General features: G+C 71.8%; 45 protein-coding genes and 1 riboswitch (2 of these 46 running past the window's edge). Of the genes, 28 read left to right on the top strand and 17 right to left on the bottom strand.

The window, feature by feature from the left end; genetic code table 11:
- Window positions 1–307 carry the beginning of a C40 family peptidase gene (locus ACZ7M2_RS10985; RefSeq protein ID WP_471594994.1) on the bottom strand. 785 nt of this gene lie to the left of the window's left edge, so only the first 307 of its 1,092 coding nucleotides appear in the window; its start codon is at window positions 305–307; its stop codon lies off the left edge, out of view.
- Between the two features lie 412 nt (window positions 308–719).
- On the opposite strand from ACZ7M2_RS10985, the gene ACZ7M2_RS10980 reads away from it, so the two are divergent.
- On the top strand, window positions 720–1,073 hold the full coding sequence (locus ACZ7M2_RS10980; RefSeq protein WP_060901458.1) for a hypothetical protein: 354 nt from the start codon (window positions 720–722) through the stop codon (window positions 1,071–1,073).
- Window positions 1,074–1,138: 65 nt separating this feature from the next.
- On the opposite strand, the gene ACZ7M2_RS10975 is transcribed toward ACZ7M2_RS10980, so the two are convergent.
- Together ACZ7M2_RS10975 and ACZ7M2_RS10970 are read right to left on the bottom strand one after the other, a co-directional pair.
- Window positions 1,139–2,113 (bottom strand): tellurite resistance/C4-dicarboxylate transporter family protein, encoded by a 975-nt coding sequence (locus ACZ7M2_RS10975; protein ID WP_471594993.1) that lies wholly within the window; start codon window positions 2,111–2,113, stop codon window positions 1,139–1,141.
- A gap of 95 nt (window positions 2,114–2,208) precedes the next feature.
- Window positions 2,209–3,387, bottom strand: coding sequence for a C40 family peptidase (locus ACZ7M2_RS10970; protein ID WP_471594992.1), 1,179 nt, complete (start codon window positions 3,385–3,387; stop codon window positions 2,209–2,211).
- Between the two features lie 7 nt (window positions 3,388–3,394).
- Window positions 3,395–3,567: riboswitch (cyclic di-AMP (ydaO/yuaA leader) on the bottom strand.
- A 327-nt stretch (window positions 3,568–3,894) separates the two neighbouring features.
- Here ACZ7M2_RS10970 and pcrA point away from each other — a divergent pair.
- Entirely contained in the window at window positions 3,895–6,387 is a 2,493-nt protein-coding gene (pcrA, locus tag ACZ7M2_RS10965) for a DNA helicase PcrA (RefSeq protein ID WP_471594991.1), read from the top strand.
- Between the two features lie 95 nt (window positions 6,388–6,482).
- Here the strand turns inward: pcrA and ACZ7M2_RS10960 are convergent, their stop codons facing one another.
- Together ACZ7M2_RS10960 and ACZ7M2_RS10955 are read right to left on the bottom strand one after the other, a co-directional pair.
- Window positions 6,483–8,150 carry a M23 family metallopeptidase gene (locus tag ACZ7M2_RS10960; RefSeq protein WP_471594990.1) on the bottom strand — a complete coding sequence of 556 codons (1,668 nt, stop codon included), beginning with the start codon at window positions 8,148–8,150 and terminating at the stop codon, window positions 6,483–6,485.
- 84 nt (window positions 8,151–8,234) lie between these two features.
- The gene (locus tag ACZ7M2_RS10955; RefSeq protein ID WP_471594989.1) at window positions 8,235–9,107 is read right to left on the bottom strand and encodes an esterase/lipase family protein; all 873 of its coding nucleotides are present in this window, start codon (window positions 9,105–9,107) and stop codon (window positions 8,235–8,237) included.
- A gap of 455 nt (window positions 9,108–9,562) precedes the next feature.
- Here ACZ7M2_RS10955 and ACZ7M2_RS10950 point away from each other — a divergent pair, with 455 nt between their 5' ends.
- On the top strand, window positions 9,563–9,979 hold the full coding sequence (locus tag ACZ7M2_RS10950; protein ID WP_067366859.1) for a cobalamin B12-binding domain-containing protein: 417 nt from the start codon (window positions 9,563–9,565) through the stop codon (window positions 9,977–9,979).
- A 128-nt stretch (window positions 9,980–10,107) separates the two neighbouring features.
- Here the strand turns inward: ACZ7M2_RS10950 and ACZ7M2_RS10945 are convergent, their stop codons facing one another.
- Window positions 10,108–11,730, bottom strand: a complete 1,623-nt coding sequence (locus ACZ7M2_RS10945) for a DUF5691 domain-containing protein (protein WP_471594988.1) — start codon at window positions 11,728–11,730, stop codon at window positions 10,108–10,110.
- 105 nt (window positions 11,731–11,835) lie between these two features.
- Entirely contained in the window at window positions 11,836–13,191 is a 1,356-nt protein-coding gene (locus ACZ7M2_RS10940) for an SWIM zinc finger family protein (protein ID WP_471594987.1), read from the bottom strand.
- Window positions 13,192–13,324: 133 nt separating this feature from the next.
- Here ACZ7M2_RS10940 and ACZ7M2_RS10935 point away from each other — a divergent pair, with 133 nt between their 5' ends.
- The 6 genes from ACZ7M2_RS10935 to sucD all read left to right on the top strand — a co-directional run bounded on the left by ACZ7M2_RS10935 (window position 13,325) and on the right by sucD (window position 21,735).
- Complete coding sequence (locus ACZ7M2_RS10935; protein ID WP_471594986.1) at window positions 13,325–14,491, top strand: ATP-binding protein; 1,167 nt, start codon at window positions 13,325–13,327, stop codon at window positions 14,489–14,491.
- Entirely contained in the window at window positions 14,488–16,818 is a 2,331-nt protein-coding gene (locus tag ACZ7M2_RS10930; protein ID WP_471594985.1) for a DUF5682 family protein, read from the top strand. The genes ACZ7M2_RS10935 and ACZ7M2_RS10930 overlap by 4 nt, the downstream gene beginning before the upstream one ends.
- Window positions 16,815–18,014 (top strand): VWA domain-containing protein, encoded by a 1,200-nt coding sequence (locus ACZ7M2_RS10925; RefSeq protein ID WP_471594984.1) that lies wholly within the window; start codon window positions 16,815–16,817, stop codon window positions 18,012–18,014. Before ACZ7M2_RS10930 ends, ACZ7M2_RS10925 begins: the two co-directional genes overlap by 4 nt.
- Before the next feature lie 136 nt (window positions 18,015–18,150).
- A complete protein-coding gene (locus tag ACZ7M2_RS10920; RefSeq protein WP_471594983.1) occupies window positions 18,151–19,062 on the top strand; it encodes a hypothetical protein in 912 nt (303 codons plus the stop codon).
- Between the two features lie 588 nt (window positions 19,063–19,650).
- A complete protein-coding gene (gene sucC, locus ACZ7M2_RS10915) occupies window positions 19,651–20,829 on the top strand; it encodes an ADP-forming succinate--CoA ligase subunit beta (protein ID WP_060901446.1) in 1,179 nt (392 codons plus the stop codon).
- 21 nt (window positions 20,830–20,850) lie between these two features.
- Window positions 20,851–21,735 carry a succinate--CoA ligase subunit alpha gene (gene sucD / locus ACZ7M2_RS10910; protein ID WP_060901445.1) on the top strand — a complete coding sequence of 295 codons (885 nt, stop codon included), beginning with the start codon at window positions 20,851–20,853 and terminating at the stop codon, window positions 21,733–21,735.
- A gap of 78 nt (window positions 21,736–21,813) precedes the next feature.
- Here the strand turns inward: sucD and ACZ7M2_RS10905 are convergent, their stop codons facing one another.
- Window positions 21,814–23,046, bottom strand: coding sequence for a sigma factor-like helix-turn-helix DNA-binding protein (locus tag ACZ7M2_RS10905; protein ID WP_471594982.1), 1,233 nt, complete (start codon window positions 23,044–23,046; stop codon window positions 21,814–21,816).
- 108 nt (window positions 23,047–23,154) lie between these two features.
- On the opposite strand from ACZ7M2_RS10905, the gene ACZ7M2_RS10900 reads away from it, so the two are divergent.
- Entirely contained in the window at window positions 23,155–24,696 is a 1,542-nt protein-coding gene (locus ACZ7M2_RS10900) for a cell division protein PerM (protein ID WP_471594981.1), read from the top strand.
- A gap of 163 nt (window positions 24,697–24,859) precedes the next feature.
- On the opposite strand, the gene ACZ7M2_RS10895 is transcribed toward ACZ7M2_RS10900, so the two are convergent.
- The gene (locus ACZ7M2_RS10895; RefSeq protein ID WP_471594980.1) at window positions 24,860–25,699 is read right to left on the bottom strand and encodes a hypothetical protein; all 840 of its coding nucleotides are present in this window, start codon (window positions 25,697–25,699) and stop codon (window positions 24,860–24,862) included.
- Window positions 25,700–26,165: 466 nt separating this feature from the next.
- Between ACZ7M2_RS10895 and purN the strand changes: the two genes are divergently transcribed.
- Both purN and purH read left to right on the top strand, forming a co-directional pair.
- Entirely contained in the window at window positions 26,166–26,786 is a 621-nt protein-coding gene (gene purN / locus ACZ7M2_RS10890; protein ID WP_352054013.1) for a phosphoribosylglycinamide formyltransferase, read from the top strand.
- Window positions 26,783–28,372: a bifunctional phosphoribosylaminoimidazolecarboxamide formyltransferase/IMP cyclohydrolase gene (gene purH, locus ACZ7M2_RS10885; RefSeq protein WP_352054015.1), complete on the top strand. Its 1,590-nt coding sequence runs from the start codon at window positions 26,783–26,785 to the stop codon at window positions 28,370–28,372. The genes purN and purH overlap by 4 nt, the downstream gene beginning before the upstream one ends.
- Before the next feature lie 55 nt (window positions 28,373–28,427).
- Here purH and ACZ7M2_RS10880 read toward each other — a convergent pair whose 3' ends face one another.
- Entirely contained in the window at window positions 28,428–29,597 is a 1,170-nt protein-coding gene (locus ACZ7M2_RS10880; RefSeq protein ID WP_471594979.1) for a helix-turn-helix domain-containing protein, read from the bottom strand.
- A 224-nt stretch (window positions 29,598–29,821) separates the two neighbouring features.
- On the opposite strand from ACZ7M2_RS10880, the gene ACZ7M2_RS10875 reads away from it, so the two are divergent.
- A complete protein-coding gene (locus ACZ7M2_RS10875; protein ID WP_471594978.1) occupies window positions 29,822–30,253 on the top strand; it encodes a peptidase inhibitor family I36 protein in 432 nt (143 codons plus the stop codon).
- A 300-nt stretch (window positions 30,254–30,553) separates the two neighbouring features.
- Here the strand turns inward: ACZ7M2_RS10875 and ACZ7M2_RS10870 are convergent, their stop codons facing one another.
- Window positions 30,554–31,162: a hypothetical protein gene (locus ACZ7M2_RS10870; protein WP_471594977.1), complete on the bottom strand. Its 609-nt coding sequence runs from the start codon at window positions 31,160–31,162 to the stop codon at window positions 30,554–30,556.
- 260 nt (window positions 31,163–31,422) lie between these two features.
- Between ACZ7M2_RS10870 and ACZ7M2_RS10865 the strand changes: the two genes are divergently transcribed.
- The 8 genes from ACZ7M2_RS10865 to ACZ7M2_RS10830 all read left to right on the top strand — a co-directional run bounded on the left by ACZ7M2_RS10865 (window position 31,423) and on the right by ACZ7M2_RS10830 (window position 40,658).
- The gene (locus ACZ7M2_RS10865) at window positions 31,423–32,277 is read left to right on the top strand and encodes a bifunctional methylenetetrahydrofolate dehydrogenase/methenyltetrahydrofolate cyclohydrolase (RefSeq protein WP_054233749.1); all 855 of its coding nucleotides are present in this window, start codon (window positions 31,423–31,425) and stop codon (window positions 32,275–32,277) included.
- Window positions 32,278–32,542: 265 nt separating this feature from the next.
- Complete coding sequence (locus ACZ7M2_RS10860; RefSeq protein WP_471594976.1) at window positions 32,543–33,073, top strand: DUF3017 domain-containing protein; 531 nt, start codon at window positions 32,543–32,545, stop codon at window positions 33,071–33,073.
- A gap of 269 nt (window positions 33,074–33,342) precedes the next feature.
- On the top strand, window positions 33,343–33,870 hold the full coding sequence (locus tag ACZ7M2_RS10855; RefSeq protein ID WP_471594975.1) for a helix-turn-helix domain-containing protein: 528 nt from the start codon (window positions 33,343–33,345) through the stop codon (window positions 33,868–33,870).
- A gap of 404 nt (window positions 33,871–34,274) precedes the next feature.
- Window positions 34,275–35,588 carry an XRE family transcriptional regulator gene (locus ACZ7M2_RS10850; RefSeq protein ID WP_471594974.1) on the top strand — a complete coding sequence of 438 codons (1,314 nt, stop codon included), beginning with the start codon at window positions 34,275–34,277 and terminating at the stop codon, window positions 35,586–35,588.
- Between the two features lie 810 nt (window positions 35,589–36,398).
- Entirely contained in the window at window positions 36,399–37,388 is a 990-nt protein-coding gene (locus tag ACZ7M2_RS10845; RefSeq protein ID WP_054233746.1) for a malate dehydrogenase, read from the top strand.
- 312 nt (window positions 37,389–37,700) lie between these two features.
- Window positions 37,701–39,329: a hypothetical protein gene (locus tag ACZ7M2_RS10840; RefSeq protein ID WP_471594973.1), complete on the top strand. Its 1,629-nt coding sequence runs from the start codon at window positions 37,701–37,703 to the stop codon at window positions 39,327–39,329.
- A complete protein-coding gene (locus ACZ7M2_RS10835; protein WP_388531988.1) occupies window positions 39,322–39,684 on the top strand; it encodes a hypothetical protein in 363 nt (120 codons plus the stop codon). Before ACZ7M2_RS10840 ends, ACZ7M2_RS10835 begins: the two co-directional genes overlap by 8 nt.
- A gap of 41 nt (window positions 39,685–39,725) precedes the next feature.
- Entirely contained in the window at window positions 39,726–40,658 is a 933-nt protein-coding gene (locus ACZ7M2_RS10830) for a hypothetical protein (protein ID WP_471594972.1), read from the top strand.
- Window positions 40,659–40,744: 86 nt separating this feature from the next.
- On the opposite strand, the gene ACZ7M2_RS10825 is transcribed toward ACZ7M2_RS10830, so the two are convergent.
- A complete protein-coding gene (locus ACZ7M2_RS10825) occupies window positions 40,745–41,635 on the bottom strand; it encodes a GNAT family N-acetyltransferase (protein WP_471594971.1) in 891 nt (296 codons plus the stop codon).
- A gap of 259 nt (window positions 41,636–41,894) precedes the next feature.
- Here ACZ7M2_RS10825 and ACZ7M2_RS10820 point away from each other — a divergent pair, with 259 nt between their 5' ends.
- From ACZ7M2_RS10820 to ACZ7M2_RS10800, 5 genes are read left to right on the top strand one after another with little or no spacing between them, the layout of a single operon-like run.
- The gene (locus ACZ7M2_RS10820) at window positions 41,895–43,433 is read left to right on the top strand and encodes an aldehyde dehydrogenase family protein (RefSeq protein ID WP_471594970.1); all 1,539 of its coding nucleotides are present in this window, start codon (window positions 41,895–41,897) and stop codon (window positions 43,431–43,433) included.
- Between the two features lie 52 nt (window positions 43,434–43,485).
- The gene (locus tag ACZ7M2_RS10815; protein ID WP_471594969.1) at window positions 43,486–45,033 is read left to right on the top strand and encodes a GMC family oxidoreductase; all 1,548 of its coding nucleotides are present in this window, start codon (window positions 43,486–43,488) and stop codon (window positions 45,031–45,033) included.
- Window positions 45,033–46,106: a quaternary amine ABC transporter ATP-binding protein gene (locus ACZ7M2_RS10810; protein ID WP_471594968.1), complete on the top strand. Its 1,074-nt coding sequence runs from the start codon at window positions 45,033–45,035 to the stop codon at window positions 46,104–46,106. Before ACZ7M2_RS10815 ends, ACZ7M2_RS10810 begins: the two co-directional genes overlap by 1 nt.
- A complete protein-coding gene (locus tag ACZ7M2_RS10805) occupies window positions 46,106–48,064 on the top strand; it encodes an ABC transporter permease (protein WP_471594967.1) in 1,959 nt (652 codons plus the stop codon). Before ACZ7M2_RS10810 ends, ACZ7M2_RS10805 begins: the two co-directional genes overlap by 1 nt.
- A gap of 1 nt (window position 48,065) precedes the next feature.
- Entirely contained in the window at window positions 48,066–49,022 is a 957-nt protein-coding gene (locus ACZ7M2_RS10800) for an ABC transporter substrate-binding protein (RefSeq protein ID WP_471594966.1), read from the top strand.
- A gap of 248 nt (window positions 49,023–49,270) precedes the next feature.
- Here the strand turns inward: ACZ7M2_RS10800 and ACZ7M2_RS10795 are convergent, their stop codons facing one another.
- On the bottom strand, window positions 49,271–49,792 hold the full coding sequence (locus tag ACZ7M2_RS10795) for a carboxymuconolactone decarboxylase family protein (RefSeq protein ID WP_471594965.1): 522 nt from the start codon (window positions 49,790–49,792) through the stop codon (window positions 49,271–49,273).
- Window positions 49,793–49,839: 47 nt separating this feature from the next.
- On the opposite strand from ACZ7M2_RS10795, the gene pdxR reads away from it, so the two are divergent.
- Entirely contained in the window at window positions 49,840–51,351 is a 1,512-nt protein-coding gene (pdxR, locus tag ACZ7M2_RS10790) for a MocR-like pyridoxine biosynthesis transcription factor PdxR (RefSeq protein WP_471594964.1), read from the top strand.
- Entirely contained in the window at window positions 51,344–51,835 is a 492-nt protein-coding gene (locus ACZ7M2_RS10785) for a carboxymuconolactone decarboxylase family protein (protein ID WP_471594963.1), read from the top strand. Before pdxR ends, ACZ7M2_RS10785 begins: the two co-directional genes overlap by 8 nt.
- A gap of 119 nt (window positions 51,836–51,954) precedes the next feature.
- Here ACZ7M2_RS10785 and ACZ7M2_RS10780 read toward each other — a convergent pair whose 3' ends face one another.
- The 4 genes from ACZ7M2_RS10780 to ACZ7M2_RS10765 all read right to left on the bottom strand — a co-directional run.
- Window positions 51,955–52,761: an aminotransferase class IV gene (locus ACZ7M2_RS10780; protein ID WP_471594962.1), complete on the bottom strand. Its 807-nt coding sequence runs from the start codon at window positions 52,759–52,761 to the stop codon at window positions 51,955–51,957.
- Between the two features lie 18 nt (window positions 52,762–52,779).
- The gene (locus tag ACZ7M2_RS10775; RefSeq protein WP_471594961.1) at window positions 52,780–53,979 is read right to left on the bottom strand and encodes an FAD-dependent monooxygenase; all 1,200 of its coding nucleotides are present in this window, start codon (window positions 53,977–53,979) and stop codon (window positions 52,780–52,782) included.
- Window positions 53,976–55,547 (bottom strand): class I adenylate-forming enzyme family protein, encoded by a 1,572-nt coding sequence (locus ACZ7M2_RS10770; RefSeq protein WP_471594960.1) that lies wholly within the window; start codon window positions 55,545–55,547, stop codon window positions 53,976–53,978. Before ACZ7M2_RS10770 ends, ACZ7M2_RS10775 begins: the two co-directional genes overlap by 4 nt.
- Window positions 55,548–55,642: 95 nt before the next feature.
- On the bottom strand, window positions 55,643–57,024 hold the 3' portion of the coding sequence (locus ACZ7M2_RS10765) for an AMP-binding protein (protein WP_471595225.1). Its footprint extends 184 nt past the window's final position; 1,382 of the gene's 1,566 nt are visible here — the last part of the coding sequence; the start codon falls outside the window, past its right edge; the stop codon is at window positions 55,643–55,645.

Raw genomic sequence — 57,024 nt, 5'->3', positions numbered from 1 at the left:
CCAGCGCGTCCCGTGCCGTGTTGAGCCGGTCCTCCTTGCGTGCCGCCTCGTCGCGCAGTGCGTTCAGCCGCTGCTCGGCCTTGTCGGCCTTGTCCTTCGCGCCGTCGTACTTCTGGGTGGCGACCTCCGCCTCCTCGTACAACGTGTCCACCTTGGCCTTCACCTGTGCCGGCGACAGCTGCGGGTCCGCGTGCCCCGTCCCGTCGAAGCCCGTCGCCGTGGCCGCGCCCGCGAGGGCGATGGTCGCGGCCGTGCGGGCCGTGGTTCCACCGAGCGAGCGCTGTCTGGGCTTTCGGTGCGCTGCCACGAGGGCCCACATCCTTCCCGGGGACTTGCCTACGACCGCCGGGGACGAGCGCGGTCAGCGGGGGACACGTCCGGCGGCGGCCCACACAGGGGGAGCGGGCCGCCGCCGGACCTTTCTCGGCGGTGGTGTCCGGCTGCCGCCCCTGGCCCGGGCGGCGGTGGGGAGCCGGTCACCTGGTGGAGGACGCTAAACCTGAGAGTGATGTCCCGGTAACGTCATGTACGGAACTGGCGTCACTGGATCGCGGGGCGACCGTATGTGACCGTGATACCGGCCCGGCGCAGTCGACTTCACGCGGTGTGATGACCGATGGGGCGGTTCCGGGACAATCGGTGGTTCCCAGGTGGTAGGGGTCTACAGGGGGTGGGCCGGTGACAAGAGGGTGCAGGGCCGCCGATTAGGCTCCGGCTCCATGGACGTACTCATCCATCTCTTCGTCGGCCTGCACATCATCGGCATCGCCTCGCTCCTCGGTGGTTTCCTCACCCAGATGAAGGCGATGGGCCAGGGCACCGCCCGGTTCGTCCCCGCCATGCTGCACGGCGCGCTGACCATGCTGGTCACGGGCGTCGCCCTGGTCGGCCTCAACCAGGCCGACGACCACTCGGTCAACACCATCAAGATCGGCGTGAAGCTCGCCCTGCTGATCGTGATCCTCGGACTCGTCTATGTGAAGCGGGACGACGAGAAGGTGGACAAGGGCCTGTTCGGGCTTGTAGGGCTGCTCACGACCGCGAACATCTTCATCGCGGTGCTCTGGACCTGACGGCCCCCCGAAGGCCCCCACGGACGGCTACGGCGCTTCCGGACAGCGTTACAGATGCCCGACCGCTACGGCTCCCGCGGACGCCTGACCGCTACGGCCGCCACCGCCAGCCACGCCGCGACCGAGATCCACAGCAGCACCTGCCCGAGCCCCCTGAGCCGGCCGACGCCGATGGCGGCCGCGACCGACAGCGTCGCCACCGCCGTCATCCCCAGCGGGAACACGGTCGCCCAGCGCAGCACGTCGTAGTGCGGTCGGGGCCACAGGGCCTCCGCCACGGCCAGCACGCAGTACGAGCCGAGGACGAGCACGAGCAGCGCCTCGGTCACCCAGCGCAGCACGCCGTTGTCGTCGTTGTTCCACAGATAGATGTTCGCCTGGTACGCGAGGATCAGCTTCGACCCCGCCAGCGCCGAGATGGCGAGCGCGCCGCCCGCGACCCACTGGTCCCCGGCGCCCGTGGCGACCTCGCGGTAGTCGAAGTAGAACAGTGCCGCCGCGTAGAGCACGAGCCCCAGCCAGAACAGCACCAGCGCGGTGTGCGCGAGCCAGTCCGTGTGCGTCGCGGGGGCGAGCGTCGCGCCCAGCACCGCGAGCCCCTGCGTGGCCACACAGCCGAGGAACACCCCTCCGGGCATACGGGGCCGCCATTGCCGTACGACCAGGAGGAGCAGCCCCGGCCAGAGCGCCGCCGACAGGGCGAGCAGGGCCTCGGCCGGCACCTTCCACCCCAGCGTGACCAGCCGCGTGCCGAGCACGGTGGTCGCCGCGACCGCGGTGAGCGCACTCGGTGTACCGGCCTCCGTCAGCCACCGCTCCCGCTCTCGCAGCAGCCGTACGACGAAGGCCGCGGCGAGCCCGAGCCAGCCGACGGCCGCCAGGGCCAGCACGATCCGGGACAGGACCTCGTAGCCGGTCTGCTCCAGCCCGATCGAGATGATGCCGGTGGCCAGGATCGCGGCTCCGGCGCCCGGCGGACTCTGCGCCCACCAGCTGCGCAGGCCGGTCCACCGGGTGCCGGGCGGGGAGATGGCTGACATGGGCCCGATGCTAAGGACCTTCGAGCGGGTTGGCGGCGGGCCACGCGCGCGTGGAGCTCGATGAGCCCCACGCGCGCGTGCCGGGCGTCGAGGCGTTAGGCCGGACGCACCACGCTGTGGATGATCGACTCGCCGCCGTAGAAGATCGACTCCTCGCGGACGTACGCGCCCGGCTTGGGGGCGTGGATCATCATGCCGTTGCCGACGTACAGGCCGACGTGGCTGATGTCGTCGTAGAAGAAGACGAGGTCACCGGGCTTGATGTCGGAGAGCGGGACCGTCGTGCCCACGTTGACCTGGTCCCAGGTGGTACGCGGGAGATCGACGCCGGCGGCCTTCCAGGCGGCCTGCGTGAGGCCGGAGCAGTCGTAGGAGCCGGGCCCGGTCGCGCCCCAGACGTACGGCTTGCCGACCTGGGTGCGGGCGAAGGCGAGGGCCTTGTCGGCCTTGGCGGTGTACGAGGAGTCGCTGGCCGAACTGCCGGAGGTGCCGACGGAGCCAGTGGTCCCGGAGGTGCCGGAACCCGTCTGCTGCTGAGCGGCCGCCTCCTGAGCCTTCTTCTGCGCCGCGGCCTGCTGCTGGGCCAGCTCCGCCGCCTTGCGGTCGGCCGCTTCCTGCTTCTTCTTCTCGATCGCCGCGAGCCGCGCCTTCTCCTCGGCGGTCAGCTTCGACAGCAGGGAGCGGGCCTCGGCGAGCTTGCGCTGGACGTCGGCCTTGGACGTCCTCAGCGCGCTCTGCGTCGTGGTGAGCGTCTGCAGGCTCTTGGAGGCCTCCGCGCGCTTCTTGGTGGTGGCGGCCTGCTCGGTGACGTAGTCGTCGACGGCCGCCTTCTGGCGGGTGGTCAGACGGTTCATCAGCTGGGTCTGGTCGAAGTAGTCCTGCGGATTGTCGGCCAGCAGGAGGCTCGCGGTGTCGGGGGCGGCGGCGCCGGTGCGGTACTGCGCCGCGGCGAACGAACCCAGTTCCTCGCGCGCGGTGTTGAGCTTCTCGGTGCGCTGGGCCACGTCGTCGAGGAGGGAGTCGACGCGCTTGCGCTGCTGGGCGGTCTTCTCCCTGGTCGCGTTGTACTTCTCGGTCGCCGTCTCGGCCTGGTGGTAGAGGTCGTCGACCTTCTTCTCGACCTCTTCGATGCTCGGCTTGGAGTCGGCCGAGGGCGCGGCGTTCGCCGTCTGGGAGAGCAGGGCCACGGAGGTGAGGGCCGCCGTGGCGAGGGCGGGAGTCCGTATGCCCGCTATGCGTGTACCTGTAGGACTCCACTTGCGATGCGACGCCAAGGTGGCGACTCCTTCCGTCATCCGCCTACCGAGTTAGCTGTCGGGTTCGGGCGGGTACGTCCGGAAGGTTTGCCCTACGGTCCGTGCCCCAGTGGACAATTGGACCGATTCACCCCAAGGTCGGTTGGGTCCCCGGCTCCGGCTGCCACGCGGGCGCACCGGACTCGGCGGAGGCCGCACGGCCCGGCGGTGTTCGCCGGTTGGGTCGAGCGGCCTGCCCGGCACGCTAGCCAACTCATAAGTGTTCTGTGAAGTTTGATGTGCGATATGCCCGATACATTTTTGTGACCTTGACTCTGGCAGCCATTGATCGGGACTGGCTGTGGCTGACCGTAATGAAACGATCCTGAACGGTGACGGCGTCCGCGGTGGAAAGGGCGGCGGAAAGAGTGGCGGAAAGCGATCGGGCGCCGTCACGGAAAGCGATCATGCGCGATCGCGGAAAAACCGGTCGGGTTTTCAGGGTGGCCGCGGGTTGTCAGTGGGGCCGCCTAGACTCGGAGAGCGATGAGCAGCCTCTTTGATGACAGCTTTCTGGCGGACCTCCAGCCTTCCGGGGCCCACGAGGAAGAGCCCCCGCCGCCGCCCGAGGACGGAGCGGCGGAGCCGCTTCCGGACGACCTGTTCGGCGGCCGCTTCGACGCGCCCGCGAGCCGGGACGCCTACTACCGCGACGGCGCGCCCCGCCCCGCCGTGGACCCGGCGGCCCTGCTGGACGGGCTGAACGAGAACCAGCGCGCGGCCGTGGTGCACTCCGGCTCCCCGCTGCTCATCGTGGCCGGCGCGGGCTCCGGCAAGACCCGGGTGCTCACCCACCGCATCGCCCATCTGCTGGGCGAGCGCCATGTCCACCCCGGCCAGATCCTCGCGATCACCTTCACGAACAAGGCCGCGGGCGAGATGAAGGAGCGCGTCGAGCAGCTCGTCGGCCCGCGCGCGAACGCGATGTGGGTGATGACCTTCCACAGCGCGTGTGTGCGGATCCTGCGCCGGGAGAGCAAGAAGCTCGGCTTCACCTCCTCGTTCTCGATCTACGACGCCGCCGACAGCAAGCGGCTGATGGCGCTCGTCTGCCGTGATCTGGATCTCGATCCCAAGCGCTTCCCGCCCAAGTCCTTCAGCGCCAAGATCTCGAACCTGAAGAACGAGCTGATCGACGAGGAGGACTTCGCCGCCCAGGCCGCCGACGGCTTCGAGAAGACCCTCGCCCAGGCCTACGCGATGTACCAGTCGCGGCTGCGCGAGGCCAACGCGCTCGACTTCGACGACCTGATCATGACCACGGTCAACCTGCTGCGCGCCTTCCCGGACGTCGCCGAGCACTACCGTCGCCGCTTCCGCCACGTCATGGTCGACGAGTACCAGGACACCAACCACGCGCAGTACGCGCTGGTGCGTGAGCTGGTCGGCACCGGCGCGCAAGACGAGGACACCCCGCACGGCGAGCACGACCTGCTCCCCGCCGAGCTGTGCGTCGTGGGCGACGCCGACCAGTCGATCTACGCCTTCCGCGGCGCGACGATCCGCAACATCCTCCAGTTCGAGGAGGACTACCCGAACGCGACGACGATCCTCCTGGAGCAGAACTACCGCTCCACGCAGACGATCCTCTCCGCCGCCAACGCGGTCATCGAGCGCAACGAGTCCCGCCGGCCCAAGAACCTGTGGACCAACGCGGGCGCGGGCGCGCAGATCACCGGCTATGTCGCGGACACCGAACACGACGAGGCGCAGTTCGTCGCCGAAGAGATAGACCGTCTCACGGACGCGGGCGAGGCGAAGGCCGGAGACGTCGCCGTCTTCTACCGAACGAACGCCCAGTCCCGTGTCTTCGAAGAGATCTTCATCCGCGTCGGCCTGCCCTACAAGGTCGTGGGCGGCGTCCGCTTCTACGAGCGCAAGGAGGTCCGGGACGTCCTGGCCTACCTGCGTGTACTGGCCAACCCGGAGGACTCGGTCCCGCTGCGCCGCATCCTCAACGTGCCCAAGCGCGGCATCGGCGAGCGCGCCGAGGCGATGATCGACGCGCTCTCGCAGCGCGAGAAGATCAGCTTCCCGCAGGCGTTGAAGCGCGTCGACGAGGCGTACGGCATGGCCGCGCGGTCCACGAACGCGGTCAAGCGCTTCAACACGCTGATGGAGGACCTCCGTACGATCGTCGAGTCCGGTGCGGGCCCGGCCACTGTCCTGGAGGCCATCCTCGAACGCACCGGCTACCTCGCCGAGCTGCAGGCCTCGACCGACCCGCAGGACGAGACCCGGATCGAGAACCTCCAGGAACTCGCCGCCGTGGCCCTGGAGTTCGAGCAGGAGTCCGGTGCGGGTGAGAGCGAGACGCCCGTCGGGCTCGCCGCCTTCCTGGAGCGGGTGGCCCTGGTCGCCGACTCCGACCAGATCCCCGACGAGGACGAGGACGGCTCCGGCGTCATCACGCTGATGACCCTCCACACCGCCAAGGGCCTGGAGTTCCCGGTCGTCTTCCTCACCGGCATGGAGGACGGCGTCTTCCCGCACATGCGCGCGCTGGGACAGGTCAAGGAGCTGGAGGAGGAGCGGCGCCTCGCGTACGTCGGCATCACGCGCGCGCGGGAGCGGCTGTACCTCACCCGTTCGTCCATGCGCAGCGCCTGGGGCCAGCCCTCGTACAACCCGCCGTCCCGTTTCCTGGAGGAGATCCCGGAGACGCACCTGGAGTGGAAGCGCACCGGCGCGACCGCTCCCATGCCCTCGGGGCCCGTCTCCGGTGTGGCCGCCTCGCTGTCGTCCTCGCGTTCGCGGTCCGCGGCGTCCGGTGCCTCCGGCTTCGCGACGCGCCGCGGGGTCTCCGAGAAGCCGGTGGTCTCACTCGCGGTCGGCGACCGGGTCACCCACGACCAGTTCGGCCTGGGCACCGTGGTCGGCGTGAAGGGTACGGGTGCGAACGCGGAGGCGACGGTCGACTTCGGCGAGGCGAAGCCGAAGCGGTTGCTGCTGCGGTACGCGCCGGTGGAGAAGCTGTAGTCCTACGGGGTGGCAGCTTGGCGCCCGGCGACGGCGTTCGGTCACGTCGCCGGGGGAGGGGCCGATGGATTACGTCAGGCCCGAGGCCCCGTGGATCACGTCGGGTCCAGGCCGTGGCTGCGCAGCCACGGCAGCGGGTCGATCGCCGAGCCGCCCGCGGGGCGGACCTCGAAGTGCAGGTGCGGACCGGTCGAGTTGCCGGAGTTCCCGGAGAAGGCGATCTGGTCTCCGGCCTTCACGACCGTCCCCGACGGCACCTTGTAGCTGGAGAGGTGGCAGTACCAGGTCTCCGTGCCGTCCATCGCGGTGACGATCGCCATGTTCCCGTACGCGCTGTTCCACTGCGTCCGTACGGTGCCGTCGGTCGCGGCCATCACCGGCGTGCCGTACGACACCGGGAAGTCGATGCCCGTGTGCACGGACATCCAGTTGATGCCGGCCTGGCCGAAGTAGGCGCTGAGGCCCTTCTGCGTGACCGGGAGCACGAATTTCGGCCGCAGCCGCTCCTTGCGAGCCGCCTCCGCCGCCGCCTTCTGCTTCTCGGCGGCCTGCTGAGCCTTGAGGTCGATACGTTCCTGCGTCCGGCTGGCCCGGTCGGCGAAGTCGTCCGCGCCCGCGGAGAGGCTCTGGAGCTGGGTGTCCAGTTTGTTGTTGGCGGCCGACGGCTTCACCGCGGTCCCGTCGGACGCGCTGAGGGTCGTGTTGTCCTTGCTGTCGTTCCCGCCGATGGTGCCCACGGAGGCGGCGGCGATCCCCGCGACCCCCATCACACAGGCCGAGGGCACCGCGACGGTCAGCAAGGCGGAACGCTTCGCCGGGCTGCGTCGCCGGGAACGGGACGCGGACCGGTTCGCGGCACGGGGGGCCGGAATGACCTCTTCCATGTCCTCCAGCAGTGGCGCGTCCTGCGCGTCACCGGCGTCCTCGAACTCGTCCTCCGGGGCGCCGGATTCGTCGTACGACACCTGCTCGAAGGTCGCGGTCGCCTGCTGGTCGAAGGGCCGGTCGTCCACGTCGGACTCGGACACCGGCTGATGCTCGTAGGCCTCGGCGGCGAGCTGCTGCTCGTACGAATCGGCCTGCTGGTGCTGCTCGTACCCGTCGTACGGGTCGTGTTCGCCCGCGGTGTTCCACTGCGTGGCGTCGTACGCGCCCGTCTCCTGGGTGTGCGCGGTCCACTGCTGGGTCTGGCCGGTCTGTTCGGCCTGGCGCCAGGCGGCCGCGTCCCACTGGCCGGTGCCTTCGGGGCCCGGGTGCTGCGCGGGGATGTTGGCGAGCTGCTGGTATCCGCTCGCCCAGGCGGTCGTGTCGTAGGCACCCGTGTCGTACGCGGCCTGGTGCTGCGCGGCGTACGGGTCGTAGTGCGGCATCTGGTGGCTGCCGGTGCCCCACTGCGTGGCGTCGTACGAACCCGTGCCGTCGCCGCCCGACATGTCGCCGAAGAGAGGATCGGCCGCGAAGGTCGAGGTCTCGAAACCCGTGGTCTCGAAGCTTCCGGTCGCGTACGTACCGGCGGTGGCGTAGCCGTCGTACGAGGTGAGGTCGCCGTACTGGGCATCCTGGCCACCGTACGACGCATAGGGCGCCGCGGCGGCATCGGAGGCCGGAGCCGGGGCCGTTACGGTCCCCGACGGGTGACGGTCGTTCACCAACTTCTCTTTCGCCTCGACAACAGGGGCTGGCAGAGCAGTGCGGTGACTGTACCCGGCGGTACGCGGGCGCGACAATCTTCCGCAGGTTTCCTCCACTCGGGAAACGGGCATTCGGCCGTGTTTCGGGGGAGGGCGGGCACGGCTTTGGCCTGGCGTTCGATTGTCGTTCGATGTTGAGGGTGTTCTGTGGGGGTGTCACGCCACTGTCAGGCCCCCGGTTTCGGCGGCGGGCGCGGCGACGGGACGGGCCTGTGTCTCCTCGAAGTCGAGTGCCTGCCGTATCCCGGCGGCGACCGCGGGGTGGACGGGAAGGGCGAGATGTCCGATTCCGCTCACTTGGACGCTCTGCGCGAGCAGGTCCGGGTGATCGATGGAGGCGGTCTCCAGTGGGTCCATCAGATGGTCGAGGTCGCTCCAGAAGCTCACGAACTGCGTACGGCAGTCGGGTGCCGGCTTGCGCAGCTCCTCGATCACCTCGGAACCCGGGCGCATCTGACGGACGATCGGGTGCGCGTTCATCAGCGGAATGACCTTCGTGCCCGCGTGCGGCGTACCGAGCGTGACCAGGGTGCGCACGCGCAGGTCCCCGCCGAGGCGCTGGACGTAGTAGCGGGCTATCAGTCCGCCGAGACTGTGCCCCACTATGTCCACCTGGTCGCGCCCGGTGCGCTCACAGATGTCCTCTATGTGCCGCCCGAGCAGCTCCGCGGCGGCGCGGATGTCGTTCGTCAGCGGCGAGTAGTTGAGCGACTCGATGTGCTGCCTGCCGTGCTGGGCGAGGTTGCGGCGCAACAGCACGAAGACCGAGCGGTTGTCGATGAAGCCGTGCAGCAGCACGACCGGCGGCTTGGTCCCGGTGGGCAGCCGGGGCGCGTCGGGCGGGGGGAGCGCGGAGGTGCCGCGGCGCTCCTGGGTGATGCCGGACGGATAGAGGAGGAGGTGCCCGGCGAGGATGGCGAGCTCCAGGGCCGTCGCCTTCAACAGGGCCACCGAGAGCCCGGTCAGTCGGCTGGGCAGCAGGCGCTGACGGAGAGGGAGAAAGGGCAACTCAGCCCCGGTGACCTTCATGGCCGACCTCCAGTCGGCACGCAGCGGGACCGCTCTGTCCCCCGTGTGCCCTCGTGGAAAGCCGCGGTGGTGGTGCCGGTGGCGATGGCGTGGGCGGTTGCCGACGGTGCGTCCGTGGCGTGTGGTGCGCCGGTGACGCGACGGGATTCCCTGCCGTCGTGCTCCCGCCGGTGCGCCGCACCGCCGTCGCGCCTCCGTGATGCGACGGTGGTGCTGCCACCTGCTGGCGGCTCTCCTTGCGCAGGCTCCGGCCACGGCCCGCGCGTCGCAGATCCCTGCGGCGCGTGTGCCGCAGTGACGCGGAGCGGTGCGCGGCGAATGTGTCCCACCGTGTGATTTCCCCCTCGGTCTTCAGCGGGAAACTGCGGTTTGCACGGATCTGACGATAACGTTCGTTCACTTCCCCTGCCGGTGCGGTGCGGGGCGGTCGATGAAGTCCGTTCATGGAGGCAGTGATGGGTGTGGCAGCCGGTCCGATCCGCGTGGTGGTGGCCAAGCCGGGGCTCGACGGCCACGATCGCGGGGCCAAGGTGATCGCGCGGGCGCTGCGCGACGCCGGTATGGAGGTCATCTACACCGGGCTCCACCAGACCCCGGAGCAGATCGTCGACACCGCGATCCAGGAGGACGCCGACGCGATCGGCCTCTCGATCCTCTCCGGCGCCCACAACACACTGTTCGCCGCGGTCATCGATCTCCTCAAGGAGCGTGACGCGGAGGACATCAAGGTCTTCGGCGGCGGGATCATTCCCGAGGCGGACATCGCGCCGCTCAAGGAGAAGGGCGTCGCCGAGATCTTCACGCCGGGCGCGACGACCGCGTCGATCGTGGAGTGGGTCCGGGCGAACGTACGCCAGCCGGCCGGCGCGTAGCGCCTCTCCGGCGAGGGCGCCTGCTTGCTTTGTGCTGTGAGGTGAGTGCGGGTGAGCGGGGAGCGCGTGGGGTGAGTGCGGGTGAGTGGGGGCTGGTCGCGCAGTTCCCCGCGCCCCTGACGAGGCGCTCATGGCACCGTCAGCTCCGAGGCCATCGCCGCGCGTAGGCGTAGCGTGGTGACGAGGCGCTGGAAGGCCTCCGCCCAGTAGCCACCGGCACCGGGCGCCGCGTTCTCCGGCTCGTCGGCGACCGCCGTGAGTCCCTCCAGCCGCCCCGCCTCCGCCGGATCCAGGCACCGCTCGGCCAGCCCCATCACCCCACTGAAGCTCCATGGATAACTCCCCGCGTCCCGCGCGATATTGAGCGCGTCGACCACCGCCCGTCCCAGGGGCCCCGCCCACGGCACCGCACAGACCCCGAGCAGCTGGAACGCCTCGGACAAACCGTGCGTGGCGATGAACCCCGCCACCCACTCGGCCCGCTCGGCGGAGCCCAGCGTCGCGAGCAGTTTCGACCGCTCCGCCAGCGACACCGCCCCCGGCCCGCCGGCCTCCGGAGCCGACGGCGTCCCGAGGAGAGCCCGGGACCAGCCCGGGTCCCGCTGCCGCACCGCCGCCCGGCACCACGCGGCATGCAGCTCGCTCTGCCAGTCGTCCGTCACCGGAAGCGCCACGATCTCCTCCGGCGTACGTCCGCCGAGCCGTCGCGACCACGTCCCGAGCGGCGCTGCTTCGACCAACTGGCCCAGCCACCACGACCGTTCCCCTCGTCCCGCCGGAGCTTTCGGTACAACACCGTCGCGCTCCATGCTCGCGTCGCACTCGTGCGGCGCCTCGACGACGATCGAGGGTGTGCCCCGCGTCCGGTCGACGGCCACGCATGTGCCGGCCCGCGCCGCCATCCGCGCGGCGAGCGCCGAACCGGGCAGCGCGGACAGCAGTTCCGCCGCCGTGGCCCGGACGTTGCGGCTCCGGTCCGCGAGCGCCCGCTCCAGGAACGGTTCGTCCGCCTCGCACAGTCCGGAGCGCAAGGAGTCGAGGAACATCAGCCGGTCCTCGGCCCGCTCGGTCGCCCAGGTGGTGGCGAGCAGCTCGCGTGCGGCCCCGGGGTCCTGGGCCCGTATCGATGTGAGCAGTGCGACCCGCTCGGCGAAGAGACCCTCCTGCCAGAGCTGTTGCGTACGTTCGGGGTCCTCTGGGCCGGGCAGCGTGGTGCCGCCGCCGGGCAGCGAACGCAGGGCGAAGCGCCAGTCCGGGTTCAGCCGGGCGAGCCACAGGGCGCGCGGCCCGGCGAAGGACAGGGTCGCCGGCCGCAGGTCCGTACGGCCCCGGGCGGCGTCGAGGAGCGCGGGCAGTGCTTCCGGGGGCGGTGCGAAACCCCGCGCGTTCGCCAGCGCGAGCCACTGTGGCAGCAGCTCCATGAGGTCGGGTGCCGCGCCCCGGCGGCCGCCGCCTCCCGTGCCGGGCCGGTCCGCCAGCAGCGTCGCGAGCCGGTGGGCCGCGGCGGGCGGGAGGGTCGGTCGTGGATCGGGCGCCGCGGGCTCGGGACGGGCGGCCGCCCGTGCGGCCCGCACCCCGGCCCGCCGCCGCAGGGTTTCCACCGCGGCCGCGTCCAGCAGGGCCACCGGTGCCTCGCGCCCGGCGGCCCAGGCGGGAGGCGGGCGCCGCTCGGTCCCGAGCAGGGCCATCGTGACGAGCTCCTCCCAGGAACCTCCGACGGGCGCGCCCGCGGAGGCGGAGGTCGTGTTCATGAGCGCCCTTTCCGTGGGGAGGCGGTGCTGATGGCTTGAGCGGTGACAGTGGTGTTGGTGCTGTGGTGCTGTGGGCGGTGTCGGCGGTGCTGGTGGTGCCCGTGGTCAGCACAGGGACACCGGCTCCCCGGCGCCCTCCGGCCAGGCCGTCAGGGGAGTGAAGCCGCGGTGGCCGCACTCTCCGAAGACCGTGACGGGGGCGCCGCCGGAGAGGGCGGCGAGGCGCCACAGTCCGGGTCGGGAGAGAAGGGAAGAGACGATCGGGAGGGCGAAGTCGCCCTCAGCGTCTGCCAGTTGCCAGGTGTCGCCGTCGGGGGTGGGTATCACCCGGGCCAGCGTGACCGGGTGGGAGTCGAGCCAGGGGTCGGCCCGCAGGGCTTCGCCGAAGCGGGCCGCCGCCTGGGGAGCGGTCAGCCCCGGTGGACGTGTCCGCGCGGGGGCGGGCGGCGTGAACCGCTCACCCAGGGCCGCTCGGAGCTGTCCGGCGCCCGGATACGCGGACACCTCCGCCTCGAAGGCCAGCCCCACCGGCAGCGTCAGCTCCGGCGCGCGGCCGGCGGCCCCATAGGAGAGGAGCAGCGCGGTGCGGTCGGTCTCCGCGCCGTAGAGCCAGATCCTGCGGGTCGTGAGCCGGGTGTCCGCCGTGTCGTACTGGGCGAGGACCAGCCAGCGGTCCCGCACCGGTGACCCGTCCGCCGAACCGGGCAGCCCCACCCGCGAGCGAACCGTCGCGGCCAGGTCGTCCGGCAGCCGCTCACGGCGCAGCCAGCCCTGGGCGAGGAGATGGAGCAATGCGCACTCCTCCAGCAGCCGCACCGGCCAACCCGGTCCGGAGGAGGGAATCGCCCCCAACTCCCTGACCCGCGCGGCCAGTCCGGGCGCCTGCGCGTCGACCATGCGGGCCGCCGTCTCCTCCCACATCCCGTACCCCGCCTGCTCGGCCGACGCGAGGCCGCCCCGCAGCAGATCCGCCAACCGCTGCTCCAGCTCCGCCGTCCCCGCGGTGATCCGCTCGGCCCGCCGCCGCGCCCTGCGCAGCGCCGCCCCCGGATCGCCCGGTGACGCCGTCCCAGATCCCCCGCCCGTCGTCCCCTTCTCCCCCGCTCGCTCTCGTCTCCCCTCTATCCACTGCTCCGCCCAGTCCGGCGCCGGCCCCCGCGGCACCGAACCGTCCGCGCCCGCCCAGAGCAGCAGCAGTCCCAGCGCGTGCTTGCACGGGAACTTCCGGCTCGGGCAACTGCACGTATACGCGGGCCCGGTGGAGTCCGCGATGTCGATGACCGTCTGATAAGGCCTGCTGCCGCTTCCCCTGCACAGTCCCCATACCGTCCCCTCGTCAGAACTGCCTGCCTCCGACCACGGCCCGGCCGCGCCGAGCTTGCTGCCGGCCGTACGTGACGCGGCATCAGGCGCCAGTGCCAGCACCTGATCCGCCGTCCAGCGCACCCCCTGCTGAGTCATGTCATCGAAGGTAGGTCCCACCACTGACAATCGACCTTCGCGAGCGTATTTGCGCAGGTCAGGGCGCATTGTCAGTGGCGTGGTGCACGGTGGAACCAGATCCGAACCGGCCGAGCTGGAGGGGGAGCGAGCCATGTCCGTGCCCGTTGCGTCCGTTGAACCGACGATCGTCCGTCCGCCCGTGAGCGAGGGCCTGGGTGAAGGCGTGAGCGAGAGCGCGGGCGAGGCGCTGCGACCACATGCCGAGCACGCCTTCGCCGCCGAACTCGCCGCGCTGGCCGTGCAGGACGACCGGCCCCGGCCCGCCCGCTGGCGGCTGTCGCCATGGGCGGTGGCGACCTACCTGCTGGGCGGCACGCTGCCGGACGGCACGGTGATCACACCGAAGTACGTGGGACCGCGCCGCATCGTCGAGGTCGCCGTCACCACCCTCGCCACCGACCGCGCCCTGCTCCTGCTCGGCGTGCCCGGCACCGCGAAGACGTGGGTGTCCGAGCACCTGGCCGCGGCGGTCAGCGGCGACTCGACCCTGCTGGTGCAGGGCACGGCCGGCACACCGGAGGAGGCGATCCGGTACGGCTGGAACTACGCGCAGCTGCTGGCTCACGGCCCCAGCCGGGACGCCCTCGTGCCGAGCCCGGTCATGCGGGCCATGGCCGAGGGCATGACGGCCCGGGTCGAGGAGCTGACCCGCATCCCGGCAGACGTGCAGGACACGCTGATCACGATCCTGTCGGAAAAGGTCCTGCCGATACCGGAGTTGGGCCAGGAGGTGCAAGCCGTCCGCGGCTTCAACCTGATCGCCACCGCCAACGACCGCGACCGCGGGGTGAACGAGCTGTCCAGCGCCCTGCGTCGCCGCTTCAACACGGTGGTGCTGCCCCTGCCGGAGAGCGCGGACGCCGAGGTCGACATCGTCTCGCGGCGTGTCGACCAGATCGGCCGCTCCCTCGACCTGCCCGCCGTGCCCGAGGGCATGGACGAGATCCGTCGTGTCGTCACCGTCTTCCGCGAGCTGCGCGACGGGGTCACGGCCGACGGGCGGACCAAGCTGAAGTCGCCCAGCGGCACACTGTCCACCGCCGAGGCGATCTCGGTCGTCACGGGCGGTCTGGCCCTCGCCGCCCACTTCGGCGACGGTGTCCTGCGCGCGTCCGACGTGGCGGCCGGCATCCTCGGCGCCGTCGTCCGCGATCCGGCCGCCGACCGGGTCATCTGGCAGGAGTATCTGGAGGCGGTCGTCCGCGAGCGGGACGGCTGGAAGGACTTCTACCGGGCCTGCCGGGAGGTGAGCGCATGACGGCCTTCACGGCGGGGCCGTTGCTGCTGGGAGTGCGGCATCACGGCCCGGGGTCGGCCCGAGCTGTGCGGGCCGCGCTGGAGGCGGCGACGCCCGACGTCGTACTGATCGAGGGACCCCCGGAGGCGGACGCGCTCATCCCGCTCGCCGCCGAGAAGGACATGCGTCCCCCCGTCGCGCTCCTCGCTCATGTCGTGGACGAGCCCGGCCGCTCCGCCTTCTGGCCGCTCGCCGAGTTCTCCCCCGAGTGGGTGGCGATCCGGTGGACCCTGGAGCACGGAGTCCCGGCCCGCTTCAGCGACCTCCCGGCGACCCACACGCTGGCGTGGGGGAACGAAGAGGAGAAGGAGACCGGTGCGGCCGACCGTTCCGTCGACGCGGACGTGCGGATCGACCCCCTCGCCGTACTCGCGGAGACGGCCGGTTACGACGATCCTGAGCGCTGGTGGGAGGACGTGGTCGAGCACCGGGGCGGGGCGGGGATCGGAGGCGACCCGTTCGCGCCGTTCACCGCGCTGGAGGAGGCGATGGCGGCACTGCGGGAGGCCTACGGGGCCGGGGGACACGACCGGGACCTGGTGCGCGAGGCGCATATGCGGCTCCAGATGCGGGCGGCGCAGCGGGAGTTCGGGGACGAGGTGGCCGTGGTGTGCGGGGCCTGGCACGTGCCCGCGCTGCGGCAGAAGAGGACCGTGGCCGCCGATCGGGCGCTGCTCAAGGGGCTCCCCAAGGCCAAGGCCGACATGACGTGGGTGCCATGGACGCACCGGAGGCTGTCGCGGGTCAGCGGGTACGGCGCGGGCATCGACTCGCCGGGTTGGTACGGGCATCTGTTCGCCGCCCCGGACCGTCCCGTCGAGCGCTGGATGACGAAGGTGGCGAGGCTGCTGCGCGACGAGGACCGGATGGTGTCCTCGGCGCACGTCATCGAGGCGGTGCGGCTGGCCGACACCCTCGCCGCGATGCGCGGTCGCCCACTGCCCGGGCTGACCGAGACCACCGACGCCGTACGGGCCGTGATGTGCGAGGGCTCGGATGTGCCACTGGGGCTCGTGCACGACCGGCTCGTGGTCGGCGATGTGCTGGGCGAGGTGCCTCAGTCCGCTCCCGCGGTGCCGTTGCAGCGCGACCTGGCGCGTGCGCAGAAGCGGTTGCGGCTGAAACCCGAGCCGATGGAGCGGGAGTTGGAGCTGGACCTGCGGGGGGAGACCGACGCCGGGCGGAGCAGACTCCTGCACCGGCTGCGGCTGCTCGGTATCGCGTGGGGCGAGCCCACCGCCTCGCGCGGCAGCACCGGCACCTTCCGGGAGACCTGGCGGCTGCGCTGGGAGCCGGAGCTGTCCGTGCGGGTCGCCGAGGCCGGGGTCTGGGGCACGACGGTGCTGTCGGCGGCGACCGGCAAGGCCGAGGCGGACGCCGTCGCCGCGCACGCCCTGGCCGATGTCACGGCACTGGCCGAGCGCTGTCTGCTCGCCGAACTCCCGGACGCGCTGCCCGTGGTGATGCGGGTCCTCGCCGACCGGGCGGCGCTGGACGCGGATGTCGGCCACCTTGCCCAAGCCCTGCCCGCGCTGGTCCGCTCCCTGCGGTACGGCGATGTGCGCGGCACGGACACACACGCCCTCACGGACGTCGCCGTGGGCCTCGCCGAGCGGATCTTCGTCGGGCTCCCACCGGCCTGTGCGGCCCTCGACGCCGAGGCCGCCGAGCACATGCGACGCCATGTGGACGCGGTGCACGGCGCGGTGGGGCTGTTGGGGGAGCCGGGCACAGCGGCCTCCGGCGGCGTACGCGAGCGCTGGCACTCCGTACTGCGGGTGCTGTCCGGGCGCGACACCGTGCCGGGGGTGATCCGCGGGCGGGCGGTACGACTGCTGCTGGACGACGGGGAGTTGGAGCAGGACGAGGCCGCGCGGCTCATGGGTCTCGTGCTGTCGCCGGGTACGGAACCGGGGGACGCGGCCGCGTGGATCGAGGGGTTCGTCGGGGGTGGCTCCGGGGGCGGGATGCTGCTCGTGCACGACGAGCGGCTGCTCGGTCTGGTGGACGCGTGGCTGACCGGGGTGCCGGCGGAGGCGTTCACCGATGTGCTGCCCCTGCTGCGGCGCACGTTCTCGGCGTACGAGGCAGGGGTGCGCAGAACGCTGGGCGAGCTGGTCCGGCGTGGCCCGGGGGCGCGGGGGAGCGCCGAGGCCGCCGCCTCCGGCATCCCCGGGTTCGCGCCCGACCTCGACCTCGGGCGCGCCGACGCGGTCCTGCCGGTGCTGAGCCTGCTGCTGGGGCTGGGCGAGGCCCACGACGACGACTTTGCGGGGGTGGCCCGATGACAGCGGCACCTGTGGAAGCGACCGGATCGAACGGTCCGGCCGGACCCACCGACGCCGCCGGCGAGCGGTTGCGGCGGTGGCGGCTTGTGCTGGGGGGTGAGGAGGCGGACGGCACCGGATGCGTGCTCGCGGGGCGGGACGCGGCGATGGACGGGGCGCTCACCGCGGTGTACGGGAAGGACGGCAAGGGGCGGTCCGGGCGGGACCGTTCGGCGGGGCTGGGGGTGTCGGCGCCGTCGGTCGCGCGCTGGCTCGGGGACATCCGGACGTACTTCCCCTCGTCCGTCGTACAGGTCATGCAGCGGGACGCCATCGACCGGCTCGGGCTGTCCGCCCTCCTGCTGGAGCCCGAGATGCTGGAAGCGGTCGAGGCCGATGTGCACCTGGTCGGCACGCTGCTCTCCCTCAACAAGGCCATGCCGGAGACGACGAAGGAAACGGCGCGGGCGGTCGTGCGCAAGGTCGTCGAGGATCTCGAGAAGCGACTCGCGAGCCGCACGCGGGCGACTCTCACCGGCGCCCTCGACCGCAGCACCCGCATCAGCAGACCCCGTCACCACGACATCGACTGGAACCGCACGATCGCGGCGAACCTGAAGCACTACCTGCCCGAGTACCGCACGATCGTGCCCGAACGGCTGATCGGCTACGGGCGTGCCTCGCAGTCCGTGAAGAAGGAGGTCGTCCTCTGCATCGACCAGTCGGGATCCATGGCGGCGTCCGTCGTCTACGCCTCCGTGTTCGGCGCCGTCCTCGCGTCGATGCGGTCCATCGCCACCCGGCTCGTCGTCTTCGACACGGCCGTCGTCGATCTGACCGACCAGCTCGACGACCCGGTCGACGTCCTCTTCGGCACCCAGCTGGGCGGCGGTACGGACATCAACAGGGCGCTGGCGTACTGCCAGTCGCAGATCACCCGGCCCGCCGACACGGTGGTCGTGCTCATCAGCGACCTCTACGAAGGGGGTATACGCGACGAGATGCTCAAGCGGGTCGCGGCGATGAAGGCGTCGGGGGTGCAGTTCGTGACGCTGCTGGCGTTGTCCGACGAAGGGGCGCCCGCGTACGACCATGAGCACGCGGCGGCGCTCGCGGCGCTGGGCGCACCGGCGTTCGCCTGTACGCCCGACCTGTTTCCCGAGGTGATGGCGGCGGCGATCGAGAAGCGACCGCTCCCGATACCGGACACCGCCTGAGGAGACGTGGGGAGAGGAAGGGGAGAGGGGAAGGGAGGGAAGGGAGGGGAGGAGCGGCGGCAGGGGGCTTGCGCGAGCTCAGGAGACCCGTGCGAGGATCGACGCCTCTTCCCGCCGCACGGAGGATCACCCCGTCTTGACCCTGCCCGTCGTCGAACTGGCCTTCGCCGGTGCCGCTCCGCGCATGCCGCGCACGGCGGCCGGGCGGCGTGCGCTGCGACTGGCGTTGCTGGTGGCCGGGTTGTTCGCGCTCGGGCTCCTTTGCGGGGAGCGGGCGCATGCGGCGGACGGTTTGGTTCCGACGAGTTCGTCGGTACGGGTGGTGAAGCCCGCTGCTCCGCTCCCGGTGGCGCGCTCGGCGGCCCACACCGTCACTCACGTCACGGGCGCCGTCACTCAGGTCACGGGCACCGTCGCGCAGGTCGGCGACACCGTCACCCACGTGACCGACACCGTCCGGCACGTCGTACGGCCGGCCGCCGACAGCGTCGTACGGCCGGCCGGTGATCTGGTGGAGACGGTGACCGGCGAGTTGGGCCAGGCTCCGCCGAAGACCCTGCCGTCCCTTCCCTCGTTGCCCTCCCTGCCCGAGCCGCCGGAGGCGCCCGGTCTGCCCGGTCCGCCCGTGCTTCCGGGCGCGGGGGGTCAGGTTCCGTCCGCCGGTTCGGGGCCTCAGCACTCGGACGTGAAGGCCATGCCCTCGTCGTCGCATGCCGTGGTGCGGCACGCGGACGCCGGGCCCGTCGGTCCGACGTACTACGGCCCTGCCCGTCTCGGTACGGACACGGACGATGTCGCCGTGCGCGGCGAGCACGGGGGTGCGGCGCCGGGACCGGGGCCCGGCCGGCAGGCACCCCCCGGCGATCCCTCGGGCGCGCTGGGCGGTCAGTCTGCCGTCGACAGCGGCGCGCCGCGACACGGCGATCCTCAGGCCGTCGTCACCCCGAGTCACCGGGCGCCGCTGCGGCTCGTGCCCGGCCTTCCCGCGGCGGTGACCGCGGCCGAGACCCGGGACAGGTACCGGGACATTCCGGTCTTCCCCGGCTAGGGCGGGTCCTTCCCTCGATGCCGGCCTACCGCACGGGGGCGGAACAGGTCTGCCCGCCGTCCAGACCCTCTCCGGTCCCGATCCGGACCCGCTCCGGCAAGAACGTCCGCCGGCGCCACCGGTATGGCCTAGGGCGTCGAGAGGAATGCCGGCGCTGCAGCGTCTGGCCGTCCCTCCCGCCGTAGCGCTCGTACCGCTGTACCCACCGACCGACTCCGCGGGGCCACGGCATCGGACGGCCGAAAGCCGTCGGCCGTGTCCGACCGGAACCCCGCGGATGGGGAGGGTGGGTCCCCATTGGGGTGGGGACCGCCCTCCCTGGGCCCCTCAGGGGCTGTTCGAGGGGCCTCACCAGGCAAACCCCAGCCTGGTGAGGCCCCGTCCCGGCCAGATCTGTGACAGGTATCACCGCTCAGGTGTGACCTGCGATTTAGGGACCCACGTCCTGCGGCGATAACCTGCGAGACGGACATGCCGCGCGCTCGGACACCGTGTGCGCCACCCTTGTGACAGCGGACGTCACGTTGCCCTTCGCGGCACGCCCACGCATCCAACGAACCGCGAGATCACTGATAGGGACGGACGCGCGTGGACCTGTTCGAGTACCAGGCGAGGGACCTCTTCGCCAAGCACGGTGTACCGGTGCTGGCCGGTGAAGTCATTGACACGCCTGAGGCAGCCCGCGAGGCGACCGAGCGTCTTGGCGGCAAGTCCGTCGTCAAGGCCCAGGTGAAGGTCGGTGGCCGAGGCAAGGCCGGCGGCGTCAAGCTCGCCGCCACCCCGGACGAGGCCGTCGCCCGGGCGACGGACATCCTCGGCATGGACATCAAGGGCCACACGGTCCACAAGGTGATGATCGCCGAGACCGCGCCCGAGATCGCCGAGGAGTACTACGTCTCGTACCTCCTCGACCGCACCAACCGCACCTTCCTCGCCATGGCGTCCGTCCAGGGCGGCGTGGAGATCGAGGTCGTCGCGGAGGAGAACCCCGAGGCCCTCGCGAAGGTCCCGGTCGACGCCAACGAGGGCGTCTCGATCGAGAAGGCCCGCGAGATCGTCGCCCAGGCGAAGTTCCCGGCCGAGGTGGCCGAGCAGGTCGCCGAGATCCTGGTGACGCTGTGGGACACCTTCATCAAGGAGGACGCCCTCCTCGTCGAGGTCAACCCGCTCGCCAAGGTCGCCGACGGCCGCGTCATCGCGCTCGACGGCAAGGTGTCGCTGGACGAGAACGCCGAGTTCCGCCAGCCGGAGCACGAGGCGCTGGTCGACCACGCCGCCGCCAACCCGCTCGAGGCGGCGGCCAAGGCCAAGAACCTCAACTACGTCAAGCTCGACGGCGAGGTCGGCATCATCGGCAACGGCGCGGGTCTCGTCATGAGCACCCTCGACGTCGTCGCGTACGCCGGTGAGAACCACGGCGGCGTCAAGCCCGCCAACTTCCTCGACATCGGTGGCGGCGCCTCCGCCGCCGTGATGGCGAACGGCCTGGAGATCATCCTCGGCGACCCGGACGTCAAGTCCGTCTTCGTCAACGTCTTCGGCGGCATCACCGCCTGTGACGAGGTCGCCAACGGCATCGTCCAGGCGCTCCAGCTGCTCAAGGACAAGGGCGAGGAAGTCACCAAGCCGCTGGTCGTGCGTCTGGACGGCAACAACGCCGAGCTGGGCCGCAAGATCCTGTCGGACGCCAACCACCCGCTGGTCCAGCGCGTGGACACCATGGACGGCGCGGCCGACAAGGCCGCCGAGCTCGCGGCTGCGAAGTAAGGGACGAGGGAAACAACCGCCATGGCTATCTTCCTCAACAAGGACAGCAAGGTCATCGTCCAGGGCATGACCGGTGCCACGGGCATGAAGCACACCAAGCTCATGCTGGCCGACGGCACGAACATCGTCGGTGGCGTGAACCCGCGCAAGGCGGGCACGTCCGTCGACATCGACGGCACCGAGATCCCGGTCTTCGGCACGGTCGCCGAGGCCATGGAGAAGACGGGCGCCAACGTGTCCGTCCTCTTCGTGCCGCCGGCCTTCGCCAAGGCCGCCGTCGTCGAGGCGATCGACGCGGAGATCCCCCTCGCGGTCGTCATCACCGAGGGCATCGCCGTCCACGACTCCGCCGCCTTCTGGGCGTACGCGAAGTCGAAGGGCAACAAGACCCGCATCATCGGCCCGAACTGCCCCGGTCTCATCACCCCGGGCCAGTCGAACGCCGGCATCATCCCGGGCGACATCACGAAGCCGGGCCGCATCGGCCTGGTCTCGAAGTCCGGCACGCTGACCTACCAGATGATGTACGAGCTCCGTGACATCGGCTTCTCGTCCGCCGTCGGCATCGGTGGCGACCCGGTCATCGGTACGACGCACATCGACGCGCTCGCCGCGTTCGAGGCCGACCCCGACACCGACCTGATCGTCATGATCGGCGAGATCGGCGGCGACGCCGAGGAGCGTGCGGCGGACTTCATCGCCAAGAACGTGACGAAGCCGGTCGTCGGCTACGTCGCCGGCTTCACCGCGCCCGAGGGCAAGACCATGGGCCACGCCGGCGCCATCGTCTCCGGCTCCTCCGGCACGGCCGCCGCGAAGAAGGAGGCCCTCGAGGCCGCCGGCGTCAAGGTCGGCAAGACGCCGACCGAGACGGCGAAGCTGGCCCGCGAGATCCTCGCCGGCTGACCTTCTCCAGGCTGGACCTTCTCCAGACTGAACGGGCTCGCATCCCCACCGGGGTGCGAGCCCGTCGTCGTACCCGGCTCAGCCTGCCTTCGGAACCAGCCGCTCCGGCCCGCTGACCGTCTCCCCCTTGAGCTTGGCGCGCAGGGCCAGCTCCTCCGCGGACAGCGGCCCGGGCGCGACCCGGGGCGGCACCCCGCGCACCGTGGCGCCGGGCGCCAGCGGCGGCTCGTAGTGGTCCGGGGCCGTACGGAGCGTCAGTGTCGTGGCGCCGATGAGGACGACCGTGAAGGCGATGGCGGCGCGGGTCCAGTGCCGGGCGCGCTGCTCTCCGCCCCAGCGGACCGTGGTGGGCTTCGCGGCGCGCAGCCGCTCGGCGGAGGCGACCTCGGCGAGTCGCCGGTGCAACTCCTTCGGCTCCGCCAGCTCCGGCAGCCGCGTGGCCACGGCCTCACGCGCGCGCAGCAGCCGGTTGGCCGCCGCGGGCGTACTCGCCTCCGTCTCGGCCGCGGTATCCGGCAGATCGAGCCCGACCCCGTCATAGAGCAGCAGGGTCCGCCGGTACACGGGCGGCAGCTGCAGGAGTACGTCGAGCAGCGCGCGGTCCGCGGGGGCGGCGGGCGGCGGCTCCGGGTTGCGGTGCCGGGGGCGCAGCCGGTGCCAGGGCGAGAGCGCGAACTCGTACGCCGTCGCCCGCACCCACCCCGCCGGATCGCGGTCCATGGCCACCTCGGGCCAGCGGTGCCAGGCCAGCTGGAAGGCGCGCTCCACCGACTCGCGCGCCAGTTCGCGCCGCCCGGTGAGCAGGTAGGTCTGCCGTACGAGGGCGGGGGCGCAGAACGCGTAGAGGGCGTCGAAGGCCTGAGCAGGCGTCAGGGAGTTCGCAAGGGGTGCGAGTTCGGCTTTGGGGCCGAGTTCGGGGCGGAGCTCGGGTTTGGCGCCCAGTGCGGGAACGGGGCCGAGTTCGGGATCGGGTCTGGGGGCGAGTGCGGAGGCGGGTGGGGTGTCGGAGGACGGCTCGGGGGTGGGTTCGGCGCGGTCGGGGGACGCCTGTACGGGGCCGGTGGCGGCGCCGACCAGGGCGGGAGCCGGGTTCTCCTGATGCGTGGTCACCTCCTCGGCGCCCGTCAGCAGTCGAGCGTACGCATCCCGTTTGGTGCCGCGTGGCGTCGTACGGCCGTTCTCCCACGAGCGCACCGTCGCACGGGTGACACCCACCGCGGCCGCGACGTCGGCCTGGCTCAGCGACTGGGCCTCGCGCAGGCGGCGGCGCTCCGTGGGGGAGGGCAGCGGGGTCTCAGGGGTGCGTGTCATGGCGGACCCCATAGGGTGCCCCTTAGTACGAAAAAGTACATAGCTGCATATTGAGCGACACATCCGAGGTTCGCCTGTTACGACGAGAAAGCGCGTGTCGTTGGGAGCATGGCGGGCGTGACCCAAATGACCGACCGCAGGCTGTCGTTGTCGCCCCTGCTCACCCGGATGCGCCACCGTTCACCCGGACTGGGCGCCAGCCTCCTGGGTGGCGCCCTCGCGGCGGGGCTCGGACTCGGCTCGTTCGCCGTCCTCGTCATGATGCTGTGGATCAGCTCGCCCTATCCGGACAGCGGACCGAATGGATCGCTGCACGTGGCCGCCGCGTTGTGGCTGCTCGCGCACGGCGTGGAGCTGATCCGCACCGAGACCCTGTCGGGCCTGCCCATGCCGATGGGTGTGACACCGCTGCTGCTGGTCGTCCTGCCCGTGTGGCTGCTGTACCGGGCGGCGCGTGGCGTGGCGGACGCCGAGGCCGAGGCGGAGCCGGGAACGGTGTGGACGGGGGTCGTCGGGGGCTATCTGACGGTCGGACTGGCGGCCGCGCTGTACTGCTCGGGCGGGGAGTTGCGGCCTTCGTGGGTGTGGACCGCCGGATGTCTGCCGTTGCTCGCCGGGAGCGCGGCGGGGGTGGGGGTGTGGGCGACGTACGGACGCGCCGGCTTCCCCGCGCCCGTGCGGGTCCGGCGGCTGCTCGCCGTGTTGCCCGCCGGCGTACGCCGTTGCTCGCCCGAATTCCTCGGGGCCTCGGCGCGGGCGGCCGGAGCCGGGGCGGCGGTGCTCGTCGGGGGTGGCTCGCTCTTGGTGGCGGCGTCGCTGGTGTGGCACGGCGATGTCGCCCGGCACTCGTTCGCGCAGCTCACCGAGGTGTGGTCGGGGCGGTTCGCGGTACTGCTGCTCTGTATGGCGCTCGTGCCGAACGCGGCGGTGTGGGGGGCCGCGTACGGGCTCGGGCCCGGGGTCGTGCTGGGGGCCGGGCATGTCGCGGGGCCGTTGTCCGCGGCGGGGCCCGGGCCGTTGCTGCCGGCGTTTCCGCTGCTGGCGGCGGTGCCGATGCCCGGGACGGTGTGGAGCGAAGTGGGGATGGCGGTGCCGGTGGTGGCGGGGGTGACGGTGGCGCGGTTCCTGGTGACCGCGGGGGCGCCGGGGAAGGGGCGTGAGGCCTGGTCGTGGAGGCGGGTCGTGGTGGGGGTGGGGGTCGCGGCCGTGTTGTGCGGGTTGGTGATGGCGGTGCTTGCCGGGATGGCGGGTGGGCCGTTGGGGGTGGCGGCGTTGGCTCACTTCGGGCCGGTGTGGTGGCAGGTGGGGGGAGCGGTGGTGGTTTGGACGGTGGGGGTGGGGGCTCCTGTGGGAGTGGGGTTGTGGGGGTGGGAGCTGCGGCGGGGGGTTTCTTGGCCTACGTGGCTTTCTCGGCCCTTGTGGGCCTCGTGGTTCTCCTGGGGGGCGTGGCGGTCGTGGTTCTCGCGGGGGGTCCGGGCAGGGCGGTCGCGTGGTGAGGGGGGTCAGGTGGAGGCGGTTTCGAAGAGGGAGCCGACTCCTACGGTGGCGGCGGCTTCGAGGGGGGGAGCGGGTCCGGCTTCGGGTTCGGGCCCGGCTCGGGATCCGAGCCTGGAGCCGTACGACCTCTTGCCTTCCGATGACATGGGGTGAGCGAGGAGCCCTCGGTTGCCTCGCCCCGCCCCTACCCATTCCCATCCCCCGGGGCTGCGCCCCAGACCCCGCCCGGGGCTGGTTGATTTTTGCTGCGGGTGGGGGGCTAGGCGCGCCGTTCCGCGCGCCCCTGTCGGGGCGCGTTTTCCTGTTCGCGTTTGCGCTAGCCGCGCGTTCCCAGGACGCCCCTCAGGTCCTTCGGGAGGAGGTCGTTGCAGGACTGTTTGGCGGCGTTGGTGAGGGCGTCGTTCGTGCAGGAGTAGTAGTCGCTGTACACGAGCTGCGCGGTGAAGGTCGCGGCGACCATGACGATGGCCAGGGACGCGGTGACGAGGCCGCTCACCGCGGCGGTCGTCTGGGGGCGGGTGTTCGCGTCGGGGGCCGGGGTGTCCGGGTCCTGCGCGCGGGGCTTGGCGCGCAGTGCGCTGCCGCCCCAGTACAGGGCAAGCGCACCGAGCAGCAGGGCCACGTACGGCCAGCTGAACAGGGCGAAGAAGAACGCCCACATTCCGGAGAGCAGCGCGTAGCGTGCGCGGCGCTGGGCGGGGTCCGTCGGGTCCCAGCGCATTCCGGAGCCCGGCCCACCGCCGGGACCTTCCGGGCCGCCCTGACCCTGCGGAGCCCCGGGGCGGTCGCCGAAACCGCCGCCGGACGAACGCCCCGGCTGCCGGTCGCTCCACTGACTGCCCCATGGGGACTGTCCGGGGCCGGAGCCAGGTCCGGAGCCGTCGTTCTCGTTCGGGCTCTCGCCGGACGCGGGACGCCGAGGCTGCCAGGGGCGGTCGGGCGTGCCCTCCGGCGGCGGAGCGAAGGGATTGTCGTCGGAGCCGGAGCCGGAGCCGGAGCCGGAGCCGGAGCCCGTGCCGGAGTCTGTGTCCGGGCCGCGTCCGCCCGCGGAACCGTTCCCACCCGCGGGCGTGTCCCCGCTCTCCCGCGGCGGGGTAGGCGAAGGGCGCCGCTCGCGCAGCAGCAGCGGAGGGAGTCGGAGACTGCGGTCCGGCATCAGGTGTGCGTCTTCCCCTTGGTGGTTCTGGCGGGCGGCGTGTCCACACGGCATCGTGCTCGCGACGCGCACCCCGAGCGTCCTGCGCGGGGCTCGCACCCCGGGCGTTCGTTTTCAGGATCAGGACCCGGGATTCGCACCCCGGACACCGCTCCGTGGAGTTCCCTGCCCCGGGTTTTCCGCCCGAGGCCCGCGCCCCGGATGTTCGCCCCCGGGGCTCGTACCCCGAACGTTCTACCCGTCCCAGGTCAACGTCCCAAGCGCACAGGGCGTTCCCCGTGCTGAACGGTGTTCCCGGGAGGATCCACCGCAGACGCTACCTTCCGGCCACGCCCCCGTCCCGTGGGGGCTGCCCGGTGTGCCGGTATCGTTGCTGACGGTCGGCCGCTTCGTAGACTTCCCCGTATCCAGGGGCGCGAAGCATTCGTACGACCGTACAAACGCTCCCCCGAGAAAGGGCCCCGTCGTGGCCAAGACCAAGCGCCTCGTCGTGCTGGTCTCCGGATCAGGCACGAATCTGCAGGCACTGCTCGACGGCATCGCCGCGGCCGGGCCGGTGGCCTACGGGGCCGAGATCGTGGCCGTGGGCGCCGACCGCGACGGCATCGAAGGGCTCGCCCGGGCCGAGCGGGCCGGGATCCCCACCTTCGTCCGCCGCGTCAAGGACTACGACACCCGGGACGAGTGGGACGGCGCGCTCGCCGAGGCCGTCTCCGACCACGAGCCCGACCTGGTGGTCTCCGCGGGGTTCATGAAGATCGTGGGGAAGGAATTCCTCACCCGGTTCGGTGGGCGCTTCGTCAACACGCATCCCGCCCTGCTGCCCAGCTTCCCGGGAGCCCACGGCGTACGCGACGCGCTCGCGTACGGCGCGAAGGTCACCGGCTGCACCGTCCACTTCGTCGACGACGGCGTCGACACCGGACCGATCATCGCTCAGGGCGTGGTGGAGGTCCGGGACGAGGACGACGAGAGCGCTCTGCACGAGCGCATCAAGGAAGTCGAGCGAAGACTGCTCGTCGATGTCGTGGGGCGGCTCGCCCGCAACGGCTATCGCATTGAGGGACGAAAGGTAGTTATCCAGTGACCGCCGACAGCACAGTCACGGCCGAGAGCACCGAGGGCACCAAGCGGGTCATCCGGCGCGCGCTCGTCAGCGTCTACGACAAGACCGGGCTCGAAGAGCTTGCCCGCGGGCTCCACGAGGCCGGTGTCGAGCTCGTCTCCACCGGCTCCACCGCCGCCAAGATCGCCGCGGCCGGGGTCCCCGTCGTCAAGGTCGAGGACCTGACCGGCTTCCCCGAGTGCCTCGACGGCCGGGTCAAGACCCTGCACCCCAAGGTCCACGCCGGCATCCTCGCCGACCTGCGGCTGCCCGACCACCAGCGGCAGCTGGAAGAACTGGGCGTCAAGCCCTTCGACCTCGTCGTCGTCAACCTCTACCCCTTCCGTGAGACCGTCGCCTCGGGCGCGACGCCCGACGAGTGCGTCGAGCAGATCGACATCGGCGGCCCCTCGATGGTCCGTGCCGCCGCCAAGAACCACCCGTCCGTGGCCGTCGTCACCAGCCCCGACCGTTACGGCGACGTCCTCTCCGCCGTGCAGACCGGCGGCTTCGACCTCACCACCCGGAAGCGGCTCGCGGCCGAGGCCTTCCAGCACACGGCCGCGTACGACGTCGCCGTCGCCTCCTGGTTCGCCTCCGAGTACGCCCCCGTCGACGCCTCCGGGTTCCCCGACTTCCTCGGCGCCACCTGGGAGCGCGCGCACACCCTCCGCTACGGCGAGAACCCGCACCAGCCCGCCGCCCTCTACACCTCCCACGCTGGCGGTCTCGCGGAGGCCGAGCAGCTGCACGGCAAGGAGATGTCGTACAACAACTACACGGACACGGACGCCGCGCGCCGTGCCGCGTACGACCACGAGGACCCCTGCGTCGCGATCATCAAGCACGCCAACCCGTGCGGGATCGCGATCGCCTCGAACGTCGCCGAGGCGCACCGCAAGGCGCACGCCTGTGACCCGCTGTCCGCGTTCGGCGGTGTGATCGCGGTCAACCGGCCGGTGACGAAGGAGATGGCGGAGCAGGTCGCCGAGATCTTCACCGAGGTCATCGTGGCGCCCGAGTACGAGGACGGCGCCCTCGAAGCCCTCACCAAGAAGAAGAACATTCGCGTGCTGCGCGCCCACCGCGCGCCCGCGAACCCGACCGAGCTCAAGCCGATCGACGGCGGCGCGCTGCTCCAGGTCACCGACCGCCTCCAGGCCGACGGCGACAACCCGGCGAGCTGGACCCTGGCGACCGGTGACGCCCTGAACGAGGGCGAGCTCGACGAGCTGGCCTTCGCCTGGCGGGCCTGCCGCGCGGTGAAGTCCAACGCGATCCTGCTCGCCAAGGACGGCGCCTCGGTCGGCGTCGGCATGGGCCAGGTCAACCGCGTCGACTCCGCGAAGCTCGCGGTCGAGCGGGCGGGCGCCGAGCGGGCCCGTGGGTCGTACGCGGCCTCGGACGCGTTCTTCCCGTTCCCCGACGGTCTGGAGATCCTCGCCGAGGCGGGCGTCAGGGCCGTGGTCCAGCCCGGCGGTTCGGTCCGTGACGAGCTGGTGGTCGAGGCCGCGAAGAAGGCGGGCATCACCATGTACTTCACGGGGACGCGGCACTTCTTCCACTGATCCGCGGCAGGTCGGTGCGTGCGCGGCGGTCCACCGGGATTCCGGTGGGCCGCCGCTACCGTGCGGGCGCGGTGGTGGCGGCGCCCTTGACCGCGCGCTCGCAGTTCGGCCAGTCGTGGAAATCGCGCTTCTTGCTCCAGAGGCGCCTGGCCGCCCTGATGTTCCACTCCGGGTCCAGCGCCTGACGCGGGGTCCCGCCCAGTTCGCGCAGGCGCAGGTCGGAGATCTGGAACAGACCCCAGTTACGGGTGCCGTTGGTGTTGGGCAGGATGTGCAGCGGGTCGAGGAACGACTGGCAGTCCGCGATGGCGACCGCCGCGTCGGGTGCGTCGGTGAAGACCGCGCGGATGTGCTGCCGTACCTTCGCCGGCGGCCAGACCGTCATGCGTACGTTCGAGGTGTAGAGCGCCTTCTTGGTGGCGTCCCCGACTACTCCGTTGGGCTGGAGACCGGTGAACACCTGGAAGGCGGTGACCCGGCGCAGTGTCTGCGGGCCGAAGTCCGAGTCGACGTCGATGTCCGCGCCCTTGGCGTGCAGCAGCCGTTGTACCTCGCCCACGCAGGCGTCGTGCTGGCCCATGGCCACCACGGGCTGACAGGCGGCCGAGAAGAGCAGACGGCCGTCCGCCGCGGAGCCGCCGCTGCTGCCGGACGACGGGTGATCGGTCGTCAGGGCCCAGGCGGAGACACCGAGCGTCAGGACCACGGCGCCGATCACCACGACACGGAACCGGCCCTGCCGGAACTGGTCAAGACGGAACCGGCCCTGACGGACCGTCCGAACGGGCCCGACCTCGACCGCCTCCGGCTCCACCGCTCCCGACTCCACGGCTCCCGGCGCCACCGCTTCCGGCGCCACCGCTCCTGGCCCCACGGCCGTCGGCTCCTCGGCACCAGCACCGTCCACGAGATCGACGACCTCGACAATGCCCGCCTCCGCCTCCGTCTTTGCCTCCGTCGCCGTCCCCGGCTCCGTCCGGGCGGCGTCGGCCAGGGCCCACTGCCGGTGCAGTGTCCGCAGCTCGTCCGGGGTCGCGCCGCAGGCGGTGGCGAACCGGTGCACGCTGCCGTAGTCCTGGGGCACCGAAGTGCCGCGGCAGTACCGGTGCAGTGTGGATCCGGCCGTTCCGGTCTTCTTGGCGAGGGCCTCGTAACTCAGACCGGACCGGTTCTTCAGCGAACGCAACAGCGCGGCGAACCGTTCGGTTTCCGGGCACGCGGGCATCGCTGTTCCCCCCTGGCACTTACGGCACGCTGGTCAGACGTTCCAGTGGCTGGACACAGTAGCCGTCCCACGGCCGTCCCAGGGGTTAGATAACGCGCCAAGTAGCGGGCGTCCGGCCGTCCCGGCGTCCCATCCCGCCCGGTCTCCTTGCCCGGCCGGGACACGCGTTGCCACCTTCTGGCTGTCCGAGCACCAGCAGCCGCATCGCAAGGAGAAACAGACCCATGAACCTTTCCGTCATACGTCGTCCGCGCCGGCTCTCCCCGCTGCTCGCGACCCTCGCCGTCAGCGCGGCGGCCGCCACCACGCTGGCCCTGCCCGCCTCCGCTTCGGCGGCACCGGCCTCGGCCGCCGCCGTGGACTGCGCGTCGGGTGACGTCTGCTTCTGGACCGGCTTCAACTTCACCGGCAGCAAGTGCTCGTGGAGCGTCGCCGACCCCGACTGGCAGAGCGGCGCCATCAGGTGTTCCTGGGCCGCCACGACGAACGTGAAGTCGGTGTGGAACGCCGGCACCGGGTCGTACAGCGGTGTCGCCTTCTACGCGAACACCAACTACAACGGCCGGATCGGCTGCACCCGGCAGCAGCAGGGCGGCAACCTCGCCGGTACGTACAAGGTGCGGTCCCACCAGTGGATCACTGGTAACTGCGGCTGAGCCAGAGGGCGGCTCGCGCACCTGCGCGGGTCGCCTGCCCGGCCTGACGAGTCGTGAAGCCGGTCGTGCGGTCCCGGCTCGCGCCGTTGCCGCAGGGCCGCTGAGGAGCCGAGAGCAGACAGACGCGCGAGGGCCGTGTCTCCCCTTGCGCAGGGTGAGACACGGCCCTCGGAGCGAATGGCGGGAAGTCGCCTTCGTGGCTTGAAAGTCGGCCTCGGAGTCGGCCTCGGAGTCGGCTTCGCAGTCGGCTTCGCAGTCGGCTTCGGACTGGGCCTCGTGGCGGCCGTGCCGCCGGTGGCCTCAGACCGCGTACTTCGGGCGGTCGAACCAGGCGGCGCCGTCCGCCTTGCCGACGAACACCGCGATGAGGATGGCGAGCACGGTGTGCACCAGACCGATGACGACGAACGGGTAGATACCGAGGACCGCGGTGAGGATGCCGAACACCAGCGCGGCGATGCGGACGCCGCTGCCGCCGTTCGCGCACTTGACGCCGAGCCAGATCGCGAAGACGCCCCACGCCAGGACCGCGACCGTGACGCCCCACAGGACGCCGGCCGAGTAGTCCGCGAGCTGCTGGAACTGGACGTCGTCCTTGAGGTCCGCGTTGTTCTTCGCGGCGGCGACGGCGAGCGCCGAGATCGCGATCAGGATGGCGCCGAGCACCTGGAAACCGGCGATGACGAACAGCATCACACGCGCGGCCTTGACCGTGCCGGGCATCTCCATCGGGACACCGGGGTAGCCGCCGTACGGCTGCTGGCCGATCGGCGGGGCCTGCGGGTAGCCGTAACCGGGCTGCTGCGGGGCGCCCTGGGGGTAGCCGTAGCCGGGCTGGCCCTGGGGCGGGTAGCCGGCCGGCTGGCCCTGCGGGGGACCGTAGGGGTTGTTCGGGTCGCCGTAACTCATGGCGGGTCTTCCTCCGTTGCCTGGTGCGGGGACGCGCGGCAAGGTGCGGAGGAGAGTTCTACAGAGCGGTCCGTCCCCCCGGTACTGTCCGCGGCACTGTGATGTTCATCGTTCTCAATGCCTTACTTATTTGTCCAGAGCCCTTCCGATTGTGTTGTGCAGGTGTTGTGCAAGCGCAACACGGCTGATCGCGGCTGGTCACAGGGGGAAACGGGCGCCCGGATTGGAACCGGGAGCGGGTCATCCGCGAGGATGGGTCCATGACCGCCCAGATTCTCGATGGCAAGGCCACCGCAGCCGCGATCAAGTCCGATCTGACCGCCCGCGTGGCGGCCCTCAAGGAGAAGGGCGTCACGCCCGGCCTGGGGACCGTCCTCGTCGGCGACGACCCCGGCAGCCAGAAGTACGTCGCGGGCAAGCACCGCGACTGCGCCCAGGTCGGTATCGCCTCCATCCAGCGTGAACTGCCCGCGACCGCCACGCAGGAGGAGATCGAGGCGGTGGTGCGCGAACTCAACGAAGACCCCACGTGCACCGGCTACATCGTCCAGCTCCCGCTCCCCAAGGGCATCGACGAGAACCGCATCCTGGAACTGATGGACCCGGACAAGGACGCCGACGGCCTGCACCCGATGAACCTCGGGCGGCTGGTCCTCAACGAGCCGGCCCCGCTGCCGTGCACCCCCAATGGCGTCCTCACCCTGCTGCGCCGCTACGGCGTGGAGATCAAGGGCGCCGAGGTCGTGGTCGTCGGCCGTGGGGTGACCATCGGGCGTCCGATGCCGCTGCTGCTGACGCGGCGCAGCGAGAACGCCACGGTCACCCAGTGTCACACCGGCACCCGTGATCTCTCCGCGCACCTGAAGCGCGCCGACATCATCGTCGCCGCGGCCGGGTCCGCCCATCTCATCCGCGCCGAGGACGTGAAGCCGGGCGCCGCCGTCCTCGACGTCGGTGTCTCGCGCAGCGCCGAGGGCAAGATCGTCGGGGACGTTCACCCGGACGTCGCCGAGGTCGCCGCGTGGATCTCCCCGAACCCCGGCGGCGTGGGCCCGATGACCCGCGCCCAGCTGCTCGTCAACGTGGTGGAAGCGGCGGAGCGCAGTGTCGGCTGACGGCGGACCCGAGGACGCCGCGGCCCGCGACTCCGGCTCCGGCATCGACTCCGACGCCGAGTCGGCCGTGCGGGAGGCCGCGTCCGCGAACGGCGGGTCGGCCGTGCGGAGGGCGAGGGCTGTGAAGGGTGCGTCCGTCATGCGGGAGTCGGGGTCCGTGAACGGTGAGGCGGGTCCTCGGGAAGCGGGGTCCGCGAACGGTGAGGCCGGTCCTCGGAAAGCGGGATCCGTGAACGGTGAGGCCGGTTCGGGGAAGGCGGGGTCCGTGAACGGTGTGGCGGGTGTGCGGGAGGCGGAGGGCGCCGAGGGCGAGCCGGGTGCGCCCGACGCCGTGAGCGCGCCCGACGCCGAGGGCGAGCAGGGTGCGCCCGACGCCGAGAGCGCCCCCGACGCGGAGGGGAAGCCGCGCCGCCCCACACGTCGCTTCCCCCTGTTCACGAGGGATACCGCGCGGCCCGAGGGCGGCGGCCGGGCGGCGGGCGGCGACGCCCCGGCCCCGGCCCGCCAGTGGCCGATCCTCGCCGTGCTGTCGGCCGTCGGACTCGGCCTGCTGCTGACCGCCCTCGACGTGTTCCGGCTCGGCACGATCCTGATCGGCGCCGCGCTGCTGGCCGGCGCCGTGATGCGCTGGATACTGCCCGACGTGGGCATGCTCGCGGTCCGCTCCCGCTTCACGGACATGCTCACGTACGGCGTGCTGGGCGTCGCCATCGTGCTGCTCTCGCTGATGGCACAGCCCAACCCGTGGCTGGTGATCCCGTTCCTGGACGACACGCTGCACTTCACGGTCCGCTGAGGCCCCCGCGCATGCCCTGAAGCAGAGCGCGGCCCGTCCCCTCCCCCGAGTAAGGACGGGCCGCGGCCGGGCGGCCGGACCGCCCGGGTCAACCCTTCTGTACAGGCATCGCCTGTACAACAGCCGTCAGTTCCCTGTGGCACGGAAGTGACCATTCCGCCACGGTGTCCGCGCCACGTCACGGGAACCGTCGACCGCCCGGCGTCGTCAATCGCTCACGGGGAACGACACGGGGCGCCTGGTGAGCGCCGCGGGAGGTGGGTGGAGCGATGGGTGCCTGGCAGCCGCTGCCGGAGGAGCTTCCGGCGGAGGTACGGCACTTCGTCGAGCAGTTGCGGCTGCTCAAGGACCGCACCGGGATGAGCCTGGTCGCGCTGGGCACGCGCACCGCGTACAGCAAGTCCTCCTGGCAGCGCTACCTCAACGCGAGCCAGCCGCCGCCCCGGCAGGCGGTCGTCGCCCTGTGCCGGGTCGCGGGTGTCGCGGACGAGGAGACCGAACGCTTCGGGGTGCGCTGGGAACTGGCGGTGCGGGCCTGGCCGCGCGAGCCCGTGCCGCCCGTGCCGCCCGTACGGGTACCGGCGGGCGGTCCCGGTCCCGTCGTGCATGGCGTTCCCGCCGTGCGCGGCCGTGACGGCTACGAGGAGGACCCCACGCTCCCGTGGTGGGACCTGCTCGACGAGGAGGCGTCCCGGCGGCCCACCGGGCCCCGTACGCCCCGCCTCCTCCTCTACGCGGCCCTCCTCGCCGTCGTCATCCTGCTCGCCGCCGTCGTGGGTGCCGTCACCCTTGGGTGAACCGAGCGTTCTCGTGACGGGTGAGGTCGCACCTGTGTTCCCGTTGTGTCGATGTCTTGACAAGTTCAAGGATTTACCCTGATCCGTACCAACAACCCGGTTAGCGTGGCCAATCGGGACGGTATCGGACGTCCTGTTGCGGAGGACGAGGGTCCGATTGGCGGGCATGACGTCGATGGGACAATGGGCCGCAGTCCGCAGCCCGCGGGGCGTGCAACGGTGCATGCCCGGGCCCGAATGCTCCCGTGCGCCCCCATCCCGGGAACTGAGATCCTGACCGATCGCATCCCTGTGGGTAGCCAGAACGGGGACCGGGGGGCCGGGGGGACTCGACGGGGGGGCGCCGAACACGCGGGGGAACAGTCAGGCATGTACGGGGGGAAAGAAGCAGGGGGGGAGCAGTAATGCCTCGTTGGAGGGACTTGCCGGATGAACTCGATCCGCAGGTCAGGGAGTTCGCCAGCCAGTTGCGCCGACTGGTCGACCGGAGCGGGCTGGGCATCGCCGCGGTGGCCGACCGTACGGGCTACAGCAAGACGTCCTGGGAGCGGTACCTCAACGGTCGGCTCCTCGCGCCCAAGGGCGCGATCGTCGCCCTGGCCGAGGTGACCGGGACCAATCCCATCCATCTGACGACCATGTGGGAGCTGGCCGAGCGTGCGTGGAGCCGCTCGGAGATGCGCCACGACATGACCATGGAAGCGATCCGGATCTCCCAGGCGCGCGCCGCGCTCGGGGAGTTCGGGGCGCCCCCGGCGAAGGGGAGCAACGGCAAGCAGGCCCGCAAGGGCGGCAGCGCGACCGCGACGCCCGGCATCACGCCGGGGATCGCCGGGCCCGCGGGGGTGTCGCCGACGGTGCCGCCGCAGCCGTCCGCCACGGAGGTGGAGGACTCGTCGTACGGATCTTCGTCGCCGCTCGGGGGTGGGGCGCGTGGGGGTGCCGGGTACGGCGGGTCCTCTTCGGGTGGGTCTTCGGGTGGGCCTTCGTCCGGTGGGGGCTCGCGTGGTGGGGGCTGGGGGGTCGTCGCCACGCCGTCAGGTGACGGGGGGCGGTACGGTCCGTCGACTCCGGCGGGGTCTGTGGGGCCGGGGGGTTCCGCGGGTTCCGCGGGTTCCGTGGGTTCCGTGGGTTCGTCGGGGCCGGGGGGTTCCGTGGGGCCGGCCGGGTCTGTCGGTGCCGGTGGGCCGGGTGCGCCCGCGGGGGGATCCGCGGACGCGGCGGCGCGGCGTAAGCGGCGGCTGACGATGTTCCTCGCGGGGGTTGTGGGTGCGCTCGTGGTGATAGCCGCGGCCGTGTACTTCACCGGGGGCGGCGACGGCAAGAAGGCGGCGAGCGCGCCGAAGACGCCCTCGGCGTCCGCCTCGGTCAATCCCGATCTGCCGGCCGGGGTGAAGTGCAGTGGCGCCGACTGCACGGGCAAGGACCCGGAGAACATGGGGTGCGGTGGGCAACTCGCGACGACCAGCACCAGCATCACCGTGGGTACCACCCTTGTCGAGGTGCGCTACAGCAAGACCTGCGCCGCGGCCTGGGCCCGCATCACCCAGGCCGTGATCGGTGACTCGGTGCGGGTGACGGGTGGGGGCGCCGCCGCGCAGACCGGGACCGTCGACAACGCCACCGATGCGTACACCCCGATGATCGCCGTCAAGGACGCCGCCGAGGCGAAGGCGTGCGTCACGTTGAAATCGGGCCAGAAGGGCTGCACGAAGTGAAGTAGGTGGGTGGCTGGGGCGGGTGGGCGCGTGCGGCATGGTTCTCGCCCCCGCCGCCCCTACCCGTCCCATCCCTACCTGGGGGCTCCGCCTCCAACCCCCCGCCAGGGGCGCTGCGCCTCCTGGACCCCCGCACGGCCTGAACGGCCTCGTCCTCAAACGCCGGACGGGCTGAGTGATACGGGCCGGGATGGGTGGGTGGACGAGGGGTGGGTGGGGCACAGGCCCCCGGCCTCGTCCTCAAACGCCGGTCGAGCCGAGGCCCTTAGGGGCGCGGGGAACCGCGCCCCTAGCCCCCACCGTCCCGCAGTCGAGGAAACACCCTGAGGGGCCGCGCCCCTTCAGGGGCGCGGGGAACTGCGCGAGCAACCCCCACCAACCGTCGGTCGATGGACAAACAGGCGGCCGGGGTTTCGGGGCGCGGCCCCGCCTCGGGGGGCGTGGGCAACGCCCGTTCACTCGTAGCCGAAGAGAACCACCCTCGAAAACCGCCGCGCAGGAATGTTCCGGCGCCGTTGGGGCAGGCGCACCGTACCCCCACGGGATCCGGCCCCGGCCGGTCACCCCGACGGCGGTCGTCGTGTCATCCTCTCCCGGACCGGCGGCCGCCCGGTCGGGGGGCTGTGGGGTGGGCCACACGGGACCCGGCCGTGCGGGATCCTGGATGCGCGATAGCCTGACGGCGGATCTCTCTTGACGCCGAGAGATCGATCATCGGTTCCTTTGATCGATCATTGCGGTGGACGCAGGGGATGATCCTGCACCCCGGGGCAGGGACGCCCCACCGCCTGCTGTCATACGGAGAACGCCATGACCCGCACTCCCGTGAACGTCACCGTCACCGGCGCGGCCGGCCAGATCGGTTACGCCCTGCTCTTCCGCATCGCCTCCGGCCAGTTGCTCGGCGCGGACGTGCCGGTCAAGCTGCGCCTCCTGGAGATCACGCCGGCGCTGAAGGCCGCCGAGGGCACCGCGATGGAGCTCGACGACTGCGCCTTCCCGCTGCTCGCGGGCATCGACATCACGGACGACCCGAACGTCGCCTTCGACGGCACGAACGTCGCGCTGCTCGTCGGCGCCCGCCCCCGTACCAAGGGCATGGAGCGCGGTGACCTGCTCTCCGCCAACGGTGGCATCTTCAAGCCGCAGGGCAAGGCCATCAACGACAACGCCGCGGACGACATCAAGGTCCTCGTCGTCGGTAACCCGGCCAACACCAACGCCCTCATCGCCCAGGCCGCCGCCCCGGACGTACCGGCCGAGCGCTTCACCGCGATGACCCGCCTCGACCACAACCGCGCGCTGACCCAGCTCGCGAAGAAGACGGGCTCGACGGTCGCCGACATCAAGCGGCTCACCATCTGGGGCAACCACTCCGCCACCCAGTACCCGGACATCTTCCACGCCACGGTCGCCGGCAAGAACGCCGCCGAGGTCGTGAACGACGAGAAGTGGCTCGCCGAGGACTTCATCCCGACCGTCGCCAAGCGCGGTGCCGCGATCATCGAGGCCCGTGGCGCGTCCTCCGCCGCCTCCGCCGCCAACGCCGCCATCGACCACGTCTACACCTGGGTCAACGGCACCGCCGACGGTGACTGGACCTCCATGGGTATCCCGTCGGACGGTTCCTACGGCGTGCCCGAGGGGATCATCTCCTCCTTCCCCGTCACCACCAAGGACGGGCAGTACGAGATCGTCCAGGGCCTGGACATCAACGAGTTCTCCCGCGCCCGTATCGACGCCTCCGTCAAGGAGCTCGAGGAGGAGCGCGACGCGGTCCGCGGTCTCGGTCTGATCTGACGTACCCGACTCACCTGAGTCACTCGCAACTCATCGGCCCCGCCCGGGAAGTGCTCCGGGCGGGGCCGACGCATGCGTACAGAAAGTACGCATCGAACGTACGTGCTTTCTCGCTGTATGCGGGGGTACACGGGGAGTAACTCTCGCTATCGTCGTGACGTACGGTCCGGTAGGGGAGCGCAGGGCTGCTCAAGAGAGCTGGGGCGCGGCCGGGGGAGACACACGGGGGTGGTCCCAGTGACGGAATCGGCGAGACGGTACGCACACAGCGAGGCGACACGGCTGTTGTGTGCCGGAGTACATCTGGACACCGTGTTCCGGGCACGGGTCATCGACGAACTCATAGGGCACGAGGAGCGCCCCGCGGCACCGTCCCTCGGCGTCGACGTCGTCGCCGTGCTCGCGCACGCGCTGCGGGCGCGCCGCAGGGAGGCCCTGACCGGGCTCGGCCTGCTGGCCATCTGGATCGTGTTCTTCCTGGTGGAGGTGGTTCGGGCGGCCACCAGCGTCGCCGACTCCGGGGTCCAGGGCTTCGCGGGCGTGTTCGGCGCCGCCGCCGTGTTCTTCTATGCCGCCGTCTGCGTTCTGCTGTGGTCCGCGCGGGCCGCGTCCGGGTGGGGCATGAGCATGTACGCCGCGAGCCGGGACGAGTCCGCCCGGCTGCGTCTGCCGCGCAGGGCGACCGCCTGGGGGCTCACCTTCATGGCGCGGGCCGCGGAGATCGCCTACTGGGTGTACGCGTTCACCCAGTTGCTCCACGACCCCTTTCTGGTGATCTTCCCGCTCCTGCTCACCTTCGTGATCGGTGCCCACCGCTCCCAGGTGGCCGCGGTCATGAGCGTCGAACTCTCCCGGGACGCCTTCGCCCGTACGTCCGTGGCACTGCCCATGGGCAGCGAACGTCAGCTCCGGGTCGCGCGGGCCGTCACCTGGGAGCAGCACGCGTCCGTGGCGCTCTACGACGCCCACCGGCCGTTCGTCGGCGCGGGAAAGCCGTACGAGCCCTGGTCGTTCGCGATGGAGATCACCCCCGCCAAGAAGCCGTTCGACGGCCTGAACGGCAAGCTGCCCGAGCAGACCGGCGACGGTTCGGCGAACGGGCACCGCCCGCCGGTGCAGTTGACCAACCGGCAGATCCTCGACCTGGTCGTACCGAAGCTGGAGGCGCTGCGGGAGTCCGCCGCGCGCACCAGCCGGGACCGGCTCAAGGACCTGGAGGTCGAGGAGTTCGTCTACCTGCCGTACGGCGTGGGCCGCAACCAGGGCGTGTACGAGCCGTCGTCGGCCCGGCTGCACCTGGACGGGGCGGTGGACGAGGGCGGCGAGGCGCGCCGTCACTTCCTGCGGGTCAGGGTCGGCGCCTGGGACGAGCAGGTGGTGGTCTCGGTGCTGGTCCGCGTCCACACGCAGGGCGGGATGCTGGTCCTGGAAGTCGTACCGCACGTACTGGGGCCGATCTTCGAGGAGTACCGGCGCGTCGACTTCATCGCGGCCTCCGGGGAGGGCGCGACGGCGCGTGAGGTGCTGCGGACGGTGCTGTCCGCCCCGGCGACGGGCGTGGTGGCCGGGTTCTCCATGCTGCGCACCCTCGTCCAGTGCCTGCGCACGTGGCTGGCCCGGCCCGAACAGGCCCCGCCGGACGCCCCGTTGGTGTCCGTCCGGGAGATGGGCAGCACCGACCGGCTGTCGCTGTTCCAGGAGATGGACGTCAGCCGATACATCAAGACCGTCGAGGACCGCATCGCGAGCGGGGTGCGCGAGGCGCTGCGGCGCAGCGGCTGCGAGACGGGCAGCTTCGAGCAGAACATCTTCAACGTGGCCGCGGGCGGCCAGTTCATCGGGCAGATGAGCGGTGGCACCGCGGTGGGCCGGATCAGCAAGAGCGCCGTCTCCATGGGCAGTGGGGGCGCGTCGTACAACGAGGGGAGCAGGGATGACTGAGGGCTCGGGCGGGCGGGTCGACCGGATCACGCGCAGTGCGGTGAACTTCGGCGACCACGGCACCGCGAACTATCACGAGGCGCCGCCCGCGGCCGGTGCCGACGAGACGACCGTGGCGCTCCTGGAGGCCGTCCGTACGTTGCGCGACCATCTGCGGCTGCTCACGGAGACCGATGACACGACCGGGCTCGACGGCGAACTGGCCGTGGTGCAGGGGGAGATCGAGAGATCGGGCCAGGCGGACCCGGCGCGGCTCGGCCGGCTGCGGATGCGCCTGGAGACCGCCGCCGCGGCCGTGGCGGGGCTGGCGTCGACGGCGGCCGTGGTGCAGGTGATCGCGCAGCTGGCCGGTTAGCGGTCGGCGCGGGATCGGTCTAGTGGGAACGGGGTGACGAGGTGGCGCAACGGTGGGACGAGGACCGCCAGCGGTGGGTCGACGACGACGGCGCGGGCGGGCAGGGCAGGGGCGGGGCCGGTGGTGGCGGGGCGCCGCCGGACGCGGAGCAGCAGTGGTGGGCGTCGGCGACGACCCAGGCGGGGCCACCGCGCCCGCCCGAGACGCCCCTGCCGCCACCGTCGTGGCCCGGGCCCGGCGGGAGTTCGGGCGGCGGCCGGGGACCGGCCCCCACGGACTCGCGCCGGCTGCTGGTGGTGATCGTGGCCGTCGCCGTCCTCGCGGGCGGTGTCGGAGGTGCGGTGTGGGCGCTGACCAGGAGCGACTCGTCCGGGCACACCGGCGCCGACCCGTCGCGCCCGGCGGTGACCGTCACGGCGACCCAGAGCGTTCCTTCCCCGGACACCGGGTACACCTCCGGGAGTCCGGACATCTACGCCGGTTCGGGCGGGTCCAGCGACCCGGCGACGCAGCCCACGACCCCGGAGCCGTCGCCCGGCTACAGCAGGTCGGTGGATGCGGTGGGCTACACGGTGGACGTGCCGGACGGCTGGGTACGCGAGGAGGTCCAGGGCAAGCTGGCGCCGGTCGTCACCTACACGGCCCCCGGCGGCAGCAGCAGGCTCATGCTGTTCGAGGTCAAGGAGAACTCCCTGGCCGAGTCGTCGTCCCAGGCCGAGGCGATCTCGCAGAAGCTCCCTGGGTACCGGCTCATCGAGCGGCAGAACGGCACCGGCTGGACGGAGGTCACCTACCGCTACGACAGCCCGCAGAAGGGCGCCACGCACGTGGTCGACCACCGCTTCCAGGCCGCCGACGGCACGCTCTACGCGATCAACGCGAGCGGTCCCGAGGGCGTGGACATGACGGGCCCGCTCACCACGGCCCTGAACTCCTTCTGCCCCACCGACGCGAACTGCGCGAGCGGTACCTGAGCGCTCCGCTGGAAGCGCCGGGATGGGCGGGGATGTGCCGTCGATCGGCTGCGGTGCCGAATCGCGGCGGACTTCGCCCGACCCGCTCAGTCCTCCGACGGGCCGGGCAGCCGCTTCTCGAACCAGTGGGCGGCGTAGACGTTGTCGTCGTAGCGCGGGATCTCGGTGTAGCCGCACGCCCGGTACATCGCCTGCGCCTCGGTGAGGACCGAGTGGGTGTCGAGGCGTACGACGCCGTAGCCGCGCGCGACGGCCGCCCGCTCCAGCCCGTCTAGGATCCGGCCGGCGAGGCCGAGCCGCCGGGCCTCGGGCCGCACCCACACATGCCGGATCTCGCCGGTGTCCGGCGTGAGCCGCCGCAGCGCCCCGCACCCCACGGGGCGCCCTTCCTCGTACGCGACCAGAAAGGCACCCGAGTCCCCCGACACCTCGTCGGGCCGTACGAGGGCGGCGGGGTCGAAGCCCTCCGGGAACCGCGCGTCGATGTCGGCGGCGTACCCGGCGAGGCAGTCGCGCGCGTCGCGCGACGCACCGTCGACGGACTCGACGGTGATCGCGGCCAGCCGCAGCAGCCGCTCGGCGGCGCCGATGGCGGCGGTGAGCTCGCCGCGCCGGCGTTCGTCGAGGGAGCCGAGCAGCCCCTCGGCGAGCGTGTCGGCCCGCCGGTTCTGCTCCTCGATCTCGACCCGCCCGGCCGGCGTGAGTTCCGCGACCCGCAGCCGGCTGTCCTCGGCCGGCACGCTCACCCGCACCAGCCCCTGCGCCTGCAGCGCCCGGACCATCCGGCTCAGGTACCCGGCGTCCAGACCGAGCCGGCCGCGCAACTCCCGCAGTGAGACCCCGTCCCCGATCTCGAACAGCAGCCGGGCCTCGCCGAGCGGCCGGTCCTGTCCGAGGTAGTGGTCGTCGAGGGCTCCGATGCGCCGGGTGAAGTACCGGTTGAAGCGCCGCAGCGCCCGCACGTCTTCGGCTGACACCGATCGATTCATTCTTTGACTTTAGTCAACCTTTGACTTGAGTCAAAGGAGCCCGGGACCGGTTCGACCACTGGCGGCGTAGGTTCTGCTGTTTTTGGTCGTATTTCTGCTCATTTTTCAGTGACGCCGGGCACTTTTGGTCACTGGTTGTGCATGCATTCCGGGCCGAGGGGCAGGCGCTCCCGGTCCCCGAGAGTGACACGCGTGTGACACACGGGCACGCAGGGGCACGGAACAGGAACGGAAGGCAACACCGACCATGGCCGGACACCAAGCGCACCAGGCTCAGCAGGCACAACAGACCCTTCACGTGGGTGGAGAGTGGCGGGAGGCCGTCTCCCGTGCGACCCGCGAGATCCTCGATCCCGCGGATGCCAAGCCGTTCGCCGTGGTCGCGGAGGGTGACGAGCACGACGCGGACGCCGCCGTCGCCGCCGCCCGCCACGCCTTCGACACGGGGGAGTGGCCCCGTACCCCGGTCGCCGAGCGCGCCGCGCTGCTGCGCCGCGTCGCCGACCTCCTCGTCCGCGACCGCGAGGAGCTGGGACTCCTGGAGAGCCGCGACGCGGGCAAGACCCTGGAGGAGGGGCGGGTCGACATCGACTGTGTCGCGGACGCCTTCCGGTACTTCGCCGACCTCGTCGTGGCGGAGGGCGGCGGGCGGGTCGTCGACGCCGGGTCCGCCGACGTCCACAGCGTCGTCGTGCACGAGCCCGTCGGTGTCTGCGCGCTGATCACCCCCTGGAACTATCCGCTCCTTCAGGCCAGTTGGAAGATCGCGCCCGCCCTCGCCGCCGGGAACACCTTCGTGGTCAAGCCGAGCGAGATCACCCCGCTGACGACGATCGCGCTGATACGGCTGCTCACCGAGGCCGGCCTCCCCGCCGGGGTCGCGGGCCTCGTCACCGGCCCGGGGCACACGGTGGGCGCCCGCCTCGCCGAGCACCCCGACGTCGACCTCGTCTCCTTCACCGGCGGCCTGGTCAGCGGCACGAAGGTGGCGCGGGCCGCCGCGGAGAGCGTCAAGAAGGTCGCCCTGGAACTCGGCGGCAAGAACCCCAACGTCGTCTTCGCCGACGCCTGCGCCACGGACGAGGACTTCGACACCGCCGTCGACCAGGCCCTCAACGCCGCCTTCATCCACAGCGGCCAGGTCTGCTCGGCCGGATCCCGGCTCATCGTCGAGGAGTCCGTGCGCGAGCGCTTCGTCGCCGAACTCGCCCGCAGGGCAGGCAGGATCAGGCTCGGCCGCGGCACCGAGGACGGCGTCGAGTGCGGCCCCCTCGTGTCGGAGGGGCAGCGCGAGAAGACCGAGGCGTACGTCGCCTCCGCGCTCGCGGAGGGCGCGGTGCTGAGGGCGGGCGGCCGGCGCCCCGAGCCGTCCGCCGAACGGCCCGCCACCGGGTACTTCTACGAGCCGACCGTTCTCGACCAGTGCCACCGCGCGATGAAGGTGGTCCGCGAGGAGGTCTTCGGGCCCGTCCTGACCGTGGAGACCTTCCGCACCGAGGACGAGGCCGTCGCGCTCGCCAACGACACCGAGTACGGGCTCGCGGGCGCCGTCTGGACCACCGACGCGGGCCGCGCCCGGCGCGTCGCGGGACGACTGCGGCACGGCACCGTCTGGATCAACGACTTCCACCCCTACCTCCCGCAGGCGGAGTGGGGCGGCTTCGGGAAGAGCGGCGTGGGCCGCGAACTGGGCCCGGCGGGCCTCGCCGAGTACCGCGAGACCAAGCACGTCTACCAGAACCTGGCGCCGAAGCCGGTCCGCTGGTTCGCGGGCCGACCCCGGTGACGTAACCCCACCGCCCCACACCGCACTTGCCCCTTGCACCCTGGAGCACCCCATGCACGAAAGCACGCACGAGAACGCGTCCGAGAACACGTACGACTACGTCGTCATCGGCGGCGGCACGGCAGGCTCCGTCATCGCCTCCCGTCTCACCGAGAACGCCGACGTGACGGTCGCCGTCATCGAGGGCGGTCCCAGCGACGTCGGCCGCGAGGACGTCCTCACCCTGCGCCGCTGGATGGGCCTGCTCGGCGGCGAACTGGACTACGACTACCCGACGACCATGCAGCCGCGCGGCAACTCGCACATCCGGCACAGCCGGGCCCGCGTCCTCGGCGGCTGTTCGTCCCACAACACGCTGATCGCCTTCAAACCGCTGCCGTCCGACTGGGACGAGTGGGAGACGGCGGGCGCCAAGGGCTGGGGCGCGGTGCCCATGGAGGCGTACTTCGCGCGGCTCCTCAACAACATCGTCCCGGTCGACGAGAAGGACCGCAACGCCATCGCCCGCGACTTCGTCGACGCCGCCCAGGGCGCGCTGGGCGTGCCCCTCGTCGAGGGCTTCAACAAGAAGCCGTTCACCGAGGGCACCGGCTTCTTCGACCTCGCCTACCACCCCGAGAACAACAAGCGCTCCAGCGCGTCGGTCGCGTACCTCCACCCGGTGATGGACGAACGGCCCAACCTCACGCTGCTGCTGGAGACCTGGGCGTACCGGCTGGAGCTGGAGGGGACGCGCGCCACTGGCGTGCACGTACGCGCCAAGGACGGCACGGAGAGCCTTGTACGGGCCCGGCGCGAGGTCCTGCTGTGCGCGGGCGCGGTCGACTCGCCGCGGCTCCTGCTGCACTCCGGGATCGGACCCGCCCACGACCTGGCGGAGCTCGGCATACCCGTCGCCCACGACCTGCCCGGCGTCGGCGAGAACCTGCTCGACCACCCCGAGTCGGTCATCGTCTGGGAGACCAACGGGCCGATCCCGGAGAACTCGGCGATGGACTCCGACGCGGGCCTGTTCGTGCGCCGCGACCCCGAACAGGCGGGCCCCGACCTGATGTTCCACTTCTACCAGATCCCCTTCACGGACAACCCGGAGCGGCTGGGCTACGAACGCCCGGCGCACGGCGTCTCCATGACCCCCAACATCCCCAAACCGCGCAGCCGCGGCCGCCTCTACCTGACCAGCGCCGATCCATCGGTCAAGCCCGCCCTCGACTTCCGCTACTTCACGGACGAGGACGACTACGACGGCCGCACCCTCGTCGACGGCATCCGCATCGCCCGCCGGATCGCCCGCACCGAACCGCTCGCCGGCTGGCTCAAGCGCGAGGTGTGCCCCGGGCCCGAGGTCACCGACGACGAGGAGCTGAGCGCGTACGCCCGTCAGGTCGCGCACACCGTCTACCACCCGGCGGGCACCTGTCGGATGGGCGCCGCGGATGATCAACTGGCCGTGGTCGACCCTGAGTTGAGGGTGCGCGGCCTCGACGGCCTGCGGATCGCCGACGCGTCCGTCTTCCCGACGATGCCCGCCGTGAACCCGATGATCGGAGTGCTCATGGTCGGGGAGAAATGCGCCGAGCTGATCGGGGGCGGTGCGTGATGAGTACGGATTCCGTCTTCTCCGTCGACGGCCTGTGGAAGGTGTTCGGGCCGAAGGCCGAGCGCGTCCCCGCCGACCCCGGGCTCGCCGCCCTCACCCCCGCCGAACTCCGCTCCCGCACCGGCTGCACGGCCGCCGTCCGGGACGTCAGCTTCGACGTCCGCAAGGGTGAGGTCTTCGTCGTCATGGGGCTGTCCGGCTCCGGCAAGTCCACGCTGGTCCGCTGCCTCACCCGGCTGATCGAGCCGACCGCGGGCGCGATCGTCATCGACGGCGAGGACGTACGCGCCATGGACAAGAACCGGCTGCGGGAACTGCGCCGCCACCGCGCCGCGATGGTCTTCCAGCACTTCGGCCTGCTCCCGCACCGCTCGGTGCTCGACAACGTGGCGTACGGCCTGGAGATCCAGGGTGTCGGCAAGGCGGAGCGCCGCGAGAAGGCCGCCGAGGTCGTCGCCAAGGTCGGCCTGGAGGGCATGGAGCAGCGCAGGCCCGGCCAGCTGTCCGGCGGTCAGCAGCAGCGCGTCGGGCTCGCCCGCGCGCTCGCCGTCGACCCCGAAGTCCTGCTCTTCGACGAGCCGTTCAGCGCGCTCGACCCGCTGATCCGGCGCGACATGCAGGAGGAGGTCATCCGGCTGCACCACGACGAGGGCCGCACGATGGTCTTCATCACCCACGACCTCAACGAGGCGCTGCGCCTCGGCGACCGCATCGCGCTCATGCGCGACGGCCGTGTCGTCCAGCTCGGCACCCCCGAGGAGATCGTCGGCTCGCCCGCCGACGACTACGTCCGCGAGTTCGTCCGGGACGTACCGCGCGAACAGGTCATGACCGTCCGTACGGCCATGCGGGCCGCGTCCGCCGCGGAGGCCGCCCGGGGCCCGGCGCTCGCACCCGACGCGACCGTCTCCGAGGCCATCGAGGCGGTGGCCCGCTCGGGCGACCCCGCCCGCGTGATGGACCAGGGACGCTGCGTCGGCGTCGTGGACTCGGCGGCGCTGCTCGGCGTGGTGGCCGGCGCGGACACACCCGCCGCCGGGGCGCCGGACGGCCCCCGTGGGGAGGCCGCCTGATGGCCACCGTCACCGCGACCGTCGGTCACTCCGGCGTCTCCGCGCTGCTCAAGAACCTCCGCGGACACCGGGCCGTCGGCAAGCTGCTGCTGCTCGCCGTCGCGGCGGCCGTGATCGTCCCGGTCCTCGACTCCCACTGGGCGAGCGGCACCTGGCCGGGCGCCCTCACCGTCGACCTCTCCGCACCCCTCGGCCGGGCCAGTGGGTGGATCATCGACAACCGGGACAGCCACCCCCTGTTCCTGTACTTCTTCGGGTACGTCAGCAGCGCCGTCGTCCTCTCCGTGCGCGCCGTCTACGTGGTGCTGCTCGCGGCGGGCTGGGCCGGTGTGACAGCCCTCGCGGCACTCGTCGCCTGGCGCACGGCGGGCGTACGGCTCGCGCTCGGCACGGCCGCCGCGTTCCTCGCCTGCGGACTGCTCGGCATGTGGATGCCGACCATGCAGACCCTCGCGCTCATGGTGGTCGCCGTGCTCGCGTCCGTCCTGCTGGGCGCGCTGCTCGGCCTCGCCGCCGGGCTTTCCGACCGCACCTACCGCGCGCTGCGCCCCGTCCTCGACACCATGCAGGTGCTTCCGGCGTTCGCGTACCTCCTGCCCGTCGTCCTCGTCTTCGGCATCGGCGTCCCCGCCGCCGTCCTCGCCACCGTCGTGTACGCCGCCCCGCCCATGGCCCGCCTCACCGCGCTCGGCCTGCGTGACGCCGACGCCGGGGTGATGGAGGCCGTCACCTCGCTCGGCGCCAGCGCCCGCCAGCGCCTGCTGACCGCCCGCCTCCCGCTGGCCCGCAAGGAACTCCTCCTCGGCCTCAACCAGACGATCATGATGGCCCTGTCCATGGCGGTCATCGCCTCCGTGATCGGCGCGGGCGGCCTCGGCGACCGCGTCTACCAGGCCCTGGCCTCCGTCGACGTGGGCGCCGCACTCGCCGCCGGCATCCCGATCGTGCTGCTCGCGGTCGTCCTCGACCGGGTGACGGGAGCGGCCGGGGAGCGGCTCGGCTCGGACTCCGGCGCGACGGCACCGCGCTGGGCGTACGCCGCTGCCGCGGCCCTCGCCGTGGCGCTGGCCGGACACCTCGCCGGCCGTCTCGACTGGCCCGCCTCCTGGACCCTCTCCATCGCCGAGCCCGTGAACCGGGTCGTCGACTGGATGACCAACCACCTCTACTCCGGCGTCCCCTACATCGGCGGCACCGCCGACTGGGCGGGCCACTTCACCACCTGGGTCCTGGACCCCGTCCGGGACGGCCTCCAGTGGCTGCCCTGGTGGTCGGTCCTGCTGATCGTCGCCGCCCTCGCGTGGCTGATCGGCACCTGGCGCACCGCCCTCACCGCGGTCCTCGCGATGGCCGCGATCGGGGTGCTCGGCGTGTGGAAGCCGTCCCTGGACACGCTGTCGCAGGTCCTCGCCGCGGTCGCCGTGACCCTCGTGCTCGGCTTCGCGACCGGTATCGCGGCGGCGCGCAGCGAGCGCGTCGAGCGGCTGCTGCGGCCGGTCCTGGACGTCTTCCAGACGATGCCGCAGTTCGTCTACCTGATCCCGGTGGTGGCGCTGTTCGGCGTGGGCCGCGCGCCCGCCGTGGTAGCCGCGGTCGTCTACGCACTGCCCGCCGTCGTCCGCATCACCACCCAGGGCCTGCGCGCCGTCGACCCGGCCGCGCTGGAATCGGCCCGCTCGCTCGGCGCGACCGGCGCCCAGCAGCTGCGCCAGGTCCAGCTGCCGCTGGCCCGCCAGTCGCTGCTGCTCGCCGTCAACCAGGGCGTCGTCCTCGTCCTCGCCGTCGTCATCATCGGCGGTCTGGTCGGCGGTGGCGCGCTCGGCTACGACGTCGTGTTCGGCCTCGCGCAGGGCGACCTGGCGACCGGCCTCGTCGCCGGCGCGGCGATCGTCTGCCTCGGCCTGATGCTCGACCGGGTGACCCAGCCGACCGCGCGGACCACGAAGAAGGGAGCGTGACATGCGTCTACGTACGACTTCGGTGATGGCCGGTGCGGCCGCGCTGCTGACGCTGACCGGTTGCGGCGCCGTCGACATGACCAAGCAGGCCTCGCCCTTCGCGAACGCGCGGGGCTCGAAGAGCCTGACCCTCTCCGTCCAGTCCTGGGTGGGCGCGCAGGCCAACGTGGCCGTCGCGCAGTACCTGCTGGAGCACCAGCTCGGCTATCGCGTCGACACCGTCCAGGTCGACGAGGTCCCCGCGTGGGACGCGCTCAGTCAGGGCCGGGTCGACGCCATCCTGGAGGACTGGGGCCACCCCGACCAGGAGAAGCGGTACGTCGAGGACAAGAAGACGATCGCCCCCGGCGGGGACCTGGGCGTCACCGGGCACATCGGCTGGTACGTCCCGACGTACTTCGCCGAGCAGCACCCCGATGTGACCGACTGGAAGAACCTCGACAAGTACGCCGACCAGCTGCGCACCGCGGAGAGCGGCGGCAAGGGCCAGCTCATGGACGGCTCGCCGTCCTACGTCACCAACGACAAGGCCCTGGTGGCCAACCTGAAGCTGAACTATCAGGTGGTGTTCGCCGGCTCGGAGGCCGCGCAGATCACCCAGATGAAGCAGTTCGCCAAGGAGAAGAAGCCCTTCCTCACCTACTGGTACTCGCCCCAGTGGCTCTTCAAGAAGGTCCCGATGACGGAGGTGAAGCTGCCGCCGTACAAGGAGGGCTGCGACGCCGACGCGGCCAAGGTCGCCTGCGCCTACCCGCACACCCCGCTCCAGAAGTACCTGAACGCCGACTTCGCGAAGAGCGGCGGCAAGGCGGCCGCCTTCCTGAAGAAGTTCAAGTGGACCACCGAGGACCAGAACGAGGTATCCCTGATGATCGCGAACGACAAGATGTCGCCGCAGGACGCGGCGAAGAAGTGGGTCGACAGCCACGCGTCGACATGGCGCGCGTGGCTGTCGTGACCGCGGCTATCACGTGAACACGGTGCCCGCCGGGACGTGCGGTGCGGCCTCGACCCCGCTCAAGGCGCGTATCCCCCCGGCGGGATCCGACGGCTCACCATCACCCGCCCGGCCGCCCGCGCGTACACCTCGTCCGGCACGAAGCCCTCCGTCAGGACGGCCTCCGTCAGCGCTCAGCGCGGACAGGGCCCGCCCGACCGCCGGGTCGAGCACCTTCGTACGCTCCCTCGCGGCTTCGCCGCGCTCCGTCACTGGTGCCGGCCCGCCTCGTAGTGGCCCGGGACCATGCGCGTGCTCACGCCGAACCGGTTCCACGCGTTGATCACCGTGATCGCGGCGATCAGCTGCGCCAGCTCGGCCTCCTCGAAGTGCTGCGCCGCCTTCTCGTACACCTCGTCCGGTACGAATCCGTCGGTGAGGACGGTGACGGCCTCGGTCAGCTCGATCGCCGCGAGTTCCTTCGCCGTGTAGAAGTGCTTTGACTCCTCCCACGCGCTGAGCTGGACGATCCGCTGCACGCTCTCCCCGGCGGCCAGCGCGTCCTTGGTGTGCATGTCGAGGCAGAACGCGCAGTGGTTGAGCTGCGAGGCACGGATCTTCACCAGCTCGCGCAGCTTCGGCTCCAGCCCCTGCTGCGCGGCCGTCTCCAGCCGGAGCATGGCCTTGTAGACCTCGGGGGCGTGCTTGGCCCAGTGCAGGCGGGGGCGGTGCTCGGGGGCGTACTCGGCGGTGGTGCCGGTCGTCTCGTCGGTGGTGTCGTTCGTCGTCATGCTCTCGACCCTACGAGCGAAGCAGCCCAGGAGTATGGTCCATTTACATGGCGAAACCTTGGGCCACTTTCGGGGTCGACCTCCACGTCGAGCCGACCGGACCCGGTGTCCGCAGAGGTCTGACGGAAGCACTCCGCGCGGCGGTCCGCGGTGGCCGCCTCGCGCCGGGCACCCGGCTGCCCTCCTCCCGCTCCCTCGCCGCCGACCTGGGCATCGCCCGCAACACGGTCGCGGAGGCGTACGCGGACCTGGTCGCGGAGGGCTGGCTCACCGCCCGCCAGGGCTCGGGCACGAGCGTCGCCCACCGCCCGGTGCCGGCCCCCGCCACCGCCTCCGCACCCGGCCGCCCGGCCCCCGCCCGCCCGGCGTACGACCTGGTCCCCGGCTCCCCCGACCTGTCCTCCTTCCCCCGCGCGGCCTGGCTGAAGGCCGCCCGCCGCGCCCTGACCGTCGCCCCGCACGAGGCCCTAGACCTCGGCGACCCGCGTGGCCGGGTGGAACTGCGCACCGCCCTGGCCGGCTATCTGGCCCGCGCCCGGGGCGTCCGCACGGACCCGGAGCACATCGTCATCTGCTCCGGCTTCGTACACGGCCTGATGCTGCTCGGCCAGGTGCTGCGCGGGCGGGGACTGGACTCGCTGGCCGTGGAGTCGTACGGACTCGACGTCCACTGGCGGCTGCTGGAGCGGGCCGGGCTGCGCACGGTGCCGCTCGGATTCGACGAACTCGGCACGCGTACCGAGGAGTTGGCGGCCGGCCCGCAGGGCGCGGACGCGCTGGGAGGCGTACGGGCGGTGCTGATGACGCCCGCCCACCAGTTCCCGATGGGCGTACCGCTGCACCCCGACCGGCGGGCGCAGGTGGTGGACTGGGCGCGACGCGGCGGCGGTCTGATCCTGGAGGACGACTACGACGGGGAGTTCCGCTACGACCGTCAGCCGGTCGGCGCCCTCCAGGGCCTCGACCCCGACCACGTGGTCCATGTGGGCACGGCCAGCAAGTCCCTGGCCCCCGGTCTGCGGCTGGGCTGGCTGGTGCTGCCGCCGTCGCTCGCCCCGGAGGTGGTCGCGGCGAAGGGCGGGGTGGACTGGTCGTGCGGGGTGCTGGACCAGCTCACCCTCGCGGAGTTCATCACGTCGGGCGCCTACGACCGCCACGTCCGCGCGTCCCGGCTGCGTTACCGGCGCCGCCGTGACGCCCTGGTGGCGCGGCTCGCCGAACAGGCTCCCGGGGTCCGGGCCACGGGCATCGCGGCGGGCCTGCACGTGGTGCTGCGCCTGCCGCCCGGCACCGAGCAGGAGACGCTGCGGGCGGCGGCCTGGCAGGGGCTCGCGCTGCACGGGCTCGACCGCTACCGCCACCCGCGGGCTCCCGCCGGGCGGACCGACGCGCTGGTGGTGGGGTACGGGACGCCGCCGGACCACGGGTGGTCGGGGGCGCTGGACGCGTTGTGCGCGGCACTGCCTTTCCACGGGACTTTCAGCCGAAATTTCAACGGTACTTTCCAAGACGAGGGAGGCGACGGCCCTTTTCATGGAATAGAGTCGCCTCATGAGTAATAGTGAAGCCCTGTCCCGTGTGGCCCTCAAGAAGATTACCCCCGAGGTGTCCGGTGCGATGGCCGCCTTGCACGGCGCCGCCGTTTCCGCGGCCCAGGACGCCAAGGTCGAACCGGAACTCCTGGAGCTGATCAGGATTCGCGCCTCGCAGCTCAACGGCTGCGCGTTCTGCCTCGACATGCACACCAAGGACGCCCGAGCCGGGGGTGAGACCGAGCAGCGGATCTACGCCCTGAACGCCTGGCGGGAGACCCCGTTCTTCACCGAACGGGAGCGTGCCGCACTGGCGTTGACCGAGGCCGTGACGCTGGTCCACGACGGACACGTGCCGGACGCGGTCTACGCCGCGGCGGCGGAGGTCTTCGACGAGGCCCAGATCGCGGCGCTGATCTGGGTGGCCACCGTCATCAACGCGTACAACCGGACCGCGATCGCGACCCGAATGGTGCCGGGCGCCTATCAGCCCGCCCAGAAGAAAAGCTGAATTCGGGAACGAGGGCATGAGAGGGAGCGCCGGGGCGAATTCAATTCGTCCCGGCGCTGCTTTTCTGTCATCGGTCCGTCTTCGGCTTTCGCGCCGTCCTCGGCTTTTATGTCCGGAATTCAGTCGGCAGGCAGCGGTTCCATGACGTCGTCCAGCCACTGCCGCCATTCCGGGGCGCGCACGGCCGGTGCCGGGCTCATCGGCCGTGCCGTCCAGGCGGTCACCGGCCGGATCCCGTGCAGCGCGTTCACGAGCCACACCTCACGGCCGTCGAGCTCGGCCACGGTCCGTTCGCGGTGGGCGACACGGATCCCGGACCGGTGGGCCCGCTCCTGGATGAGGCCGGCGGTCACTCCGGCCAGGACGGGCAGCTGCGGCGAGGGCAGGCACAAGGTGTCGTCCTCCCACCACAGCACGCTGGCCGTGGCCGTCTCCAGCACCACACCGGAGGACGCGATCAGCACCGCCTCTTCCGCGCCTTCCCCGGCGGCCCGCCGCCTCACCCGGGCCAGGGTGTCCAGGTCGGGCCCCTTGCGACGGGGGACGGTCCGTGGATCGCTCTGCCCCGCCGCCCAGACCCGTACGCCCGTGCCGAGCGGTGGCGCGTGGCGCAGCAGCAGCCGCAACTCCATGGAACCCGAGGCCAGTTCGACCCGGGGGAACCACTCCCCGGTGCGCGGCAGCGCGGCGGTCATGTCCCGCCAGAACGCGACGAGCCGGTCCAGCGGCGGGCCGCCGCAGTCGCCGCAGGCCCGCAGGAAGCGTTCCCGGTGCCGGTCGAAGCCGCGCATCCGGCCGTCGCGCAGCAGCCACGAGTCCGCGACGAGCAGCCGGCCGCCCGGCGACGTACCGGGGGCCGGACCGGAGGTCAGCCCACGGCCGGGCGCCCACGCCAACAACTCCTCCGCGATGGCCGGTTGTGTCACTGCGTACCCCTCTCGGTCTCAGTACTTGCGGCCCGCGACAGCGGGCGAACCGTTCCGTGGCCCGTACGGCGCGTGCTCCAGCCAGGAACCGCACCACGGCAGCACGGGCGCGAGCGCCGCCGCCGCCCGCTGCTTGACCCGGACGATCCGGCGGTGCGGTCGCAGATGGTCCAGCGCGCTGCCGGCGGCCGCGCTGTTGAACAGGGCCGCGGCCCGTCGGACCTCGGCGAAGTCGGCGACCGCGGCGGCCGTCCCGTCGGCGATCGCCCGCGCGGCAGCCGCCGCGTCCGCGATCCCGCTGTTCATCCCGCGCGCGCCGAACGGCGGGAACAGATGGGCGGCCTCGCCGACGAGCAGCACCCGCCGGTGCGGGTCGCTGAACGAGGCGGCGACCTTGCGCAGGAAACGGTACGTCGACACCCACAGGATCCGTTCGGCGTACCCGCCGCTCACCACCGCGGGCAGCCATTCCCGTACGGCCTCCTCGGTCCCGTACGCCTCCTGCGTGTCGTCGTCCCGGCACTGCAGGTCGACCTGGAAGCCCCCGGTGAACGGCACCCGCATGACACTGCGGCCACCCACCCCCGGGTGCTCGTAGTGGAAGACCCGCTCCAACGGCAGCTCGGCGCCCGGCAGGTCGGCGACGTCCACGACGACATGGAAGCCGTCCGCGCGCGTCCCCTCCATCGGGATGCCCAGCTCGCCCCGGACCGCCGAGCGCGCCCCGTCGGCGGCGACGGCGTGCGTGCCGGTCCAGACGCGGCCGTCCTCGCCGGTGAGCACGACCTCCGTCGGTGCGACGCGCACCCCCGTCACCCGCGCCCCCCACGCGAACTCCACTCCGGCCGCCTCGCACGCGGTGCGCAGGAAGCGCTCGGTGTCCACCTGGCGCAGGCTGGTGAAGGGCGGGAGGCCGGGTGTGGACGGTGGCGGGAAGGTGCGGGCGTACACCTCGCGGCCCCGGTACAGGGTCCGTCTGGTGTGCCAGGTGCGCCCGTACGCCGTGATCTCGGCGGCCAGGCCCGGGCGCATCCCGTCGAGCAGTCGCAGGGTCTCCCGGTGCACGAACAGAGCGCGGCTGCCGGGGCGTTCGCGCTCCTCGGGGTCCGCCTCCAGGAGCACGACCGGCAGCCCGTGCGCCCGCAGCGCGAGCGCCGCCGACAGCCCGACGGGCCCGGCACCCACCACGAGGACCGGATGGCCGGGCGCGCCGCTCACGCGCGTACGCCCTCGGTCAGCATGCGGGTGAGCTCCACCCGCTTCACCTTCCAGGTCGCGGTCATCGGCAGTTCCTCGAAGCGCCACTGCCGGGGCTCGGCCAGGGGCGGCAGACCGGCCGTGGCCTCCCGCCAGCGCGCCGGGTCCAGCGGCTGTTCGCCGCGCACGCACACCACCGGCACCGGTTCGCGGTCCGCGCCGGGCACGATGACCACCTCACGCAGCTCCTCGAGGCGGTCCATCAGGGCGTCCTCGACCTCCAGATTGCTGTGCACCGAGTCGATCTGATCGATCTCACGGTCGATCAGATGGAGTCCGCCCAGCCGGTCCTGGTACCCCATGTCGCCCATCTGCCACCAGCCGCCGTCGTCGAGTTGGCGCTGGTACTGCTCCCGGGCGCCGAGATAGGTGAGGATCCGCCCTCGGGTGCGGGCCTCGATGCGGCCGGGCGTGCCGGGCCTGGCCCGCCCGCCGGAGTCGTCCGTGACCCGGACCCGGGTGAAGCCGGGGATCCCGATCCCGACCCGGCGCCCGTCCGCGCGGCCGGCACTGCGCCGGGTGAACCACTGGAAGGCCACCGGACCCGTCTCGCTCTGCCCGTACAGCTGGATCAGCCAGGGCGTACGCCGCTTCGAGGCGTCCAGGAGCCGTCGTACGGTGCGCGGATGGATCGCGTCGAACGTGGAGCCGTACGAGCGGACCCGGGACAGTGGCGCTCCGGGCGCGTCGGCCAGTTCTTCCCACAGCACGAAGGTGTTGGGGTGGGTCTCGACGATGCCGGGACGGTGCCGGGTCAGCAGCGGTCCCACCGCGGCGGGGTCCGGGTCGGTGATGAGCACCAGCGGGCTGCCGAAGTGCAGCAGGACGCCGAGCAGATGGTAGAAGCGCGAGTGCACGAACGACATGTGCAGCGCGGCGGTCTCGCCGCGGGTGGGCCAGCCCATCGCCTTCTGCGGGACGAGCCGGTTCCACATGGTGTTCGCGCAGTGCACGGCGAGCTTGGGCAGGCCGGTGGTGCCCGAGCTGTGGGTGATCAGGGCGGGCTCGCGCGGATGCAGCCGGACGGGAGAGGGAGTCTCTGCCCCGGCGTACTTCTCCAGGGGTTCGGCCCCGGGCGCGTCGTCGACGGAGAGCGTCCGCCGTACGAGCGTGGAGAGGTCGACGTCCGCCAGCGGGCCTTCCAGTTTGGCCCTGTCGGTGATCAGCCAGGGTGTGTGGAGCCGTTCGAGAAGCCGGCCCACCACCGGGCCTGCGAGCGCGGGCGACAGGAGCACGGGAACGGCCCCGATACGGGAGACGGCGCAGGTCAGCAGGACGATGTCGACGTTGTCCGTCTTGTGGACGACCACCTCCTCCGAGGGCCGGACCCCGGCCTCCCACAGCCGTCCGGAAAGCTCCTCGACCACCTCGGCCAGGACCGGATAGCTGAGGTCGACCCCGAGGCCGGGACGGACGTCGAGCGGCCGGTCCAGGGTGACGAAGACGGCTCCGTGGCGGTCCGCCGCGTGCCGGAACATCGGGCCCAGGTAGAAACCGCGGTCGGCGAGCAGGGGCTGCTGCTGTCGCATGTGCCCGTTCCCTTCTGTCCTGTGGTCTGTGGCTGTGGTCTGCGGTCGTGGTGCGGGGTCGTGCTCTGTGGTCTGTGGTCGTGGTGCCGCGGTGGTCACCAGGCGCCCTGGCGGACGAGGTGGCGGCGGAGTTTTCCCGTCGAGGTGCGGGGCAGCGACGGGACGAAGCTGATGGCTCTGGGGACCTTGAACGCGGCGAGGTGCTCGCGCGCCAGGCCCACGAGTTCCGCCTCGAGACCGGACGGCCCCGACAGTCCGGAGAGACCGGGCGGCAGGGGCGAGACGGGGACGACGAAGGCCCGCAACCGGCTGAAACCGCGCCAGTCGGTCATGGCCGCGACCGCGACCTCCTTCACCGCCCGATGGGCCCGCAGCACGGCCTCCACCTCCAGCGGGGAGATGGTGATCCCGCCGACCATCTCCAGGTCGTCGGTGCGTCCCAGGTGCCGGTAGCTGCCGTCCGGCTCCCGGCGCGCCCGGTCGTGGGTGGCCAGCCAGCCCCCGACCAGGGTGCGTTCCGTCTCCTCGGGCCGGTTCAGATAGCCGGGCGTCAGCGTCGGCCCGCGCACCCAGAGTTCGCCCTCCGCGCCGTCCTCCACCGGCACCCCGGCGCCGTCGCGCAGCTCCACCTCGAAGCCGGGGACCGGTCGGCCGACCGTGCCCGGGTGGTTGTGCTCGAAGCTGTTGGCGCAGAACGCGTGACCGGCCTCGGTGGAGCCGATCTGCTCCAGGACCGGCGCGCGCAGCAGATCGGCGACCTGCTTTTCGAGCCCCTCGGGCAGGCCCTCCCCGGCCGACACGGCGGCGCGTACGGAGGCGAAGCAGGCCGCGTGGCCGTTGCCCCGGTCGGCGACGAGGGCGGCGTACGCGGAGGGCACGGAGTAGAGCAGGGTGACCCGGTGCCGGGCGACCAGCTCGTCCACGGCGGCCGGGTTCGGACGCCGGTCCACCAGGACGGCGGAGGAGCCGGAGAAGAGCGGGAAGACGAAGGCGTTGCCGAAGCCGTACGCGAAGTACAGCTTCGACACCGACAGGGTGACGTCGTCCGGGGTGATCCGCAGCAGCCGCCGGCCGATGAGGTCGTGGTACGTCTTCGGGTCGCCGTGACAGTGCACGACACCCTTGGGCCGGCCGGTGGTGCCGGAGGTGTACTGGACGTAGAGCGGGGTGTGCGCGTCGACCGGGTGCGCGGCGGCGGGCTCGGCGTCGGGGGTGAGCGCCATCAGCTGATCGGCGCCGAGGCGCACACGGTCGGTGAAGCGGTCCTCCAGGCCCGGTCCGGTCACGCAGAGCACGGCCTTGGCGTCCTCGGCCATGAACGCGTGCTCGGCCGGGGGCAGTTCGGGGTTGACCAGGACCGCGACGGCGCCCAGCCGGGCGGTGGCGAGGAAGGCCGCCACCCATGCGATGCCGTCGGGCAGCGCGAGCAGCACCCGGTCGCCCGCGCCCACGCCGTGCCCGGAGAGCACACCGGCCG

This window comes from Streptomyces sp. NPDC111507, assembly GCF_055638955.1.
Note: the sequence above shows the minus strand (reverse complement) of the source record. Positions and strands in the feature narration are given on the sequence as shown.

Excerpts from the sequence above, each read along its gene's own strand:
- ACZ7M2_RS10980 (WP_060901458.1), top strand. The coding sequence starts at position 720 with ATGGACGTACTCATCCATCTCTTCGTCGGCCTGCACATCATCGGCATC.
- ACZ7M2_RS10975 (WP_471594993.1), bottom strand. The coding sequence starts at position 2,113 with ATGTCAGCCATCTCCCCGCCCGGCACCCGGTGGACCGGCCTGCGCAGC.
- pcrA (WP_471594991.1), top strand. The coding sequence starts at position 3,895 with ATGAGCAGCCTCTTTGATGACAGCTTTCTGGCGGACCTCCAGCCTTCC.
- ACZ7M2_RS10960 (WP_471594990.1), bottom strand. The coding sequence starts at position 8,150 with ATGCCCGTTTCCCGAGTGGAGGAAACCTGCGGAAGATTGTCGCGCCCG.
- ACZ7M2_RS10955 (WP_471594989.1), bottom strand. The coding sequence starts at position 9,107 with ATGAAGGTCACCGGGGCTGAGTTGCCCTTTCTCCCTCTCCGTCAGCGC.
- ACZ7M2_RS10950 (WP_067366859.1), top strand. The coding sequence starts at position 9,563 with ATGGGTGTGGCAGCCGGTCCGATCCGCGTGGTGGTGGCCAAGCCGGGG.
- ACZ7M2_RS10945 (WP_471594988.1), bottom strand. The coding sequence starts at position 11,730 with ATGAACACGACCTCCGCCTCCGCGGGCGCGCCCGTCGGAGGTTCCTGG.
- ACZ7M2_RS10940 (WP_471594987.1), bottom strand. The coding sequence starts at position 13,191 with ATGACTCAGCAGGGGGTGCGCTGGACGGCGGATCAGGTGCTGGCACTG.
- ACZ7M2_RS10935 (WP_471594986.1), top strand. The coding sequence starts at position 13,325 with ATGTCCGTGCCCGTTGCGTCCGTTGAACCGACGATCGTCCGTCCGCCC.
- ACZ7M2_RS10930 (WP_471594985.1), top strand. The coding sequence starts at position 14,488 with ATGACGGCCTTCACGGCGGGGCCGTTGCTGCTGGGAGTGCGGCATCAC.
- ACZ7M2_RS10925 (WP_471594984.1), top strand. The coding sequence starts at position 16,815 with ATGACAGCGGCACCTGTGGAAGCGACCGGATCGAACGGTCCGGCCGGA.
- sucD (WP_060901445.1), top strand. The coding sequence starts at position 20,851 with ATGGCTATCTTCCTCAACAAGGACAGCAAGGTCATCGTCCAGGGCATG.
- ACZ7M2_RS10905 (WP_471594982.1), bottom strand. The coding sequence starts at position 23,046 with ATGACACGCACCCCTGAGACCCCGCTGCCCTCCCCCACGGAGCGCCGC.
- ACZ7M2_RS10900 (WP_471594981.1), top strand. The coding sequence starts at position 23,155 with ATGGCGGGCGTGACCCAAATGACCGACCGCAGGCTGTCGTTGTCGCCC.
- ACZ7M2_RS10895 (WP_471594980.1), bottom strand. The coding sequence starts at position 25,699 with ATGCCGGACCGCAGTCTCCGACTCCCTCCGCTGCTGCTGCGCGAGCGG.
- ACZ7M2_RS10880 (WP_471594979.1), bottom strand. The coding sequence starts at position 29,597 with ATGCCCGCGTGCCCGGAAACCGAACGGTTCGCCGCGCTGTTGCGTTCG.
- ACZ7M2_RS10875 (WP_471594978.1), top strand. The coding sequence starts at position 29,822 with ATGAACCTTTCCGTCATACGTCGTCCGCGCCGGCTCTCCCCGCTGCTC.
- ACZ7M2_RS10870 (WP_471594977.1), bottom strand. The coding sequence starts at position 31,162 with ATGAGTTACGGCGACCCGAACAACCCCTACGGTCCCCCGCAGGGCCAG.
- ACZ7M2_RS10865 (WP_054233749.1), top strand. The coding sequence starts at position 31,423 with ATGACCGCCCAGATTCTCGATGGCAAGGCCACCGCAGCCGCGATCAAG.
- ACZ7M2_RS10855 (WP_471594975.1), top strand. The coding sequence starts at position 33,343 with ATGGGTGCCTGGCAGCCGCTGCCGGAGGAGCTTCCGGCGGAGGTACGG.
- ACZ7M2_RS10850 (WP_471594974.1), top strand. The coding sequence starts at position 34,275 with ATGCCTCGTTGGAGGGACTTGCCGGATGAACTCGATCCGCAGGTCAGG.
- ACZ7M2_RS10845 (WP_054233746.1), top strand. The coding sequence starts at position 36,399 with ATGACCCGCACTCCCGTGAACGTCACCGTCACCGGCGCGGCCGGCCAG.
- ACZ7M2_RS10835 (WP_388531988.1), top strand. The coding sequence starts at position 39,322 with ATGACTGAGGGCTCGGGCGGGCGGGTCGACCGGATCACGCGCAGTGCG.
- ACZ7M2_RS10820 (WP_471594970.1), top strand. The coding sequence starts at position 41,895 with ATGGCCGGACACCAAGCGCACCAGGCTCAGCAGGCACAACAGACCCTT.
- ACZ7M2_RS10815 (WP_471594969.1), top strand. The coding sequence starts at position 43,486 with ATGCACGAAAGCACGCACGAGAACGCGTCCGAGAACACGTACGACTAC.
- ACZ7M2_RS10810 (WP_471594968.1), top strand. The coding sequence starts at position 45,033 with ATGAGTACGGATTCCGTCTTCTCCGTCGACGGCCTGTGGAAGGTGTTC.
- ACZ7M2_RS10805 (WP_471594967.1), top strand. The coding sequence starts at position 46,106 with ATGGCCACCGTCACCGCGACCGTCGGTCACTCCGGCGTCTCCGCGCTG.
- ACZ7M2_RS10800 (WP_471594966.1), top strand. The coding sequence starts at position 48,066 with ATGCGTCTACGTACGACTTCGGTGATGGCCGGTGCGGCCGCGCTGCTG.
- ACZ7M2_RS10795 (WP_471594965.1), bottom strand. The coding sequence starts at position 49,792 with ATGACGACGAACGACACCACCGACGAGACGACCGGCACCACCGCCGAG.
- pdxR (WP_471594964.1), top strand. The coding sequence starts at position 49,840 with ATGGCGAAACCTTGGGCCACTTTCGGGGTCGACCTCCACGTCGAGCCG.
- ACZ7M2_RS10785 (WP_471594963.1), top strand. The coding sequence starts at position 51,344 with ATGAGTAATAGTGAAGCCCTGTCCCGTGTGGCCCTCAAGAAGATTACC.
- ACZ7M2_RS10770 (WP_471594960.1), bottom strand. The coding sequence starts at position 55,547 with ATGCGACAGCAGCAGCCCCTGCTCGCCGACCGCGGTTTCTACCTGGGC.